The organism is Aestuariivirga sp., assembly GCF_046294715.1.
Lineage (GTDB): Bacteria > Pseudomonadota > Alphaproteobacteria > Rhizobiales > Aestuariivirgaceae > Aestuariivirga.
In genome coordinates this window covers 1-44,337 of the sequence record NZ_JBKBKI010000033.1, presented here as the reverse complement: position 1 = coordinate 44,337, position 44,337 = coordinate 1, and the positions used below count along the sequence as shown (strand labels likewise).

Genomic DNA, 44,337 nt, shown 5'->3' with positions numbered 1-44,337 from the left:
GGGTTATAGCGATCCCAAAAAGACCGCATTTTGCGTGCAGTGTCGTTCGGTCTCGGGGCGGCGCAGTGCCGCCCCGCGTTTGAGATGGGTGCACATGACGGGTCTTCTTCTGCGCGCGATTTTGAGCCTCCTGCTCCTCGGCCCCCTTTCCGCCGCGGGTGCCTCAGCCTACGAGAAGACCGAGCCCTCCTCATCGGGAAGCTACCTCGCCGGGCGTTCCGCCGCCAAGCTGCGCGACAATGATGCCGCCTCGGATTTCCTGGGCCATGCCCTGAAGGCCGACAGCGGCAACCCCCTGCTCGTCGAGAAGGTCTTCCTCCTCGAACTCTCCGAGGGCGATCTCGAGCAGGCCCAGGCCTATGCCCGCGAAGTGCTCAAGTTCAACAGCCAGCAGCGCATGGCCCGCATCGTGCTGGGCCTCGAGGATTTCCGTGCGCGCCGCTACGAGGACGCCCGCAAGAATTTCGCCCAGGCGGCCTATACGCCGGTGGGCGAATTGACCTCCGCGCTCCTCACCGCCTGGGCCCATGCGGGGGAGGGCGAGCTCAACCTCGCCCTCAAGGCGCTGGACCGGCTGGACCGGAACGAGAGCTTCGCCAATTTCAAGTCCTTCCACTCCGGGCTGGTGGCCGACTATCTCGGCAACGCCATCCGGGCGGAGGCCTCCTACCGCCGCGCCTATGAGGAGGCGGGAAGCTCGCTCCGGGTGACGCAGGCCTATGGCAATTTCCTCGAGCGCAGCGGGCGGGCCACCGAGGCCCAGAAGATCTACCGCAGCTATCTGGACAACGACGAGAACCCGCTGATCGTGGCGGCGCTCGACGCCAGCCTCAAGAACCAGAAGCCGCAGCCCTTCGTGCCGACTCCGGGCGCCGGCGCGGCCGAGGCGCTGTTCTCGCTCGCCACCTCGATGACCGACGAGCAGAGCATCGACGTGGCGCTGCTCTACACCCAGCTGGCACTTTCCCTCACTTCCGACAGGCCGGTGGTCTTCACCCTGCTGGGCGACACCTACGAGGACATGAAGCGCTACGACAAGGCGATCGAAGCCTATGAGCAGGTGCCGAAGGATTCGCCGCTCCGCCCCAATGCCGAGATGGAAATCGCGGTGAGCCTGCAGCGGCTCGAGCGCAAGGAAGAGGCGCTCGCCGTGCTCGAGGGCGTGATCGCAAGCGACCCGAAGAACTACGACGCGATCGTGACGCTCGGAAACCTCTACCGCAACAACGAGGACTATGCCAACGCGGCGCGCGTCTACGACGATGCGATCGCCCTCATCACCGCCCCGGTGCAGGGCCACTGGCGCGTCTATTACTACGACGGCATCGCGCATGAGCGGCTCAAGCAGTGGGACCTTGCCGAAAAGAGCTTCCGCCGGGCGCTGGAGCTCTCGCCCGAGGAGCCGAGCGTGCTCAACTACCTCGGCTATTCCATGATCGAGAAGAAGATCAACCTGACCGAGGCGCTCGACATGGTGAAGAAGGCCGTCGAGCTCCGGCCGAACGACGGCTACATCATCGACAGCCTCGGCTGGGCCTATTACCAGCTCGGCGACTACGAGCAGGCGGTGACGCATATCGAACGCGCCGTCGAACTGCTCCCGGCCGACCCGATCATCGCCGAGCATCTGGGCGATGCCTACTGGCGCGTCGGGCGGCGGCTCGAGGCCAAGTTCCAGTGGCAGCATGCGCGCGACAACAAGCCCGAGCCCGAAGATCTGAAGCGGATCGTGGAGAAGATCTCCAACGGCCTACCCGACGAGCAGCCGGTGACGCCCGCCCAGAACACGCCGGGCCAGTCCAACGGCTGACGCGGCCGGTGGTGGCCTTCTCGCTTTTTGCGCCGGCCAAGGTCAATCTGGCGCTGCACGTGCTGGGCCGCCGCGCCGACGGCTACCACGAACTCGATTCGATCGTGGGTTTCGCCGACATCGGCGACAGGCTCGACTTCTCCCCCTCGGATGCCTTCGCGATCACCGCCGAAGGCCGCTTCGCCGCGGCACTGCCGCCGCCCGGGGAGAACATCATCGCCGGCGCGTGGAAGGCCGCGGGCCGTATCGCCTCCGCCCGCGGGACGCTCCTGCCGCCGGTGAGCGTCCACCTGGTGAAGAACCTGCCGCTGGCCTCCGGCATCGGCGGCGGCTCGGCGAATGCCGCGGCCGCCCTCAGGGGCTTCCTCAGGCTTGCGGGGATCACCGGGCTCGATCCGGAGATCATGGCCGAGGGGCTGGCGCTCGGCGCCGACGTTCCCGTCTGCCTTGCCGGCCGCGCCTGCAGGATGCGGGGGGTAGGCGAGCGCATCACGCCGCTCGAGGGCTTCGGCCCCCTCAAGGCCATTCTGGTGAACCCCCTCGTCGAGGTTTCGACGGCCGCCGTGTTCCGGCAGCTGGCGCTCGCTCCCGGGCAGGGCCTGGGCGAGGCCATCAGAGACGAGCGCGATCCATCAGGCTGGCGGAACGATCTTGCAGCCGCCGCGGCGGCAATCGCTCCGGTGATCGGCGAGGTGCTGGAGCGGCTTGTCTCCGCGCCAGGCGTCAAACGGGCCTTCATGTCGGGCTCGGGCGCCACCTGTGTTGCGCTTTATGAGGGAGAGGCCCCGGCGCCCCGGCTCGAGCCCGGCTGGTGGTCGGCCCGGGCCGTCATCCGATAAGGATCAGTGGGCGCGGGCCACGCAGAAGTCCACGGCTTCGAGCAGGGCGTCCTTGAGCGGCGAGTCCGGGAAGATCGCGAGCGCGTCGCGCGCGATGTCGCCATAGTGGTTGGCGCGCTCGATGGTGTCGGCGAGGGCGCCGTGCCGGTCCATCAGCTTGCGGGCATAGTGGAAATCGTCCGCCGTCTGGTTTCCCTCTTCCAGCGTGCGCTTCCAGAAATTCCGCTCTTCCGGTGCGCCGCGGCGGTAGGAGAGCACCACGGGAAGCGTGATCTTGCGCTCCCGGAAATCATCGCCCACGCCCTTGCCGAGCTTTTCGGTGGAGCCGGAATAGTCGAGCGCGTCGTCGATGAGCTGGAAGGCGATGCCGAGATTGCGGCCATAGGATTCAAGCGCGGCCTGCTCGCTGTTCGGCCGGTTCGCCACCACAGCACCGACCTCGGCCGCAGCCGAGAACAGGGCGGCGGTCTTGGCCACGATCACCTGCATGTAGGCGTCTTCGGTGGTCGAGGTATCCTGCGAGACCGAGAGCTGCAGCACCTCGCCCTCGGCGATGACGCAGGCCGCGTCCGAGAGGATGCGCAGCGCCTCGAGCGAGCCCGTCTCCACCATCATGCGGAAGGCCTGGCCGAGAAGATAGTCGCCCACCAGCACGCTTGCCTGGTTGCCCCAGATGACCCGCGCCGCCTGCTTGCCGCGGCGGAGGTCGCTCTCGTCCACCACGTCGTCGTGGAGGAGCGTCGCCGTGTGCATGAACTCGACGGAGGTGGCGAGCTTCAGGTGGTTCTCGCCCGCGTAGCCGCACATGCGGGCGGCCGCGAGCGTCAGCATCGGGCGGATGCGCTTGCCGCCCGAGTTGATGAGATGGTTTGCAATCTCGGGGATCAACTCGACATGGCTGCGGGCATGGGCGAGGATCGACTCGTTGACGCGCTCCATGTCGGAGGCGGTGAGCTTCACCAGGGGCTCGATGCTGGCCCGCTTCTTGTTGCCCGCTCCATCGAGCGGAATGACGACTCCCATGAGGGCGACCTTCACTATTCCTTTGCGGGGGGTTAAAGCACAGCTGGATTGTGAGGCCAAGATCGGCTTTCGAGGGCCATGGAAGAGCTCCTGCGCAGCAACGACCCCGTCTATCTCTCCTTCGTCCGGCATGTGCTGGAGGAGGCGGGGATCGCGTTCCTGCAGCTCGACGAGCACATGAGCGCGGTCGAAGGCTCGATCGGAATCCTGCCGCGGCGCATCATGGTGGTGGGGGAGGATCTTTCCCGGGCGCGGCTTGCGCTTGGTAACGCAGCACTAACCAAAGATACCTAGTATGCGCGACTCATGCAGATGAACGCCCAGGCCGGCTCCGACCCGAGCGGCGCCCCGCAGTCGCCGGGCGGCGTGCCCTCCTCGTTGAGCGAGGATGCCTTCCTCAACGGCCGGCTGCGTATCCTGCAGCCGGAAAAGGGTTTTCGCGCCGGGATCGATTCGGTGTTCCTGGCCGCGGCCGTGCCCTGCGGGGCTGGCGAAGCGGTCTACGAGGCAGGAATCGGAACGGGCGTTGCGGCACTCTGCCTCCTCGCCCGCAATCCCACCGTTCACGTAACCGGCATCGAGGTCGCCTCGCGCTATGCGCTGCTCTGCGAGGAGAACGCCAAGCGCAACGGCTTTGCCGACAGCGTCCGCGTGATCCGCGCGGATGTGCGGGATGCGCTCCGCCGTGACCTCTCGAGCATGCCCGTGCCGGGCTCCTTCAGCCATGCCTTTGCCAATCCGCCCTTCTTCGAGGAGGGCAGGTCGACGCCTTCTCCGCACGCGCTGAAGGCGCAGGCCCACGCCTTCGGGGCGGATGACCTCGATCTCTGGATGAAGGTGTTGCACAGCATGGTGGTGCTGCGCGGCACCGTGACCCTCGTCCACCGCGCCGATGCGCTGGGCAAGGTCCTCTCGGTGATGGACGAGCGCTTCGGCGACATCCGGATCGCACCACTTCACGCCCGGGAGGGGACTGCCGCCTCGCGGGTGGTGGTGCAGGGCGTCAAGGGTTCGCGAGCGCCGATGCAGCTGCTTCCCGGCCTCGTGCTGCACGATGCCGATTCGCGCTTCACGCCCGAGGCGGACCAGATCCTGCGCGAAGGCATGGCCTGGCGCCTGCGCTGAGGCCGGCTTGCGGCCGGGGGCCGCCCGCCCTATCTGAGGGCCATGGGGAAGCAATCCTTTTTCAGCCGGTTCATCCCGCTGCGGTTCCGGAAGTCGGTGCCGGTCGTCCATCACGTGGTGCTGAACGGCGCCATCGGCATCGGCACGGCGCTACGGCCCGCGCTCACGCTCAAGGCGCTCGACCCTCTGCTCGAGCGCGCCTTCTCGCGCAAGGGCATTGCGGCGGTGGCGCTCAGCATCAATTCGCCCGGGGGCTCCGCGGTCCAGTCCGCCCTCATCCATTCCCGAATCCGCGACCTCGCGGCCGAGCACAAGATGCCGGTTCTCGTCTTCTGCGAGGACGTCGCGGCCTCCGGCGGCTACTGGCTGGCCTGCGCGGGCGACGAGATCTATGCCGATGAGAGCTCGGTGATCGGCTCGATCGGCGTCATCTCGGCGGGCTTCGGCTTCGTCGAGGCGATCGGCAAGCTCGGGATCGAGCGGCGCGTGCACACGGCGGGCGAGGCCAAGTCCATGCTCGACCCCTTCAGGCCGGAGCGGAAGGAAGACGTGGCCCATCTCGAAGGCCTCCAGTCCGACGTGCACCAGGCCTTCAAGGCGCTGGTGAAGGGCCGGCGTGCCGGAAGGCTTGCCGCACCCGAGGAGGAGCTGTTCTCCGGCGCCTTCTGGTCCGGACGGCAGGCGCTGGCGCGAGGCCTTGTGGACGGCATCGGCCACCTGCACCAGGTGCTGAAGCAGAAGTTCGGCGAGAAGGTCGTCGTTCGCACCCTTTCACCACCCCAGGGTTGGGGCCTGCGGCGCCTCGGTTTCGGAGCGCAAGTGCCTGATATCGCTGCATCTGCAATCGAGGCCATCGAAACGCGTGCATTGTGGTCGCGTTTCGGCCTATGATTTCCGGGTTTTGATTTCCTCGTTTTCGGGGTTGCGGGAGAATCCGAATGCTTGTCTTGAAGGCCGTTTCCGTTCTCGTCGCGGGGCTCCTGTCGGTGCTCGCGGTTTCGCTGCTGATGCGCGGGATGCAGGCAGCGAAAGTGAAGGCACCCCGGACGGACGACCGCCGGAACCGTATGCGCCGCCTCAGGCAGGACCCGCGCACCGGGGTCTACTACCCCGAGGACTGAAGCGCCCAGGGGAAACCTCCTTGACGCTCTGAATCCGCCCGCCTAGGGTCCGCCCCGCTTTCCGAGGCGGACAAATGGCTCTGCAACCGACCAAATCCTTCCAGGACCTGATCCTCACGCTTCACCAGTACTGGGGGGCCAAGGGCTGCGTCATCCTGCAGCCCTACGACATGGAAGTGGGGGCGGGCACCTTCCATCCGGCAACGACGCTCCGCTCGGTGGGGCCGAGGCCCTGGGCCGCGGCCTATGTGCAGCCCTCGCGGCGGCCGAAGGACGGCCGCTATGGCGAGAACCCCAACCGGCTGCAGCACTATTACCAGTACCAGGTCATCATCAAGCCCTCGCCGCCGGACCTGCAGGATCTCTATCTCGGCTCGCTCGAGGCGATCGGCATCGACCGCTCGCTGCACGACATCCGATTCGTCGAGGACGACTGGGAGAGCCCGACGCTCGGCGCCTGGGGCCTCGGCTGGGAAGTCTGGTGCGACGGCATGGAGGTCTCGCAGTTCACCTATTTCCAGCAGGTCGGCGGGCTCGACTGCCACCCGGTCTCAGGAGAACTCACCTACGGGCTGGAACGGCTGGCGATGTATGTGCAGGGCGTGGACAATGTCTATGACCTGAACTTCAACGGGCTGGAGGGGCCGAAGCGCATCTCCTATGGCGACGTCTTCCTGCAGGCGGAACAGGAATACTCCCGCTACAATTTCGAGCACGCCGACATCGGCCTGCTGTTCCGGCACTTCGAGGATGCGGAGGCCGAGTGCAAGGCGCTGCTCGAGGCGGGCGAAAGAGAGGGCCGGCACGAGCTGGCGCTTCCCGCCTACGACCAGTGCATCAAGGCCTCCCACACCTTCAACCTGCTCGATGCGCGCGGCGTCATCTCCGTCACCGAGCGGCAGGCCTACATCCTGAGGGTGCGCGAACTCGCCAAGGGCTGCTGCGAAGCCTGGAGCAAGACGGCAGGCGGCGGCGCAGCCTGAAAGCACAGCCGGGGGTTGACGGAGGCGCCGGACGGGCTATCCTGTAACCGATTCAATTACTTTTGTGCAGGAGACGCCGCATGTCCGAACCCATCGTCGCCCAGAAATCACCGCTTCCGATCGAGGTGGAGGCGGGGAAGGATTACTGGTGGTGTGCGTGCGGCCAGTCGAAGCGCCAGCCCTTCTGCGACGGCTCGCACAAGGGAACGGAATTCACGCCCCTCAAATGGACGGCGGAGGCCTCGTCACGGAAGTTCTTCTGCGGCTGCAAGCACACGAAAGCCTCGCCCTTCTGCGACGGCAGCCACAAGGGGCTGTGATTTCCCCCAGGGGTGACAAGCGGAATCAGGCCTGCTAAGTGCCGGGCCCGCCCGGAGTGCCCCGATGCCCGAACTGCTGATCGAACTGTTTTCCGAGGAAATTCCCGCACGCATGCAGCAGAAGGCGGCGGACGATCTGCGCCAGATGGTGACCAATGCGCTGGTCGAGGCCGGGCTCACTTACGAGGGGTCCCAGACCCATGGCGGCGCGCGCCGGATCGTTCTGTCGGTCGAAGGGCTCGACGCCAAGGCGGCGGACGTGAACGAGGAGCGCAAGGGCCCCCGCGTCGACGCGCCCCAGCCCGCCATCGAAGGCTTCCTGAAATCCACCGGGCTCAGCCTCGGGCAGCTGAAGGTGCAGGACGACAAGAAGGGCCAGTTCTATCTGGCCGTCATCCGCAAGCCCGGTCGCTCGGCGACAGAGATCATCGCCGAGGTGGTGCCGGAGACGATCCGCAGGTTCCCGTGGCCCAAGTCCATGCGCTGGGGCTCCGGCTCGCTCCGCTGGGTAAGGCCGCTCCATTCCGTCGTCTGCACCTTCGACGGCGAGGTGGTGCCCTTCGAGATCGACGGCATCCGCAGCGGCAACCTCACGCGCGGGCACCGCTTCATGGGGGCGCCGACGGTCGAGGTCCGCCGCTTCGAGGATTACGCGCTGAAGCTCTCGCGCGAATTCGTGATCGTCGATGCCCATCAGCGGGCGGAGACGATCCGGGCGGAAGCAAGGAACCTCGCCTTCGCGCAAGGCCTCGAGCTGATCGAGGACGAGGGGCTGCTCAAGGAGGTGGCGGGGCTCGTCGAGTGGCCGGTGGTGCTGATGGGGAGCTTCGATGAAAGCTTCCTCGCCGTGCCGCCGGAGGTGATCGCCACCTCGATCAAAACCCACCAGAAGTGCTTCGCGCTGAGGAACGCCGCCACGGGAAGGCTGGCGAACCGCTATCTCCTCGTCTCCAACATGATCGCGCGCGACGGCGGCAAGACCATCGTCGCCGGCAACAACAAGGTGATCGCCGCGCGGCTCTCGGACGCCAGGTTCTTCTGGGACCAGGACCGCAAGGTGAAGCTCGAGGACTGGGCGAAGAAGCTCGACGCTATCACTTTCCATGCCAAGCTCGGCAGCCAGGGCGAGCGCGTGAAGCGGATCGAGAAGCTCAGCGGCGAAATCGCCGCCATCATCGGAGCCGACGTCGACAACGCAAAGCAGGCTGCGCGGCTCTCGAAGGCCGATCTCGTCACCGGCATGGTGGGCGAGTTCCCGGAGCTCCAGGGCCTGATGGGCCGCTACTATGCGCTCGACCAGGGCGTCGACCCGCAGGTGGCGGATGCCATCCGCGACCACTACAAGCCGCTCGGCCCCGCCGACACGATCCCCGTCTCGCGGGTGGGGCAGGCCGTGGCCCTGGCCGACAAGCTCGACACGCTCGTCGGCTTCTGGTCGATCGACGAGAAGCCGACCGGTTCGAAGGACCCCTATGCGCTCCGCCGCGCGGCGCTGGGCGTGATCCGCATCATCCTCGACAAGGAGCTGCGCCTGCCGCTGTCCTTCGCCGGCGAGGACCTCCTCGCCTTCTTCGCCGACCGCCTCAAGGTCTATCTCAAGGAGCAGGGCCGCCGGCATGACCTGATCGACGCCGTCTTCGCCCTCGGCAACCAGGACGACCTCGTGAACGTGGTGAAGCGCGTCGAGGCGCTGTCCTCCTTCCTCGAGACGGACGACGGCAAGAACCTGCTCGCCGGCGTCAAGCGCGCTTCCAACATCCTCCGCATCGAGGAGAAGAAGGACGCCCGCTCCTATGACGGCGACGTGCACATCAACCAGCTCATCAAGGGCGAGGAGAAGGCGCTGCACTCCGCCATCACCCAGGCCGTGGGCCAGGCGCGGCGGGCGGTGGAGAACGAGGATTTCGAGGCGGCGATGGCGGCGATCGCCAAGCTCCGCGCGCCCGTCGATGCCTTCTTCGAGCACGTGACGGTGAACGACAAGGATGCCACCTTCCGCGAGAACCGCCTGAGGCTCCTGAACCGGATCCGGCAGGCGACAGCCGAAGTGGCGGACTTCGCGAAGATCGAGGGTTGACCTAGCCGCCGGCCCCGAGCGCCAAGCGGCGTCCGCAGCACGCATGGAACACGCAAGGCCCGGAGACCATGCAGGGCAGTTCCTCAGCCACGCTGTAGGCAAGCTGAATGCAGGACAGGGGGGAAGCCAATGTCCGCGGCAACGGTCGAGCGGGCGGAGGGAAGGCGTTTGCCAGCCGCAGGCTTCCCGCAGTGGCCGCCGTCACGGCGCCCGCCATTACCACGCACCGTCTGGTCAAGAGTGTCGGCACGACCACCTCCTTCAGGGCAGGCGCCAAGTTGTTCGTGAGCGATAAGAGTCCACGGCGTCCCGGAGGTTTCAGAACGCTCCGGCGAAGATCGGTCAGCAGGCTGAGGTGCAGGTCTCCTTGTGCAAAGCAAGGCGCCATCCTGAACGTTACTTATACATCACACTCAACGGGATGTCACGCGATCCCGGCGAACCGCCGCCCCTGACCGGAGGTTGCGGCCCGGAGGATGAAGCGTGCGGGAACCTTCGCGACTCCCCGGCGATTCTCCGGCCATGGACCGCAAGCCGAAGCGCACGCTGGAATCCGACATGCCGCTCCTCGAAGGGGCGGACGTGCCCGTGCCGGCCACGCTCGAGGCGGCGCGCGAGCAGGCGAAATCCTGCACGCGCTGCCATCTCTACCGGCTGGGGACGCAGACGGTGTTCGGGGAGGGGCCCTCGCGGGCACCGGTGATGTTCGTGGGCGAACAGCCAGGCGACAAGGAGGATCTCGCGGGGCGGCCCTTCGTGGGGCCGGCGGGGCGGCTCTTCGACACGCTGCTCGAGGAGGTGGGGATCGACCGGGCCAAGTGCTACGTCACCAATGCGGTGAAGCATTTCAAGCACGAGCCGCGGGGTTCCTTCCGTCTCCACAAGAAACCGGACGCGCCCGAAATCGAGGCCTGCAAGTGGTGGCTCCGGATCGAGACGGCAATCGTCAAGCCGAAGCTCTTCGTGGCGCTGGGGGCCACCGCCGCGCAGTCCCTCACGGGAGACGGCCGCGGGATCCTGAAGCGGCGCGGAGGCTTCGAGGAGACGCGTGACGGCCGCCCGATCCTCATCACCATCCATCCTTCCGCACTGCTGCGCATTCCCCAGGCCCGTGACGCTGCGGCCGCCCGGCAGCGCTTCCGAGAGGACCTGGCGCTGATCCTCGAGAAGCTTCCCGGCATCGCGCTCGCGGCGTGAGCCAGCGCCTCTCCCCCCGCGGCATTGTTTTGACCTCGGGTCCGCCAGCGGCTAGGGAGCGTGCATGAGTCCCGCCGCCGCATACACGCCCGACAGCCGTTACGCCTGGTTCAGGCTCTTCGTTTCGCTGGTGCTCGCCGTGGTGGGCGGCATCGGGCTGTGGCTCGCCGTCGTCGTGCTGCCGACCATCCAGGCCGAGTTCGGCGTGGACCGCGCGGGGGCTTCGCTGCCCTATACCGCCACCTTCGTCGGCTTCGCCTTCGGCGGCTTCACCATGGGGCGCGTGGCCGACCGCTTCGGCATCATGGTGCCCGTTTCCATCGCTGGTGCGGCATTGGGCGCCGGTTTCTTCCTCGCCGCCCTGTCGCAAAGCTATTGGCAGTTCCTGGCGGTGCAGGCGGTGCTGATCGGCTTCCTCGGCAGCGCGGCCACCTTCGGGCCGCTCGTCGCCGATGCCTCGCAGTGGTTCCTGAGGCAGCGCGGAATCGCCATCGCCATCGTGGCGAGCGGCAACTACATCGCGGGCACCATCTGGCCGCCCTTCATGCAAGCGGCGATCGAGAGCTATGGCTGGCGCAGCACCTACATGGCGATCGGGGTGCTCTGCGTCTTGGTCATGCTGCCCCTGGCCCAGTTCCTCAGGCGCCGGCCGCATTTCGACGACAGCGCCAGCCCGGCGAGCCGCGGGGCCGGCCCCAAGGGATTGCTGCCCCGCCACCCTCTGCTGTTTCCCGCCCTCGTGCTGGCGGGGCTTTCCTGCTGCGTGGCCATGTCGATGCCGCAGGTGCACATCGTGGCCTATTGCGCCGACCTCGGCTATGGCCCGGCACGCGGGGCGGAGATGCTGTCCATGATGCTCGGCTTCGGCGTGCTGAGCCGGCTCATTTCGGGCTATGTCGCCGACCGCGTCGGCGGCCTTCCCACGCTGATCGCCGGCTCCTTCCTGCAGATGCTGGCGTTGCTGTTCTACATCCCCTTCGACGGGCTGACGTCGCTCTACGTGGTCTCGGCGGTCTTCGGCCTGGCACAGGGCGGAATCGTGCCGAGCTATGCGCTCATCGTGCGCGACCATTTCCCCGCCCGCGAGGCGGGAAGCCGCATCAGCACGGTGCTCACGGCCACCGTCTTCGGCATGGCGCTGGGGGGCTGGATATCGGGCGAGATCTATGACTGGACGGGCTCCTACACGGCAGCCTTCGTGAACGGTGTCGCCTGGAACGTGCTCAATCTCGGCATCGCCCTGTGGATCCTCCATGTGAGGAAGCCGCAAATCCCCGCCGCCGCTCTTCCCGCCTGACCATCAAGGAACAACACAGAAGCCGCCGCCGTTGCCCGCACGGCGGAGTTTGATGCAAATGCGATATTGCATTGCACAAGGATGTTAACTGTGGTTTGGTTTTGGCGGGCCGCCGCCCGCTACACCCGACTAGAAAACCGAGAATGGGAAGAGTGAGACATGGCGGCTGAATCCCGCAAATTCGTCTATCGCTTCGGCGGCGGCGCTGCCGAAGGCCGTGCCGGCATGAAGACGCTCCTGGGCGGCAAGGGCGCCAACCTGGCCGAAATGGCCAATCTGGGCCTGCCGGTGCCGCCCGGCTTCACCATTTCAACCGAGGTCTGCACGGCCTATTACGCCGGGAAGCAATGCTACCCCGAGGGTCTCGAGGAGCAGGTGGCGGAGGCCCTTGCCGCCGTCGAGGCCACAGTCGGAGCACGCTTCGGCGAGAAGGCCAATCCTCTCCTGGTTTCGGTGCGCTCGGGTGCCAGGGCCTCGATGCCGGGGATGATGGACACGGTGCTCAATCTCGGCCTCAACGACGAAACGGTCGAGGGGCTCGCCGCGAGGTCCGGTGACCGCCGCTTCGCCTTCGACAGCTACCGCCGCTTCATCGGCATGTATTCGGACGTGGTTCTTGGCGTGGACCATGCCGAGTTCGAGGACATACTGGGCGGCTTCAAGGAGCAACGCCATTACGCGCTCGACACCGAGGTGACGGCGGAGGAATGGGAAGGACTGATCCGCCGCTACAAGGCGCGGGTGGAGGAGGAGACGGGAAAGCCCTTCCCGCAGGATGTGCGCGAGCAGCTCTGGGGGGCGATCGGCGCGGTGTTCAAATCGTGGAACGGGGCCCGGGCGCTGACCTACCGCCGGCTCAACAACATTCCGGAGGACTGGGGCACCGCCGTCAACATCCAGGCCATGGTGTTCGGAAACATGGGCGAGACCTCGGCCACCGGCGTCGCCTTCACCCGCAATCCCTCGACGGGTGCCAAGGAACTCTATGGCGAGTTCCTCGTCAACGCCCAGGGCGAAGACGTGGTCGCGGGAATCCGCACGCCGCAGAACATCACCGAGAGGGCGCGCCTGGAGGCGGGCTCAAACGCGCCCTCGCTCGAGGCGCTGATGCCGCAAACCTTCGCCGAGCTTCAGCGAACCTTCGACCTGCTCGAGCGCCATTACCGCGACATGCAGGACATGGAATTCACCATCCAGGGCGGAAAGCTCTGGATGCTCCAGACGCGCACCGGCAAGCGCACGGCGCGTGCGGCGCTCAAGATCGCGGTCGACATGGCCGGAGAGGGCCTGATCAGCGAGGCGGAGGCCGTCTCGCGCATCGATCCCGCCTCGCTCGACCAGCTGCTGCACCCGACGCTCGACCCCAAGGCCAACCGCGAGGTGATCGCCACCGGACTTCCCGCTTCCCCGGGCGCGGCGTCGGGCGAGATCGTGTTCGACGCGGACGAGGCAGAGCGGGTGAAGGCGCTCAACCACCGTGTCATCCTCGTGCGCATCGAGACGAGCCCCGAGGACATTCACGGCATGCATGCGGCCGAGGGCATCCTCACGACGCGCGGCGGCATGACGTCCCACGCCGCGGTCGTCGCGCGCGGCATGGGCAAGCCCTGCGTGTCCGGGGCGGGTGCGCTCCGCATCGACTACCAGGCGGGGACACTCACGGTCGCGGGGCTCACGCTCAGGAAGGGCGACACGATCACCATCGACGGCAGCACGGGCCAGGTGATGAAGGGCGAGGTGGCGACGATCAAGCCGGAGCTCTCGGGCGATTTCGCCACGCTGATGTCATGGGCCGACAAGCTCCGCCGCATGGGCGTGCGCGCCAATGCCGAGACTCCTCTCGACGCCCGCACCGCGCGCGACTTCGGCGCCGAGGGCATCGGCCTCTGCCGCACCGAGCACATGTTCTTCGATGCGGGGAGGATCCTGGCGGTGCGCGAGATGATCCTCGCCGACAAGCTGGAGAAGCGGAAGGCGGCACTCGCCAAGCTGCTGCCGATGCAGCGCAAGGATTTCATCGAACTGTTCGAGATCATGGCCGGCCTCCCCGTGACGATCCGCCTCCTCGATCCGCCGCTGCATGAATTTCTTCCCCATGCGGACCATGAGATCGAGGAGGTGGCCGAGCAGATGAACGCCAATGCCGATTCGCTCCGCGCCCGGGTTGCCGAGCTCAAGGAGTTCAACCCCATGCTCGGCCATCGCGGCGTGAGGCTGCTCATCTCCTATCCGGAGATCGCGGAGATGCAGGCGCGCGCCATCTTCGAGGCGGCGGTCGAGGTCGGTCGGCGCACCGGAAAGGCGCCGATCCCGGAGGTGATGGTGCCGCTCGTCGCCTCCAGGAACGAGCTCGAGCGTGTGAAGGAGCGGATCGTGGCGGTGGCCGAGGATGTGGCCAAGGAATCGGGTGTGCGGATCGACTATTCGGTGGGCACGATGATCGAACTGCCGCGTGCCGCCCTCTGCGCCGGCGAGATTGCCCAATCGGCGGACTTCTTCTCCTTCGGCACCAATGACCTGACACAGACCACCTTCGGCATCAGCCGGGACGATGCGGCCCGCTTCATCGGAGAATACACCGCGAAGGGCGTGTTCAGGTGCGATCCCTTCATCTCGCTCGATACCGAGGGCGTGGGCGAACTCGTACGAATCGGGACCGAGCGCGGCCGGAAGGCCCGGCCCGGCCTCAAGACCGGGATCTGCGGCGAACATGGCGGCGATCCCGCCTCGATCGCGTTCTGCGAAAAGATCAATCTCGACTATGTCTCATGCTCGCCGTTTCGCGTGCCGATCGCACGATTGGCCGCGGCGCAGGCAAGCCTTGCGAAAGATTGAGGAAAGATCGCGTTGTATCAGGTTGTTAACCATGTCTTCACCCTGCCGCCGATCGGGCGCAAAAGGGGCGGGATCGGGTTGCCGGCATGGTTAACCTATGTTAAACGTCTCGGGCATAGACTACCGCGTGTTAACAGCGTCGTAAGAATTTACGACCCACGGTGAGTCGAGGGGAAGTGAAGAAAACAGCGCGCAAGGCAGGGTCTGCAGGGGCCCGTGGATATGAGGACTATTCCGTTCGCGAGAAGCGCAATGCTCTCGCCGAATATGGTCCGATGGTATTCGGCGGCATGATGCTGGTGGCGGCTTTCGCCTTTGCCGGACATTACATGGGCCAGAATGCCGTGGCCCACAACGCCGAGCCCGGCGACATGCTGGAGACCGTGTCGGCGCCTTCCTCCAACATCCTGGCCAAGGGCTCCCTGATGCCGGACTCCACGGCGCTGGAGATCGTCAACAAGACCTCCTACGAGTCACCCGTCAGGTCGGCCGAGGGCAAGGGCGACTTCGTGGTGCGCCAGCCGGTGCCGAAGACGCCCGAGACGGTGAGAATCGTTCCGGCTTCCGTCAATCTCAAGGATGGCGGCGATGATGCCGGGGTGCGGATCGCGCTGGCGCCTTCGAAGGAGAAGGTCGAGCAGGTCATCAAGCTGAAGCGCAGCAAGAAGGCCGAGAAGCCGAAGGACAAGGAAACCCAGAAGGCGATCGCCCAGCGCCGGGTTCAGCTCGCCGAGGAAAACTGCCTGGCGCGCGCCGTCTATTTCGAGGCGCGCTCCGAATCGGAGCTCGGCCAGCTCGCCGTCGCCAAGGTGATCCTCAACCGGGTGAAGGATCCCGCCTATCCCAACACCATCTGCGGCGTGGTGTACCAAGGATCCGGCCGCCGCAACTCCTGCCAGTTCTCCTTCGCCTGTGACGGCCTGCCGGACGACGTGCGCAGCGCCTCGTCATGGTCGAACGCCAAGCGCATCGCCAAGAAGGCGATTGCGGGCGATGCGCAGGTCGCCGCCATCGGCACCGCCACCAACTATCACGCCGATTACGTGAAGCCGAAATGGGCGAAGAGCATGAAGCGCCTCATCAAGATCGGTCGCCACGTCTTCTACGAGGATTCGTGACGCAGCAGCACGACGGTTTCGAAAAGGGCGCCTTCGGGCGCCCTTTGTGTTTGGCACAGGGCTGGCTAGGATGCGGCCCAATCGAGGGAGATCGAGATGGCGTGGAAGGAAACCACCGGCACCGCCTGGACCTGGTACAAGGGTGAGTGGCACAAGGGCAATCCGCAGATCATGGGGCCGATGACGCATGCGCCGTGGCTCGGCTCCTGCGTGTTCGACGGGGCGCGCGCCTTCGCCGGTGTCGCTCCGGACCTCGATCTTCACTGCCAGCGCATCGTGCGGTCCGCCGAGAGCTTCGGCCTCAAACTGGTAAAGAACGCCGCCGAGATCGAGGACCTCATCCGCGAAGGCATTGCGAAGTTCCCGAAGGGTGCGGAACTCTATCTCCGGCCCATGTTCTGGGCGGAGGACGGTTTCGTCGACGTCGATCCGGACTCGACCCAGTTCTCGGTCTCCGTCTATGACGCGCCGCTGCCCAAGCCCACGGGCTTCTCGGTGACCTGCTCGCCTTTTCGGAGGCCCTCCCTGGAATATGCGCCGACCGACGCAAAGGCCGCATGCCATTATCCGAACTCCGCCCGCGCCATGCGCGAGGCGAAGGCGCGCGGTTTCGACAACGCCGTGATGCTGGATGCGCTCGGCAATGTGTCCGAGCTCGCCACCGCGAACATCTGGTTCGCCAGGGATGGCGAGGCCCATACGCCGGCGCCGAACGGCACGTTCCTCAACGGCATTACCCGCCAGCGCGTCGTGAAGCTGCTGCGGGAGGCCGGCATCACGGTCCATGAGCGCGCGATCAGGTGGAGCGAGTTCCTGGAAGCCGACGAGGTGTTCTCGACCGGCAACTGGGCCAAGGTTGCGCCCATCACACGCGTCGAGCACAAGAACCTGCAGCCCGGCCCCATCATGCAGAAGGCGCGCGAGTTGTATTGGGACTATGCGCTGAAGGGGCGGTGAGCCCATCGCGTTCCTTCCCCGTCGGCTGCGCCGATGGGGGAAGGAAAGGGTCTCACGGCCTCAGCACGAAGGGCGTGCCCTCGAAGGCATCCGCGCCCCGCCCGATCCTCTCTACCGCCTTCACCATGCGGCCCTGGCGGCCGAGCACGTCGTCGGCCAGCGAAACGATCAGGCGGTTCGGCGTTGCAGAGGGCGAGGCCCGCCTCAGTTCGAAGGCCAGCTCCTCCTCGTCCGCCGCGGGGCGGAACAGGCACAGGGCGGTGTAGGCCGCGGCCGTCGAGCGGCTGATGCCGGCCCAGCAATGGATGAGCATGGGGGCTTCGCGGTCCCAGGACTGGAGGAAGGCGACGAGGCGCTCCGCGTCGGCTGCGCAAGGCGGCGTGTGGCCTTCCATCTCCTGAACGATGTCATGAAAATAGAGCCTGAGGTGGCGTTCGGCCTCGATGCCGGCAGGTGAGGCATGGGGCGTATCCGGTGCGAGAAGCGTCACCACGTGGCGCACGCCGTGCTCGTCGATGAGCGGCTGAACCTTGCTGAGCGGGCCGACGATGATCATGGGGTCACGCGAGCTTCCGGAAGGTCTTGAGATAGAGTGCCGCCGCATCGTTCGGCGCAAGCGGCTTCAGCCGGAAGAAGTGCCGGGCCTTCTCGTCCTCCAGCCCCTTGGGCTTGCCGAAGAACCTCTCCGCCTCCTCGACGGCGAAGCCGGCAAGCTGGGTCGCTTCGAGATAGGCGGCGAGGTGATCGCATTTCTTGAGAAAGACCTCCAGCCGTGCCGGCGTTGCCGGTGCAAGGCCGAAGCGGATGTGGATCGCCGCGAGAAGACGCTTCTCGAATGCCTTGTAATCGAGGCCCAAGGCCGCCTTGAATGGGGAGATCATGTCGCCCACCACGTATTCGGGTGCGTCGTGCAGCAATGCGGCGAGCCGCTCCGCCCGCCCGAGGCCAGGGTCGAGGTGACGTGCGATCTCCTCCACCAGCACACAGTGCTGGGCGACGGAGAAAGCGTGGTCTCCCTTGGTCTGGCCGTTCCAGCGCGCGACCCGCGCCAGGCCATGGGCGATGTCCTCGATTTCGATGTCGAGCGGCGAGGGGTTGAGAAGGTCGAGCCGCCGGCCGGACAGCATGCGCTGCCAGGCGCGCGGTGCCTCAGGGCTTCGCGGCATGTTTCACAGCCTCGTGCCGGTGGCAGTCGACCAGGTGATCGTTGACGAGGCCGCAGGCCTGCATGAAGGCATAGACGATGGTGGGGCCCACGAAGCGGAAACCGCGCTTCTGCAGATCCTTCGACATCTTCTCGGCAAGCGGTGTCTTGGCGGGGATCTCGCTCATGGAGCGGATCTTGTTCTGCTGGGGCCTCCCATCGAGGAAGTCCCACAGATAGGCCGAGAAATCCGGGATGGCGAGATAGGCCTGGGCATTGGTGACACTCGCCTCGATCTTCAGGCGGTTTCTCACGATTCCCGCGTCCTGCATCAGCCTCTCGAGCTTCTTCGGCGTATAGCGGGCCATCTTCTCCGGGTCGAAACCATCGAAGGCGCGCCGGAAATTCTCGCGCTTGCGCAGGATGGTGATCCAGGAGAGGCCGGCCTGGAAGCCGTCGAGAAGCAGCTTTTCGAACAGCGCCTGCGAGCCGTATTCGGGGACACCCCATTCCGTGTCGTGATAGGCGACGTAGAGCGGGTCCGTGCCGCACCAGTTGCAGCGGCAGAGGCCATCCTCATGGCGGAGCGCGCTCATGCCGCCCCCTCCGCACCCGGCACATCGAAGCGGGCCCAGCGCGGCTTCAGCACATTGACCGGGGTGGCATCGGCGAGCAGCGGTTCGCCGGCTTCGCCAAGCCTGTCGAGCCGGATCAGCGCCAGGGCGTCCGGGCCGGCGGAGGAGAGCAGCGTTCCGACCTGCCTTTCCCCCGCCCTGATGGCGGTTCCCTTCGGGGGCGCCCCGGCGCCCAGCACGACGGGGAGGATGCGGCTCCTCGCCGTGCCACGGTGCTCCATGCGGGAAACGACCTCCTGGCCGATGTAGCAGCCCTTGGTGAAGCTCACGCCGCCCAGCTGGTCGAGATTGGCCTCGTGCGGGAAGAACTCGCCGGAGCCGAGGTCGGCCCCGGAATCGGCGAGGCCGAGCCTGATCCGCGCCGCGTCATAGCCCCGGGCCTCCGGTTCCGGCGCGCCGCCCGTGCGGCGCCAGCCGATTTCGGGCACGCGGGGATCGCGGTAGAACCCGGGCTTTTCGGCAGGGGACACGGACACCGGCTCGTCCAGGGCGGAGATTTCGATCCTGGCCCGCAGCCTGTAGAGCTGCAGCCGCTTCAGGAGCGAATCCCTCTGGCCAAGGGCGCAGTCGATGAGGAAATCTCCGCCCTGCCGCTGCACCAGCATGTCGGACAGGATCTTGCCCTGGGGCGAGAGCAGGGCGGCATAGGAGGCAACTCCCTCCGCCAGCCCCTCGATGTCGGCCGTGAGCAGGTTGTGCAGGAAATGCCCGGCTTCTGGGCCCCGCACGGCAAGAACGGCGCGGCCGGGGAGCCGGCCCGCCTCGAAGTGAATGTCGCGCATCTCTGTTGCTTCGTTTCCCATCCACATTTACGAAGGCCGGGAACAACGATCAAGGATTGCCATGCCCTTCCACGCCGAATTGATCCTGAAAGGCGGCACCCTCGTCAACCATGACGGGATGGCCCTGCGCGATGTCGCCGTCTCGGGCGGCCGGATCGTGGGGATCGGCTCCTTCGGACGCGGGCAGGGCGGCGACATCGTCGACTGCACGGGGCTTCACATCCTCCCTGGCGTGGTGGACAGCCAGGTGCATCTGCGTGAGCCCGGTGCCGAGCACAAGGAAGACCTCGACACGGGTGGCCGGGCTGCGGTGAAGGGCGGTGTGACCGCTGTCTTCGAGATGCCGAACACGAGCCCGCTGACCACCTCCGCCGAGACGCTTGCCGACAAGGTCAAGCGTGCAACGAACCGGATGTACTGCGACTTCGCCTTCTACATGGGAGGCACGCGCGAAAACGCGCACATGCTGGGCGAGCTCGAGCTGCTGCCCGGCTGCGCCGGCGTGAAGGTGTTCATGGGCTCCTCCACGGGCTCGCTCCTCGTCGACGACGACGAGGGGGTGGCGCGAATCCTCGCCAACATCCGCCGCCGCGCCGCCTTCCATTCGGAAGACGAGGACCGGCTCAACGCCCGCAAGCACCTGCGCGTGGAGGCCGATCCCTCGAGCCATTACGTCTGGCGCGACGCGGAGGCGGCACGGCTCTGCACCGAGCGGCTGATCCGGCTGGCGCGGGAGGCAAGAAAGCGCATCCACGTGCTGCATGTCTCGACCGCCGACGAGTTCCCGCTGCTCGCCGCGGCGCGGGACGTCGCCACGGTGGAGGTGACGCCCAACCACCTCGTCTTCTCCTCGGAGGACTACGCCCGCCTCGGCAACCTGCTGCAGATGAACCCGCCGATGCGCGAGCCGCGTCACAAGGAGGGCATCTGGAATGCCCTGCAATCCGGACTCGTCGATGTGCTCGGCTCGGATCATGCGCCGCACACGCTCGAGGAGAAGGCCAGGCCCTATCCCGGCTCGCCCTCCGGCATGCCCGGCGTGCAGACGCTGGTGCCCGTCATGCTCGACTGCGTGAACAGGGGGATGCTCTCGCTCGAACGCCTGGTGGACCTCACCTCGCACGGGCCGAACCGCATCTTCGGCATGGCAGGCAAGGGCCGGATCGCGGAGGGCTATGACGCCGACTTCACCATCGTCGATCTGAAGAAGCAGCGCACCATCACCAACGGCTGGATCGAGAGCCGCTGCAAGTGGACGCCCCATGACGGGCGAACCGTCACCGGCTGGCCGGTGGGCACGCTGGTGCGCGGCCGCACCGTCATGTGGAACGACGAGATCATCGGCGAGGCCCAGGGCCAGCCGATCCGCTTCATCGAAGCTCTCTAGAGAGGAACCTGCCATGTCCTTCCGTGCCATTCTCATCACCAAGACCGAAGGCGGCCAGAAGGCCGAACTCACGCGCCTCGAGGAGTCGGACCTCATGGAGGGCGACGTTACGGTGGACGTCAGCCACTCCTCGGTGAACTACAAGGACGGGCTCGCCATCACCGGCAAGGCGCCGATCGCGCGGCGCTTTCCGCTGATCCCGGGGATCGACTTCGCCGGCACCGTGCGCGCCTCCTCGCATCCGCGCTGGAAAGCGGGCGATGCCGTGGTGCTGAACGGCTATGGCGTGGGCGAGGGCCATCACGGCGGGTTCTCGGAGGTGGCGCGCATCAATGGAGACTGGCTGGTGCCCGTGCCGAAGGGCTGGACGGCGGCGGACTGCATGTCGGTGGGTGTTGCGGGCTACACGGCCATGCTCTGCGTGATGGCGCTGGAGGAACAGGGCGTGAAGCCCGCCGACGGCGACATATTGGTGACGGGCGCGGCTGGCGGCGTGGGCACCACGGCGATCGTGATCCTGGCGAAGCTCGGCTACCGCGTCGTCGCCTCGACGGGCCGCGTCTCGGAAGAGCCGTTCCTGAAGAGCCTCGGCGCGGCGGGTGTCGTCGATCGCAACGAATTCAACGGCCCGGTGAAGCCGCTCGCCAAGTCGCGCTGGGCGGGCTGCGTCGATTCGGTCGGTTCCGTGACGCTCGCCAACGTCCTCTCGCAGATGAACCCGGAGAGCACGGTCGCGGCCTGCGGCAACGCCCAGGGCATGGACCTTCCCACCAACGTGGCTCCCTTCATCCTGCGCGGCGTGAAGCTCGTCGGCATCAACTCGGTATCGACTCCCATGCCGCGGCGTCTCAAGGTGTGGGAGCGACTCGTCCAGGACCTCGACCTCGCCAGGCTCCATGCCCTCACCAGCCATGTGAAGCTCGACGATGTGCCGCAGGTGGCGGCCGACATCGTGGCAGGCAAGGTGAAAGGCCGGGTGGTGGTGGACGTCCGCTAGCCCGCGATGGATTTCGCCCTGCTCGCCACCGGCATCGCCATCGGTCTCTCGGTCACGGCACCGCTGGGGCCCGTCAACATCCTTGTGATCCGCAGCGCCATCCGCCGCGGCTTCGCCGTGGCGCTGCTGACGGGGCTCGGGGCGGTGGGGGCCGACTGCTTCTATGCGGTGGTGGCCGCCTATGGCGTGAGTTCGGTCGCCCATGCGATCACCGATTACGCCCGCCCGCTGATGGTCGCCGGCGGCATCCTGCTGGTGGCGATCGGGGTGAGGCTCGCGCGTTCGCATATCGGCCTCGCGGAACTCGACCTCCAGGCACCGCCGCGCCGCCTGCAGATTGCCGGGCGCATGCTCACGGCCTTCATGCTGACGCTCACCAATCCCGGAGTGTTGTTCGGCTTCATCGCCATTTTCGGCACCATGAACGCGGTGCTGCGGCTGGACGAGGGGGCGGGGCGGCCTGTCACCGTGGTTGCGGGCGTGGCGATTGGCGGCGCCCTGTGGTGGCTGTTCCTCAGCTATGTGGTGGCGCGATTCAAGACGCGGATCGACGAGAAGATGTTCGACCGGATCAACCGCTGGACCGGCATACTGATCGCGGCATTCGGCTTCGCGCTGCTGATGGAAGCGGTGGCCTGAGACCTATTGGCGGCTCTTCGCCAGGGTGAATTCGCCGGAGCGCACCCGCTCCGGCAGGCGCTCGCACATGACGGCCACCGGTTCCTCCCCATAGGTGGTGATGAGCTCGGACAGGGCGGCGAAGATCGCCGCCGTCGCCAGGCAGTCCCGGTCGACGCCCTCATAGGCCGCCTCTTCCCAGGCATCGAGCAGGTAGCGCAGCGCCAGCTGCTTTTCCTCGGCCGGGCTGGCGTCGAGCTTCCTGTCGGAAATCTTGAGCATTCTGTCCATCGGTGGTCGGCGTCCCGGGTTCCCGGGCCGTTCCACCAGCCCTCGTCCCGGAAGCCACATTAGCGGGATGGCCGCGCGGGGCCACCCGATCCTTAAACGAAGGTTAATTTCGCCCGATGCATTTTCAGTTTCCGGCGATGAGCGCCCGGGCGGCCGCCACCGCCTCGGCGATGTTGGGGGCCAGCGTATAGGCCTGGAGCCGGTCCGGATCGGCCCATTGCGCATCCGCGGCATCGCTCGCGGCGCAGGGTTCTCCGGGTCCCGCGAGCCCAAGATAGCAGGCGATCACGTAATGGAGGGTGACGAGGCCCGCCTCGTCGCGGCGGATCACGTCATAGAGGCCCACGAGGCCGCGGAAGCTCGCCGTCAGGCCGGTTTCCTCGAAAAGCTCGCGCGCCGCGGCCTCCTCCAGGCGCTCCCCCGGCTCGACGTGGCCGCCCGGGAAAGCCCAGAAGCCCAGGGGCGGCTTCGCCCGCTTGACCAGCAGCACCTTGCCGTCGCGCCAGACGGAGGCCGAAACGCCGAGCTTCGGCCAGTGTTGCGCCTGTGTCATCAGAGGTTAATCTCCGCCCCATGTGCGGACTTTATAGCCTGACCCGAAGCCCCGGGGAAATCCGGGCGCTGTTCCAGCATGTGGACGAACCCGACTTTCCGCCGCGCGCCCATGTGGCGCCTGGCCAGCCCATCGCCATCATCCGCATGGAAAACGGTGCGCGCCGCTTCGCTCTCGTGCGCTGGGGCTTCATCCCCGCCTGGGTGAAGGAGGTGAAGCCGGGAAAGCCGCTCATCAACGCGCGCGGCGAGACGGTGCTGGAGAAGCCCTCCTTCCGCAACGCGATGCGGCGCCGGCGCTGCCTCGTGCCGGCGGACGGTTATTACGAATGGTCGGGCGAGGAGGGGCGGAAGACGCCGTATTTCATCCAGCGGAAGGAGAGGGGCCTCTTCGCCCTGGCGGGGCTGTGGGAGCACTGGATGGGGGCGGACGGCTCCGAGATCGAAACCGCCGCGCTGATGACCATCGCCCCCAACCGAGAGCTCTCCGCGATCCATGACCGCATGCCGGTCATCATCGCGCCGGAGGATCACGAGACCTGGCTCACCGGCGAAGCGGAGGATGCTGCCCGCCTCATCCGTCCCGCTCCCGACGAGAGCTTCACGCTCGAAAGAACGGCGATCCCCCGCGCGCCGCAGCCGCGCCCTGCGCCTGCGAAGCCAGACCAGCTCAGCCTGTTCTGATCATTCGGCCACGATCTTGCGGGCCATGCACAGCACCGGGTTCACCTCGTAACCCAGCGCTTCGTAGAAGCCCTTCACCGCGGCGTTCTCCGCCCTCACGAGCAGGTTCACCTTCCATACGCCCCGCTGCCGGAGCCAGGCTTCCGCGGCGCGCACGGCCTCCTTGCCGAGCCCCTGTCCCTGCAGTCGAGGTTCCACGGCCACGTAATAGAGCATGCCGCGGTGGCCGTCGTGACCGACCATGACGCTCGCCGCGACACGCCCCTCGCGGTGATGGACGAGAACGGCGGAGGTCGCGCTGTCGCGAGCGAAGGCGATGTCCCTCAGGGGATCGTTCCACGGCCGCGTCAGGCCGCAGGCCTCCCACAGCGCGACCGCCGAACCGACGTCGGCGTCCTCGATCTCGCGAAAGTCGTTCATTCGGGCAGCACGCGGCCTGGATTGAGGATGCCCCGGGGGTCGAACATCGTCTTCAGCTGGCGCATCAGGCTCAATTCCACCGGGGACTTGATCTCCGGCATGCGGTGAGCCTTCAGCCGCCCGATCCCATGCTCTGCGCTGATCGAACCGCCGAGCTTGGCCACGACGGCAAAGACCACGTCGTTCATCTGGTGCCAGCTGTCGAGGAACTTCGCCTTGTCCATGCCGGGAGGCTGGGCGACGTTGTAGTGGATGTTGCCGTCGCCCAAGTGGCCGAAGGAAATGAAGCGTACCCCCGGCATGAAGCGTGAAACGGCGTCATCCGCTTCCTTCAGGAACTGCGGCACCCTCGAGACGGGCACCGATATGTCGTGCTTGATCGAGCCGCCTTCGGGCTTCTGCGCTTCCGAGATCATTTCGCGGGCGGCCCAGAGTTCGGCGCGCTGCGCGGCGGACTGTGCGATCACCGCATCGCTCACCAGGCCCTTTTCCATTGCGGCCTCGAGCAGCGCTGCCATGGCGCCGGGCACCGCGTCGACGAGTTCCGCCAGCACGTACCATGGGGCGGAAGAGGCGAGCGGGCGGCGCACACCCTTGTGGCGGATGGTGATCTCGAGCGCCAGTGCCGCGATGAGCTCGAAAGCCGATACGCGATTGCCGCTCATCGCCTGCGCCAGGCCCAGGAGGTCGATGGCGGCCTGCGGCGACGGCAGTGCAATGACAGCCGTTTCCCAGCTCTTCGGCTTCGGAAACAGCTTCAGAACCGCGGCGGTGATGACGCCGAGCGTTCCCTCCGCGCCGATGAAGAGGTTCTTCAGATCGTAACCCGTATTGTCCTTCCGCAGGCCCTTGAGGCCATCCCAGACGCGGCCGTCGGCAAGCACCACTTCGAGGCCGAGGCAGAGATCGCGGGCGTTGCCATAGGCGATGACGTTGAGGCCCCCCGCATTGGTGGAAAGATTGCCGCCGATCCGGCAGGAGCCTTGCGAAGCGAGGCTCAGCGGGAACAGCCTGTCCGCCGCCTCTGCCGCCTCCTGCACGGATTGCAGGACGCATCCGGCTTCCGCCGTGATCGTGCTGTTGGCGGGGTCGATGGCGCGGATGCGCGTCATGCGCTCGAGAGAGAGCACCACCTCGCGGCCATCCTCCGTCGGAATCTGGCCGCCGCAGAGCCCGGTATTGCCCGCCTGCGGCACGATCGCCGTTCCCGTCTCATTGGCAATGGCGAGAATGCGCGAGACTTCCTCCGTGGAGGCGGGCCTCAGGATGAGCGGCGAGCGGCCATGCCAGATCTGCCGCATTTCTCGCATGTAGCCATCCATCGCGGCAGGCTCGCGGATCGCGTATTTCGAGCCCACCACGGCGGCAAGCCGGTCGAGCGTTGCGGAAGAGGGCCTGTGCGTCATGCGGGGTCCCGGGGCGCTGCGGCGCGCATCAGCCGGTCGTTGATCGCCTCGCCGAGGCCGTGATGCGGCACCGGGGCCACGGCGATTCGCGTCACCTCGGTGGCGTCGATCTCGTGCAGCAGGCGAAAGAGATTGGCGGCTGCCTCCACCAGGTCCCCCCTGGCGGAAAGGGTCCAGGGCCCATGCGCATGAAGAGGACCGAAACCCAGATAGGCTTCACCTTCGCGCGGGGCTTCCGCATTGAGGCGCAGCTCCGCGTGGGGTGCATAATGGCTGAGGAGCTGGCCCGGCGCGTGCGGCCTCGCCGCATGAGGGAGGACCGCGACCGGGTGGCCCAGCAGCCTCTCGATCTCCTGCCTGGGGATGCCGCCGTGGCGGAGGAGCTTCGGACCATCGCCGAGGAAGCTCATCACGCTCGATTCCACGCCCACCTTGCAGCGTCCGCCATCGAGCACCATCGCGACCTTGTCCTTCAGGTGCCGCCGCACGTGCTCCGCCGTGGTGGGGCTGATCTTGCCGGACGGATTGGCGCTCGGCGCCACGATGGGCCGCGCCGCGGCCTTGAGCAGTTCGAGCGCCACCGAATGGGCGGGCACCCGGAGCGCGATGCTCTCGAGCCCCGAACTGGCGAGCAGCGAGACGGGGCATCCGGGCCTGCGCGGCACCACGATGCTGAGCGGGCCCGGCCAGAAGGCCTTGGCCAGCGCCTTGGCTTCCGGGCTGAACTCTCCCAGCGCGAAGGCGGCCTCGGGGCTCGCCACATGCACGATCAGCGGGTTGAAGGAGGGCCTGCCCTTGGCGGCATAGACGCGGGCCACCGCCTCGTCGTTGGTGGCATCGGCCCCGAGGCCGTAGACGGTCTCGGTGGGAAAGGCCACCAGCTTGCCCTCCCGCAGGGCTTGTGCCGCGGCCGCGATGTCGTTGTGGGCTGTCATGTGCGGCTCTATAGCAGTTGCGGCGCGAAGCGGCTAGAACGGGGCCATGACGACATTGCTCTTCACGCACCCGGCTTCGCTCCGCCACGTGACACCGAACGGTCATCCCGAGCGGATCGACCGCATCAGGGCCGTGAACCAGATTCTCTCAAGCGAGCATTTCCGCGACCTCGAGCGGCGCGAGGCGCCCCTCGGCCGCGACGAGGACATTCTCCGCGCCCATGCCTATGAGCATCTCGAGCGGGTGCGCGCCATGTCGCCGACCGAGGGCTTCGAATATCTCGATCCCGACACCGCCATGTCACCCGGCACGCTCGAGGCGGCGCTCCGCGCGGTGGGTGCCGCCACGGCGGCGGTCGATGCCGTATTCCGCGCGGAGGCCGAGAATGCCTTTTGTGCGCTGAGACCGCCCGGGCACCACGCCGAGACACGCCGCGCCATGGGCTTCTGCTTCTTCAACCAGGCCGCGGTGGCGGCGCATTACGCGCGGCATGCCTATGACGCCGAGCGCGTGGCGGTCGTCGACTTCGACGTCCACCACGGCAACGGCACGCAGGACATCTTCTGGTCGGACGCCAACATGTTCTATGGCTCGACGCACCAGATGCCGCTCTATCCCGGCACCGGCTCGGTGCAGGAGACGGGGGTGGGCAACATCTTCAACGCGCCGCTGAGAGCGGGAGACGGCAGCGAGCAGTTCCGCGAGGCGATGAGCTCTGTGATCCTGCCCGCACTCGATGCCTTCGGGCCGGACCTGGTGATCATCTCGGCCGGCTTCGACGCCCACCACCGCGACCCGTTGGGCAGCCTGCAGCTCACCGAGGAGGACTTCGCCTGGGTCACGCTGCGGCTGATGGAGGCGGCGGAGATCCATTGCGGCGGCCGTGTCGTCTCCGTGCTGGAAGGCGGCTATGACCTGCAGGGGCTCGCAGCCTCGGCGGGCATCCACGTGCAGGCGCTGATGCGCGGAAACGCAGAATTCGAAGCTCCCGACATGGAAGAAGACGAGGACGAACTCTGATGGCGGATCACGCGGACATTGCCGGGCTTCCCTTCGAGAAGGCCTTGGCCGAGCTCGAGCAGATCGTGACGCGGCTCGAATCGGGCAAGGTCGACCTCGAACAGTCGATCGCCATCTACGAGCGGGGCGAGGCGCTGAAGAAGCACTGCGAGCAGCTCTTGAAGGATGCCGAGGCGCGGATCGAGAAGATCACGCTGAAGCCCGACGGCACGGCATCGGGCACCGAACCCCTGGATGTCGGCTAGGCAGCGGCTGGACGAGGCGCTGGTCGCCCGGGGGCTTTATCCCTCCCGCTCACGGGCGCGGGACGCGGTGCTGCGGGGAACCGTTCTCGTCGATGGCGAGAAGGCAACGAAGCCGTCGCAGAGCGTGGGCGAAGGCAGCAACATCTCATTGCAGGACGAGGCCCGGCACTACGTCTCCCGCGCGGCGCTCAAGCTGAAGCACGGTCTTTCGCATTTCGGCATCGAGGCGCGCGGCAGGATGTGCCTCGACATCGGCGCCTCGACGGGCGGCTTCACGCAGGTGCTGCTCGAGCAAGGCGCCGCGCATGTGACGGCGGTCGACGTCGGCCACGGGCAGATGAAGGTCGAGGACCCCCGCCTCACCCTGATCGAGGGCCTCAATGCGCGCGATCTCTCATCGGCGCACGTGACGGGGCCGGTCGATCTCATCGTGTGCGACGTGAGCTTCATCTCGCTGAGGCTGGCGCTGCCGAAGGCGCTTGCTCTCGCGCAGCCAGGCGCGGCGCTGGTGGCGCTGATCAAGCCGCAGTTCGAGGCGGGCCGCGAGGCCGTGGGAAAGGGCGGGATGGTAAGCGACCCCCATGAGCACGCGCGCGTGTGCCGGGAGATCGCGGAATTCCTGCGCGGCGAAGGCTGGCGGGTGCTGGGAATCACCGATTCACCCGTCGAGGGCGGAGACGGGAACCGGGAGTTCCTGATCGGTGCGGTGAAGGATACCGGGCGGCAATAGGCAAATAGTCCTTGACTTTTATTCCTATTACAGGCTAAAGGAGGGACACGTGCCTGCTGCTGATTGACATCGTGAATCTGTTATCCCACCTGGCCCCGGTGCCGGAGGAAATGATCGGCGAGAACGATCGCCATCATCGCCTCGCCAACGGGAACCGCCCGGATGCCGACGCAGGGGTCGTGGCGGCCCTTCGTCATCACGTCCGTCTCCTCGCCCGACGAGGTGATGCTCTTGCGTGTACTGAGGATCGAGGATGTGGGCTTGACCGCGAAGCGCACCACCACGTCCTGGCCCGTGGAGATGCCGCCCAGGATCCCGCCCGCGTGGTTCGACAGGAATTCCGGCCTGCCGTGGCGCATGCGGATCTCGTCGGCGTTCTGTTCGCCCGAGAACGTTGCGGATTCGAAGCCTGCCCCGATCTCCACGCCCTTCACCGCATTGATGCTCATCATGGCGGCGGCGAGGTCCTGGTCGAGCTTGCCGTAGACGGGCGCTCCCCAGCCGGCGGGGACGCCGCTCGCCGTGACCTCGATGATGGCGCCAATGGAAGAGCCGGACTTCCGCACGCTGTCCAGATACTCGGCATAGAATTTCGCGGCCGCGGCATCCGGCGTGAAGAAGGGATTGCGGTCCACCTCCGTCCAGTCCCAGTTGGTGCGGTCGATCCGGTGCGGGCCCATCTGGATCAGGGCGCCGCGGATCGTCACATGCGGGATGATCTTGCGGGCGAGGGCGCCGGCAGCCACGCGGGCCGCCGTCTCGCGCGCCGAAGAGCGCCCGCCGCCGCGGTAGTCGCGAACGCCGTATTTCGCCTGATAGGTGTAGTCGGCGTGGCCCGGCCGGTACTTGTCGCGGATCTCGGCATAATCCTTGGAGCGCTGGTCGAGATTCTCGATCATCAGCATGATGGGGGTGCCGGTCGTCACCGGGCCGCCGGTGCGCTCGTCCGCGAAAACGCCGGAGAGGATCTTCACCTGGTCGGGTTCCTGGCGTTGCGTGGTGAAGCGCGATTGGCCGGGACGGCGCTTGTCGAGGAAGGACTGGATGTCTTCGGCGGTGAGCGGAATGCCGGGCGGGCAGCCGTCCACGATGCAGCCGATGGCGGGGCCGTGGCTTTCACCGAAGGTCGTGACGCGGAACAGGTGGCCGAAGGTGTTGTGCGACATGTGGCTTAACTAAGCCGCATCGGCCTTCGCGTCAAACCACTCCGCCCTGCCGGGCTCGAGCCTGCAATAGTAGCCCTGGTGCATGGTGAGTTCCACCAGCTCGCGGTGCGGCAGGCCCGCGATCCCGGCAACGAGGCAGCGGCCGATGGCGCCATGGGCCACCACCACCGTCGGGCGGTCGAGGGTGCCGAGCCAGTCTTCGATGCGGGCCTGGCCGTCCTCGTAGCTCTCCCCGCGCTCGGGCCGCCAGAAATAGCGGTCCTCCGGGTGGGCGGGATACACGGGAGAAGACTTCAGTTCCCAGAAGGGCTTGCCCTCCCACACGCCGAAGCCCAGTTCCTTGACGGCGGGATCGACGGCAATGTGCCGCGGGGCGACGTCGAGCGCCTCGGCGATATGCGCCATGGTCTGTCGGGCGCGCAGCAGCGGGCTCACCACGAAAGCGCAATCGCCGGAGAATTCCGGGCTCGCCCGCAGCGCCTGTGCCACGGCGCGCGCCTGGATGTGGCCCCGGGCGTTGAGCGGCGTATCCGTCCAGCCCTGGATCAGGCCCTGGACATTCCAGTCCGTCTCGCCGTGGCGGACGAAGCAGATGGGCGGCCGCGACTTACTCACCGTTGCCGTTCACCGTGATGTCCGGCGCGTCCGGATTCTTCATGCCGACGATATGGTAGCCCGCATCGACATGGAGGATTTCGCCGGTGACGCCGCGGCCCAGGTCCGACAGGAGATAGAGGCCCGAATCGCCCACCTCGTCGATGGTCACGGTGCGGCGCAGCGGCGAATTGTATTCGTTCCAGCGCAGGATGTAGCGGAAGTCGCCGATGCCGGAGGCGGCGAGCGTCTTGATGGGCCCCGCCGAGATGGCGTTGACGCGGATCGCCTTGGGGCCTAGGTCGGCAGCCATGTAGCGCACGGACGCTTCGAGGCCCGCCTTGGCGACACCCATCACGTTGTAATGCGGCATCCACTTCTCGGCGCCGTAATAGGTGAGTGTCAGGAGCGAGCCGCCGTTGCTCATCAGCTTCTCGGCGCGCTGGGCAACCGCCGTGAAGGAGTAGACGCTGATGAACATGGTCTTGGTGAAGTTGTCCGGCGTCGTGTCGACGTAGCGGCCGGTGAGCTCGTCCTTGTCGGAGAAGGCAATGGCGTGAACGAGGAAGTCGAGCGAACCCCACTGCTTCGCAATGGTTTCGAAGGTCGCGTCCACCGAGGCCATGTCGGTGACGTCGCAGGGCACCACGATGTTCGAACCGGCCTCGGTGGCAAGCGGCTCCACCCGCTTTCGCAGCGCATCGCCCTGATAGGTGAAGGCGAGTTCGGCGCCATGCGCCGCGCAGGACCTGGCGATGCCCCAGGCAATGGACCGGTTGTTGGCGACCCCCATGATGAGGCCGCGCTTGCCCGCCATTAAACCTTTGAAATCGCTCATCATTGCCCGCCCGAGAAAGAAGCAGCCGGGTGGTTCCCGGCGGCGGGTTAATTGACACAAGTCGGTTGAGAGGTCCACAGGAAAGAAAACGGCCAAGGCGGTGATGGGCGAACCTCAAGCACGGCATGGCCGCTGGTCTGCCCCGGAGGTTGATCCGTAGTCGGGACGGGTGGCATAAGCATCTCCGGCTTCACCGAGGACCGGGGTTTCAACACCCGGGAGAACTGCACATGACACTGAGCGACATCTCGAAACTCACCGCTTCGGTGGGCTTCACCGAACGCAACGACCCGTTCAACCTGTTCGGGGAGTGGCTGAGGGAGGCGGAATCTTCCGAGCCGAACGATCCCAATGCCATGGCGCTGGCGACGGTGGACGAAGAGGGCCTGCCCAATGTGCGCATGGTGCTGCTCAAGGGCTATGACGAGCGCGGCTTCGTGTTCTACACCAATTTCGAGAGCCAGAAGGGACAGGAGATCCTTGGCACGATGAAGGCGGCGATCTGCTTCCACTGGAAGTCGCTGCGCCGGCAGGTTCGGGTGCGGGGCATCGTCGAGGAGGTTTCGAAGGAGGAGGCGGATCAGTATTTCGCCTCGCGCCCGCGCGACAGCCGCATCGGCGCGTGGGCCTCGCAACAGTCGCGCCCCCTCGAGAGCCGCTTCGCGCTCGAAACCGCGGTGGCGCTCACCACCGCGAAATACGCGATCGGCGAGGTGCCGCGGCCCAGCTACTGGTCGGGCTTCCGCATCAGGCCGCTCGCGATGGAATTCTGGCATGACCGGCCCTTCCGGCTCCACGACCGCGTCGTCTTCCGGCGGCCGGATGTGGCGGGCGGCTGGACCAAGGCGAGGCTCTACCCATGACCGCGACCCCCGAGGCCGACAGAAAGACCCTCATCCTCACCGGCGCCTCGCGCGGCATCGGCCATGCAACGGTGAAGCGCTTCTCCACCGCCGGGTGGCGCGTCATCACCTGCTCGCGCCAGCCCTTTCCGGAGGACTGCCCGTGGGATGCGGGGCCGGAGGATCACATCGTGCTCGATCTCGCCTCCTCGACCGACACCCACGCCGCCATCGCCCAGATGAAAGAGAGGCTGAAGGCGCAGGGCTCGAAGCTCCACGCGCTGGTCAACAACGCCGCGATCAGCCCGAAGAAGCCGGGTGGCGGAAGGCTCAACAGCATCGAGACCTCGGAGGAGGACTGGAAGACGGTGTTCCAGATCAATTTCTTCGCACCCATCATGCTGGCGCGCGGGTTGATGGACGAGCTGGTGGCGGCGAAAGGGGCTGTGGTGAACGTCACCTCGATCGCGGGCTCGCGCGTTCACCCCTTCGCGGGCGCCGCCTATTCCACCTCCAAGGCGGCGCTGGCGGCGCTGACGCGGGAGATGGCGGCGGATTTCGGCCCATACGAGGTGCGCGTCAACGCCATCTCGCCCGGCGAGATCGAAACCTCGATCCTCTCTCCGGGCACCGAGAAGCTCGTGGCGCAGATCCCGCAGAGGAGGCTCGGCCAGCCTGAGGAGGTGGCCAGGGCCATCTATTTCCTGTGCACGGATTCCTCGAGCTACGTGAACGGCGCCGAGCTCCACATCAATGGCGGGCAGCATGTCTGAGCAGGGCCTGCGGCCCGAGACGATCGCGGCCCATGCCCTGCGCGCCGTCGACGAGACGACGGGCGCGGTGGTGCCGCCGATCCACACCTCCTCCACCTATGCGCGGGACGGGAACTACATTCCGAAGCTTCGCGAGAATTACGTCCGGAACGGCAATCCCACCCTGTGGCAGGCGGAGGAGGCGATCGCCGCCCTCGAGTGCGGAAGCTCCGCACTTCTCTTCGCCTCCGGCATGGCGGCGATCACAACGCTTCTCGAAACCGTGCCGGCAGGGGCGCATGTGGTGGCGCCGGACGTCATGTATTACGGCACGCGGGACTGGCTGAAGCGGCTCGAGGCGCTCGGGCGCATCCGTCTCAGCCTGTTCGAACCCTCGCGGCCCGGAGCGCTGGAGGCGGCGGTGCGGGCAGGAGGGACCGACCTCGTCTGGATCGAGACGCCGCTCAACCCTACTTGGGACGTGATCGACATCGCGGCGGCGGCCCGCACGGCGCATGAGGCGGGCGCGATCCTCGCCGTCGACGCCACGGCAACCGGAGCCGTTACGACGCAGCCGCTGAAGCTCGGCGCCGACATCGTCTTCCATTCGGCGACGAAGTATCTGAACGGCCATTCGGACGTGCTCGCCGGTGTGCTGGTGACGCGCGAGCAGACCGGGCGCTGGAGGGACATCGCGATGCTGCGCACCAAGATCGGCGCACCGCTCGCACCGCTCGAATGCTTCCTGCTGATGCGTGGCATGCGCACGCTGTTCCTGCGCTACCGGCAGGCCTCCGCCAATGCGCTCACGATCGCGCGGCATTTCGAACATCACCCGAAGCTCGAGCGCGTGCTCTATCCGGGGCTCGCCTCGCATCCCGGGCATGCAATCGCTGTTCGTCAGATGACGGACGGTTTCGGCGGCATGATGTCGTTCCTCGTGAAGGGCGGCTTCGAGGATGCGAAGCGGGTCTGCACCAGGCTCAAGGTAATCGTGCCAGCCACGTCGCTGGGCGGCGTGGAGAGTCTTGCCGAGCACCGCAAGACGGTGGAAGGGCCGGCGAGCCCGGTGCCCGACAACCTCGTCCGGATTTCCGTGGGAATCGAGCACGTGGACGACCTGATCGCCGATCTCGCACAGGCGCTCGCGGGGCTCTGAATATCGGCCGGAGGGGTGCCGGTCTCCGGCATCCTTGAATTCATGCATGTTTCTGCTAGTGTGACGAAGTCCCTTTCCTTCGTTTTCAGCTTTGCGCCTTTCCGGTTCGTGCCCGCGTCTCAGCGGACATGACGGAAGTCATGAGTCTCAACAAGGAGGAGGTGCTTACCATGGACGGCATCCGCAGGATCCTTCTCGTGCTTTCATTCATCCTCGCCTGGCCATTGGCGTCTCTTGCCAACGGGGACGAGGATGTCCGCGCCGCCATCGAAGCGGTCAATGCGGAGTTCTCGGCAGCCTTCAACCGGGGCGACACGGCAGCGGTTGCAGCACTCTACACGGAGGACGGCATGCTTCTTCCGCCGGGCGAAGCAGTCGTGAGCGGGCGGAGCGGCATCGCCGCCTATTGGAAGGCCGGTGCCGACATGGGCCTTTCGAACCTCCAGCTCCGCGCGACGGAAGTGGAGTCGCACGGCCCGATGGCCTTCGAGAGCGGCGAGGCCAGCTTCGACGTGAAAGCCTCCGACGGCAACAAGACGACGGCCAAGGTGAAGTATCTCGTCGTCTGGAAAAACGTCGATGGTGCATGGAAGCTGCATCGCGACATGTGGAATGACCCGGCCAAGCAGTAACACGCGAAACTCGTGATAGCTGCTCGCGTGGTCGTCGGTTGCGCGGGCCTCCCGGCGGTGGTGCTCGACGCATGACACCGGCCAGGGCGCCAGACTGGAACGACCTGCAAATCCTCCTGGCGGTGCTCCGCGCCGGAAGCCTGACGCGTGCTGCCGCGGAGTCCGGCATCAGCCAGCCGACCATCGGCCGTCGCATCAGGGCACTTGAGGCCCGGATAAAGGCTCCCCTGTTCTTCCGGCTGTCGTCAGGAGTGGAGGCGACTCCGCTTGCGCTTCGCATCGGCAAGCTTCTCGATCCCGTCAGCGCTTCAATAGCGGAGGTCACTCAACTGACGGAGCGGGAGGCGGAGGGCTCAAGAGTGATCAGGCTGACCACCACGACGACCCTCTCCATGCTTCTCGCTGAAAACCTGCGCAGGCTCACACCGTCTTGCCCCGGCTTTGCCCTCGACATCCAGGCCTCTCGCGACAGGGCTGACTTCCTGCGGAAGGAAAGCGACATGGCTCTCCGCCTTCGCCGCCCGCCCGAGAATGGCCCCGTCAAGGGCAGAAAGCTCGGTGTGCTTGGCTTCGCCGTTTACGGTTCGAAGCGGAGCAGTTCCCGCAAGTCGGTTCAAGAGCCGCTTCAATGCATCGGCCTCAGCGACAATCGCCCGCCGCCTCAAAGGCAGTGGTTCGACAACTTCGCTGCCGAGCGAGGCGCTGTCATCACGGCGCGGCTCGGCGAGGTCTATCTGCGCCTTGCAGCCGTCAGGGAGGGTTTGGGCCTGTCGCTTCTGCCTTGCATCCTCGGTGATCGCGAACCAGCCCTCGTCCGGGTGACGCCGCCCATCGCCGAACTGGCGGAGGACATCTATCTCCTCGTCCATGACGATATCGGGCGGCTGCCGGTGGCGCGAGACATTGCGGCAAACCTGGCAAAGTTCATCGCGGAAAACCGCAAGCCTCTATCCGGTGAAGACTGAGCCCAACCGGCAGTTCACTTTCGAACAAGCCCCATTCAGCCTTGCATGTCCCGCTCCCGCATCGGCACAATCGGTTATACTTGGCCACGATCCAGCATGGACGCCGGATCGGAGGGGGATGCAATGTTGGGCATAAACCTGCTTCTCTGGACTGCGGAACCGCAGCAGGCACATCGGCCGCTCCTGGAATCGCTGAAGAACATGGGATACGAGCTGGTCGAAATCCCGGCATTCCACGGCGAGCCCGAAAAATGCGCTGCCCTTGCTCCAATTCTCGACGAGCTCGGATTGGCCCGGACATTGCTCTCCGCACGCGGTGCCGACGACAATCCCGTTTCCCCCGATCCAACGATAAGGCGGGCGGCAATCGAAAACGGCAAGCGATCCGTCGATTGCGCTCTTGCGCTCGGCGCGAGGAAGGTGGTCGGCCCGATCCATTCGGGTTTCGGCGTCCATAGTGGTGCTGGTCCTACGCAGGCCGAATGGGAGCGTTCGGTTGAGGTCACGGGAGAGGTTGCCGCTTATGCGAAGCGGCATGGCGTATCCCTCTCGCTCGAATTCCTGAACCGTTTCGAGTGTTACCTGCTGAACACGACTGCCGATACCGCTCGCTTCGTCAAGGACGTGGGGGCCGGCAATGTCGGCATACTCTTCGACACTCACCATGCCAACATCGAGGACGAGGGCTTCGAGGCGACGCTGGCGAGATACGGCGGGCTGGTGAATCACGTCCATATCTCGGAGAGCCACCGAGGCTCCCTGGGGACCGGAATGGTCAACTGGCCGGCGGCGTTCGGCGCCCTGAAGAAGCTTGGATATGAAGGCGACCTCGTTGTCGAGGCCTTCGGCACGGCGGTCCAGGAACTCATCCCGCTGGTCAAGGTGTGGCGCAAGGCCTACGACACCGAGGATGCCCTCGCACGAAAGGCATTCGAGTTCGTCAGCCGGAATCTGCATTGAGGCGGGCCGTGACAGCTCCGGCGGTTGCCGGCCCCAGCCTGAAGGGCAAGCGCGCCATCGTCACCCAGGCCAACGACTTCATGGGACCTGCCCTTGTCGAGCGCCTCTCGGCGCACGGCGCAGTCGTATTCAGTGACGACCGCGACCTGCGTGATCCATCGGCCGCAGATGCCCTGATCGACGAGGCCGGGCACGTGGACGTCCTCGTCGCCAACCTCATGCTCCGGAATCCCCGCTCTTCCGTGACCGACACGACGGACGAACAGTGGAAGGCTCTGTTCGAGGCCATGGTTCACCCGCTCCATAGCCTGGTGCGTGCCGTGCTTCCCCAGATGATTGCCCGGCGCTCCGGCAAGATCGTCGTGATGGGAAGCGCCAATGCGCTCCGCGGCTCCGCCCCACGTGCGGCATACTCGGCGGCACGCGGTGCGCAGATCGCCTACGTGAAATCGGCCGGCGTCGAAGCCGCCCCGCACAACGTGCAGATCAATGCGATTGCCCAGAACTTCGTCTCCAATCCCACCTCCTATCCACGGGAGGAAACAACGAGACCGGAGTTCACGAAACGCCTCGAGGAGGTGCCGGTGGGGCGGCTCGCGGAAGGATGGGAGAGTGCTGCGCTCGCTGTCTTCCTGGCCGGACCCCGCAGCGATTTCTTCGTTGGCCAAGTATTTCCCCTGGCGGGCGGCTGGGTGGCCTAGGAGAGCGCGATGGGAGGATACCTCAGCGGACGGCGCGCAGTGGTGACAGAGGCCGACGACTTCATGGGCCCCGCCATCGCGCAGCTGTTCCGAGAAGAGGGAGCAGTCGTTGTCGAAGACCGGCGGGACCTGTCCGAGCCCGCTGAGGCCGAGAAGGCGATCCGTGCTGCCGGCCACGTCGATGTCCTCATCATCAATCTGTCCATTCCCAATCCGCGCGCCCTGGCGCACGAGACCAGCGACGAGCAATGGGATGCGGTCTACAGGAAGATCGTGCATCCCACGCATCGGCTCGTCCGCGCCGTCCTTCCTCAGATGATCGAGAGGCAATCGGGAAAGATCGTGGTCATCGGCAGTGCTTCGGCGCTGCGCGGAACTCCCAACCGCAGTTGCTACGGATCGGCTCGCGGAGCCCAACATGCCTATGTCCGCAATGTCGGGATCGAGGTTGCCCCCTGCAATGTTCAGGTGAATGCGACGGGTCAGATCTATGTGGAGAATCCCACCTATTTTCCTCCCGAGCGGCTGAGCAGCGAGAGACTGGCCGAGGAACTTAAGGCTGTGCCGGCCGGCCGGGTAGCGACCGGCCGCGAAGCCGCCGAATTCGTTCTGTTTCTCTCGGGCCCGGAAAGCGACTTCATCTCCGGGCAGGTCTTCGCATACTCAGGTGGCTGGGTTCACGCCTAGCGTGATCGAGCCAGCCTTGCAGTGCATTCTCTCGAGCCCAGACGGGAGCACAAGAGGAGACGCATAATGCCCGGCCGCATCCAGGGTAAGCAGGTCTTCATCAGCAGGGCACATGAATTCATGGGGCCTGCCATCCGGGAACTCTTTGCCGAAGAGGGCGGCGTGATCAAGGCGGACGAGCGCGACCTCACGCCAGAACACGCTGCCGCGGAAGCTATCCGCGAAGCCGGAGAGGTCGACATTCTCATCGTCAATCTGATTGCACCTGATCCACGCATCATCCTTGAACCGGATACCACCGAAGACCTCTGGCAAGTGATGTTCGATACGATGGTTCATCCGATGTACCGTCTCTGCCATGCGGTTCTGCCGCAAATGCGCTCTCGCGGCTCAGGCAAGATCGTGGTCATGGGCAGCGCGAATGCCATCCGCGGTACCAACAACCGTTCGGCCTACAGCGCTGCCCGCGGTGCGCAAGTGTCCTATGTCAGAAGTCTCGGTATCGAACTGGCGCCGCTCAATGTGCACGTGAACCTCATGGCTCAGTTCCTCGTGGAGAACCCCACATCGGTTCCCCAGGGCAAGCTCGCGGACCTTACGCAGCGTCTCCCGGAGATTCCGCTTGGCCGCATGGCGAAGGGAAGGGAGAGCGCCTTGCTGGCGCTGTACCTCGCCAGCAACGAGAGCGACTTTCTCGTGGGCCAGATCCTACCCTTCGCAGGGGGCTGGACAGCATGAAGACGTGAACTTCAATGCACACCCATCGCGTTTCACCGCATCGAACGGGAGCAATGCAATGACGGTCTATCTGATTGCCCATGTCCGGGTCACGGACGACAGCTGGATTCCGGCCTACGCCGAGCGCGTTCACGAGATCGTTCACCGGCATGGCGGAAGATATCTCGCCCGCAGCGCCAACATCACCGCAATCGAAGGTGAGCGCCCCGATTCGACGGTCATCGGAATCCTCGCGTTCCCTTCGGCCGCGGAGGTAAGGACCTTCATCGAAGACCCGGACTATGCTGCCTTCGCTTCCGCGCGGCGCGCCGGCTCAGTCAGCCAGTTCTACGTCGTTGATGATACCGACGTTGCCGGAACGGTGCCCTATCTGCTGAGCTGAATGCCCGAGCGGGCTTGCCCCTTGGGTCTCACACGGCCTTGGCGTGGCGGTTGGGGGCGGAGACGAAATGCGCGTCGAAGGCGGAGGCGACGGTGCGCAGGAAGAGCCGGTGCTTCGCGGGCACGCTGATGCGGGTTCCGGAGACCTCGGCGATGCCCGCCGCCACCGCGGGCGCGAGCTTCTGCGCGGCGTCCTCGAAGACCGAGGCCGGGAAGCCGTGGCGGTGGGCGATCGCCGCCGGGTCGACCGCCAGATCGCACATCAGGCGCTCGATGACATCGGCGCGCATGCGGTCTTCCGGCGTCGTGGCGAGGCCGCGCGTCACCGGGCTCTCGTTGCGGTCGATCTTCTGCGACCATTCGAGCGTGTCGCGCGCCGACTGCACGAAGCCTTGCGGGAATTCCCCGATCGCAGAGGCGCCGAAGGCGAGCAGCGCGTCGGAGACGTCCGTGGTGTAGCCCTGGAAATTGCGGCGCAGCGTGCCGTTCGCCGCGGCCTTCGACAACTCGTCATGTCCGAGCGCGAAGTGGTCGAGGCCGATCGCAGCATAGCCGTGTGCGGCGAGTTCCCGCTCGATGGTGGTGGCCTGGGCATAGCGCGCGGTGATGCCGGGTAGCTCGGCATCGCTGATCATCTTCTGGTGCTTCTTGAACCACGGCACGTGGGCATAGCCGAAGACCGAGATGCGGTCTGGCTTCAGCCCGGCGGCCTGCTGCGCGGTCCTCGCCACGCTCTCCACCGTCTGGGCGGGGAGGCCGTACATCAGGTCGAAGTTCACCGAGGAGAAACCCGCCTCGCGCAGGAAGTCGTTCGCGGCCGCCACCAGCCCATAGGTCTGCAGGCGGTTGATCTTCATCTGCACCGGCGTCGCGAAATCCTGCACGCCGAAGCTGATGCGGTTGAATCCCATGCCCGCGAGCACGCGCGCGCGCTCCCGTGTCAGCGTGCGCGGGTCCGATTCGAGCGCCATCTCGCCGCCGGAGGCGAGACCGAAGCCCTTGTCCACAGCCTCGACGATCTCGGCGATGTGGAGATCGTCCAGATAAGTGGGCGTGCCGCCGCCGAAGTGAAGATGCGCGACCTTGCCCTTCCTTCCATTGAATCGCCCGGCACTGCGCCTGATGTCGCGGACGAGGTATTCGACGTAGCGCGCCGCGCGGTCATAGGAGTTGGGAACCGAGGTGTGGCAGCCGCAGTACCAGCAGAGCTGGCGGCAGAAGGGAATGTGAACATAGACCGAGAGCGTGGCCTCCGGATCGAGTGCGGCGAGCCACTGATCGGCCGTCGGGCCCTTGAAATCGGGCTGGAACTGGACGGCCGTGGGGTAGCTCGTGTACCGCGGCACGTCCTGCATGGCGAAGGGGAGAAGCTTGGTGTCCATGGGCGGACACTAGGGGTTGCGATTCCCCCACTCATTGACCTCGATCAAGCTCTCCGGCGTTTCCTCAGTAGAGGCCGGTGCGGTAGTCGACCTCCACCTCGGCATCGGCCCGGGCAGCCTCGCGCTCGTCCACGCCGGTGTCGCAAGCCTGCTCCATGATGATGCGCGCGATCGAGGGCATCTGCCGCCTGTCCTGGCGGTAATCCGGCTCCCACAGCTTCGAGCGCTTCAGGGCCTTGGCGCAATGGAGGAAGACCTCCTCCACGCCGACGAGGATGCCCAGCCTTGGCGGTTTCCCGTTCACCGTGCAGGGCCTGAGGAGTTCCGCGTCATCCGTGATGCTGGCCTTGCCGTTGAGCCGCAGCGTATCCTCGAAGCCGGGGACGAAGAACAGGCAGCCCACGTTGGGATTGGCCATGATGTTCGCCATCGTGTCGAGCCGGTTGTTGCCGGGCCTGTCCGGGATCAGGATGGTGCGGTCGTCCACGATACGAACGAAGCCCGGCGGATCGCCGCGCGGGCTCAAGTCAGCCCTGCCTTGGGCATCCGCCGTCGAGATCACCAGGAAGGGCGAGAGGCCGATGAACTGCCGCGAATAACGGTCGAGCGCCGGCCTCGCCTTGGCGATGGCGAGGGGGTGAACCTCGCCGAACCTCGAGCGAAGCTCCTCCTCGCTGCCGATCATGCCGCCCTCGCGTTTTCCTTGCGCGCCCAAGCCTCCATGGCGTCGAGGCCCTTCTCGAAGAGGTCGAACATCTCGTGGATCTCGTCTGTCGTGATGACGAGCGGCGGACAGAGCGCGATCGAATCCTGGATGTTGCGCACGATGAGGCCAAGTTCCTGCATGGCGTTCACGGTGTTGGCGCCCACCATCTTCTTCGGGTCGAAGGGCCGCTTCGTGGCCTTGTCGGCGACGAGCTCGACGGCACCGATCAGGCCCATGCCACGGGCCTCGCCCACCAGCGGGTGGTCGGCGAGCTTCTTCAGGCGCGACTGGAAGAGCGGGCTCATCTTCGCAGCGTGCTCCATCACCTTTTCGCGCTCGTAGATCTCGATCGTCTTCAGCGAGATGGCGCAGCCAACCGGGTGGGCGGTATAGGTGTAGCCATGGCCGAAGGTGCCGAGCTTGCGGCTCTCGTCGAGCATGGCCTGGTACAGGTCTTCCTCGATGGTCAGGGCAGAAAGCGGGAAATAGGCGGAGGTGATGGCCTTGGCCATGGAGATCGAGTGCGGCGTCATGCCGAGGGTGGTGGTGCCGAACCAGTTGCCGGTGCGCCCGAAACCGCAGATCACCTCGTCGGCGATAAAGCGGATGTCGTACTTGGCAAGAATTGCGTTCACCTTTTCCCAATAGCCGGTGGGCGGAACAAGCACGCCGCCCGCCCCCATGATGGGCTCGCCGATGAAGGCGGCGATGGTGTCCGGCCCCTCGCGGATGATGAGTTCCTCGAGATCCTGCGCCATCCTCTGTGCGAACTGCTCCTCCGTCTCGCCCTCCGCGCCGAAGCGGTAGTAGTGCGGGCAGGAGGTGTGCAGGATGTTGGCGATCGGCAGGTCGAAGTCGTTGTGCACCCAGGGGAGGCCGGTCAGCGAGGCGGAGGCGATGGTGACGCCGTGATAGGCGCGCACGCGGCTGATGATCTTCTTCTTCTGCCGCTTGCCGCGGGCGTTGTTGTAGTACCAGGACAGCTTGATCTGCATGTCGTTGGCCTCGGAGCCCGAGGAACCGAACAGAACCTTCGAGGCGGGACAGGGGGCGATTTCCTTGAGCTTCTCCGAGAGCTCGATGACGCCGTCATGCGACTTGCCGCTGAAGGCATGGGTGAAGGACACCTTGCGCAGTGCCTCCGCACCCGCTTCGGCGATCTCCTGGTTGCCGTAGCCCAGTGCGGTGCACCACAGACCCGCCATGCCCTCGATGTAGCGCTTGCCCTGGTCGTCATAGAGGTAGATGCCGCGGCCCTCGTTGAGGATGAGAGGCCCCGTCTCGCGGTGGCGGGCGAGATTGGTATAGGGGTGGATCACCGTCTCGATGTCGCGGACGGCCATGTTGGACAAGGGCATTCTGATTTCCTCCTGCAGGCGGGGAACTATATCAGCGGATCGGCTGATGGGAACAGCCAGGTTGGCTTGCGGAGAGAGGCCCTCATCCGCCCTTCGGGCACCTTCTCCCATTGCCATGCAACGGGAGAAGGAATTAGCCGGCGTATCAATTGCCGAGGATGGCGCTCTCGAGGATGTCGAGGCCTTCCTTCAGCACCATCTCGGAGGCGGTGAGCGGGGTCAGCATGCGCACCGTGTCGGCATAGACGCCGCAGGTGAGGATGAGGAGGCCCCGCTCGAGGCACTTTGCGGCCAGCGCCTTCGCACCCGCCGCATCCGGCTCGTTGCCGCCATGCTGGGTGACGAGCTCGAAGGCGCACATGGCGCCGAGGCCGCGGATATCGCCGATGGGCATGCCCTTGCCCTTGGCCTTGATGGACTTCATGCGCTCCATGATCATCGTGCCCTGCTTCTCGGCCTTCTCCAGCAGGTTCTCCTGCTCGAAGGCGTCGAAGACGCCCAAGGCGGCGGCACAGGCGATGGGGTTACCGGCATAGGTGCCGCCGATGCCGCCCGGGTCGGGTGCGTCCATGATCTTGGCGCGACCGACCACGCCGGCGAGCGGGAAGCCGCCGGCGAGCGACTTCGCCACCGTGACGAGGTCCGGCTCGACGCCATAATGCTCCATGGCGAAGAACTTGCCGGTGCGGCCGAAACCCGACTGGATCTCGTCGGCGATCAGGAGAATTCCGTGCTCGTCGCAGAGCTTGCGGAGCTTCACCATCAGCTCCTTCGGCGCCACGTAGAAGCCGCCCTCGCCCTGCACGGGCTCGATGATGATGGCGGCAACACGCGCCGGCTCGACATCGGCCTTGAACAGCCACTCGATGGCATGGATCGAATCCTCGACCGTCACACCCTTGTGCGCGACGGGGAAGGGCACGTGCCACATGCCGGGCGCCATCGGCCCGAACTTGGCCTTGTAGGGGACGACCTTGCCGGTGAGCGACATGCCGAGCAACGTGCGGCCATGGAAGCCACCCTGGAAGGCGATGACGTCGGAGCGGCCGGTGTAGGCGCGGGCGAACTTGACGGCGTTCTCGACCGCCTCGGCGCCGGTCGTCACGAGGGCGGTCTTCTTCTCGCCCGAGATCGGAGCCACGGCGTTGAGCTTCTCGCACACCTCGATGAAGGGAGCATAGGGCATCACCATGGCGCAGGTGTGGGTGAAGGCCTCGAGCTGCTCATAGACGCGCTTCATCACCAGCGGGTGGCGGTGGCCGGTGTTGACCACCGCGATGCCGCCGCCGAAGTCGATGTAGCGGTTGCCCTCGACGTCCCAGATCTCGGAGTTCTCGGCGCGTGCCGCGATGACCGGTGCGCCCGCGCTGATGCCGCGGGACACGGCCTTGGCACGGCGTTCCACCCACTGCTTGTTCATGCCAGGGGCTGCGACCGGTGCGTTCATGATGTTCTCCTTGCGAATGTCTGGCCGGCTTTTACGCCCGTTGACGGGGCGGCGGCAAACGGATTTCAATCATGGCTTTCGAGGGGAGATTGCATGACCGACCTGATCCGCATGGCCGCAACGGAGATCGTCGAGAAGCTGAAGGCCGGCGCGATCACGCCGCTCGACTGCCTCGACGCGCTTGAAAGGAGGGTCGGGGAGGTGGACGGGGCGGTCAACGCGCTGCCGACGCTCTGCTTCGAGCGGGCGCGCCAGCATGCGCGAAGGCTCATGGCGCGGCCCGCGGCGGAGCGTGGGACGCTGGCGGGGCTGCCGGTGCCGATCAAGGACCTCGTCAATGTCGCAGGCGTGCGCTCGACGCAGGGCTCGCCCATCTACCGCGACCACGTTGCCGAAACCTCGGACCTTCTCGTCACCCATCTCGAGGGCCGCGGCGGCATCGTCTATGCCATGTCCAACACCCCGGAATTCAAAACAAAC

General features: G+C 66.1%; 49 protein-coding genes. 32 read left to right on the top strand and 17 right to left on the bottom strand.

All coding sequences use genetic code 11. The annotated features are described in order from the left end of the window. Positions 1 to 94 precede the first annotated feature (94 nt). Both ACK4HL_RS17340 and ACK4HL_RS17335 read left to right on the top strand, forming a co-directional pair. Positions 95 to 1,810 carry a tetratricopeptide repeat protein gene (locus ACK4HL_RS17340; protein WP_409762942.1) on the top strand — a complete coding sequence of 572 codons (1,716 nt, stop codon included), beginning with the start codon at positions 95 to 97 and terminating at the stop codon, positions 1,808 to 1,810. An 11-nt stretch (positions 1,811 to 1,821) separates the two neighbouring features. Then, positions 1,822 to 2,649 (top strand): 4-(cytidine 5'-diphospho)-2-C-methyl-D-erythritol kinase, encoded by an 828-nt coding sequence (locus ACK4HL_RS17335; protein ID WP_409762939.1) that lies wholly within the window; start codon positions 1,822 to 1,824, stop codon positions 2,647 to 2,649. A gap of 3 nt (positions 2,650 to 2,652) precedes the next feature. On the opposite strand, the gene ACK4HL_RS17330 is transcribed toward ACK4HL_RS17335, so the two are convergent. Then, positions 2,653 to 3,672, bottom strand: a complete 1,020-nt coding sequence (locus tag ACK4HL_RS17330; protein ID WP_409762936.1) for a polyprenyl synthetase family protein — start codon at positions 3,670 to 3,672, stop codon at positions 2,653 to 2,655. A gap of 78 nt (positions 3,673 to 3,750) precedes the next feature. On the opposite strand from ACK4HL_RS17330, the gene ACK4HL_RS17325 reads away from it, so the two are divergent. The 12 genes from ACK4HL_RS17325 (at position 3,751) to ACK4HL_RS17270 (ending at position 16,702) form a co-directional block, all read left to right on the top strand. Then, positions 3,751 to 3,966 (top strand): DUF2007 domain-containing protein, encoded by a 216-nt coding sequence (locus ACK4HL_RS17325; protein WP_409762933.1) that lies wholly within the window; start codon positions 3,751 to 3,753, stop codon positions 3,964 to 3,966. Positions 3,967 to 3,984: 18 nt separating this feature from the next. Next, positions 3,985 to 4,797: a tRNA1(Val) (adenine(37)-N6)-methyltransferase gene (locus ACK4HL_RS17320; RefSeq protein ID WP_409762930.1), complete on the top strand. Its 813-nt coding sequence runs from the start codon at positions 3,985 to 3,987 to the stop codon at positions 4,795 to 4,797. 42 nt (positions 4,798 to 4,839) lie between these two features. Continuing rightward, a complete protein-coding gene (locus ACK4HL_RS17315) occupies positions 4,840 to 5,688 on the top strand; it encodes a S49 family peptidase (RefSeq protein WP_409762927.1) in 849 nt (282 codons plus the stop codon). A gap of 47 nt (positions 5,689 to 5,735) precedes the next feature. Continuing rightward, positions 5,736 to 5,918: a hypothetical protein gene (locus tag ACK4HL_RS17310; protein WP_409762924.1), complete on the top strand. Its 183-nt coding sequence runs from the start codon at positions 5,736 to 5,738 to the stop codon at positions 5,916 to 5,918. A 74-nt stretch (positions 5,919 to 5,992) separates the two neighbouring features. Further along, positions 5,993 to 6,901 carry a glycine--tRNA ligase subunit alpha gene (locus ACK4HL_RS17305; RefSeq protein ID WP_409762921.1) on the top strand — a complete coding sequence of 303 codons (909 nt, stop codon included), beginning with the start codon at positions 5,993 to 5,995 and terminating at the stop codon, positions 6,899 to 6,901. 80 nt (positions 6,902 to 6,981) lie between these two features. After that, positions 6,982 to 7,221 carry a CDGSH iron-sulfur domain-containing protein gene (locus ACK4HL_RS17300; protein WP_409762918.1) on the top strand — a complete coding sequence of 80 codons (240 nt, stop codon included), beginning with the start codon at positions 6,982 to 6,984 and terminating at the stop codon, positions 7,219 to 7,221. Between the two features lie 64 nt (positions 7,222 to 7,285). After that, entirely contained in the window at positions 7,286 to 9,298 is a 2,013-nt protein-coding gene (gene glyS, locus ACK4HL_RS17295) for a glycine--tRNA ligase subunit beta (RefSeq protein WP_409762916.1), read from the top strand. A 522-nt stretch (positions 9,299 to 9,820) separates the two neighbouring features. Then, entirely contained in the window at positions 9,821 to 10,495 is a 675-nt protein-coding gene (locus ACK4HL_RS17290; RefSeq protein WP_409762913.1) for a UdgX family uracil-DNA binding protein, read from the top strand. Between the two features lie 64 nt (positions 10,496 to 10,559). Next, entirely contained in the window at positions 10,560 to 11,792 is a 1,233-nt protein-coding gene (locus ACK4HL_RS17285) for an MFS transporter (RefSeq protein ID WP_409762911.1), read from the top strand. Between the two features lie 159 nt (positions 11,793 to 11,951). Next, a complete protein-coding gene (gene ppdK, locus ACK4HL_RS17280; RefSeq protein WP_409762908.1) occupies positions 11,952 to 14,627 on the top strand; it encodes a pyruvate, phosphate dikinase in 2,676 nt (891 codons plus the stop codon). A gap of 176 nt (positions 14,628 to 14,803) precedes the next feature. Continuing rightward, positions 14,804 to 15,745 (top strand): cell wall hydrolase, encoded by a 942-nt coding sequence (locus ACK4HL_RS17275; RefSeq protein WP_409762905.1) that lies wholly within the window; start codon positions 14,804 to 14,806, stop codon positions 15,743 to 15,745. 96 nt (positions 15,746 to 15,841) lie between these two features. After that, positions 15,842 to 16,702, top strand: a complete 861-nt coding sequence (locus ACK4HL_RS17270) for a branched-chain amino acid aminotransferase (protein ID WP_409762902.1) — start codon at positions 15,842 to 15,844, stop codon at positions 16,700 to 16,702. 52 nt (positions 16,703 to 16,754) lie between these two features. Here the strand turns inward: ACK4HL_RS17270 and ACK4HL_RS17265 are convergent, their stop codons facing one another. Genes ACK4HL_RS17265 through ACK4HL_RS17250 form a run of 4 tightly spaced genes read right to left on the bottom strand, consistent with a single transcriptional unit; the run spans position 16,755 to position 19,263 of the window. Then, on the bottom strand, positions 16,755 to 17,258 hold the full coding sequence (locus ACK4HL_RS17265) for a tyrosine phosphatase family protein (RefSeq protein WP_409762899.1): 504 nt from the start codon (positions 17,256 to 17,258) through the stop codon (positions 16,755 to 16,757). 4 nt (positions 17,259 to 17,262) lie between these two features. After that, entirely contained in the window at positions 17,263 to 17,868 is a 606-nt protein-coding gene (locus ACK4HL_RS17260; protein WP_409762897.1) for an HD domain-containing protein, read from the bottom strand. Beyond that, positions 17,852 to 18,442 (bottom strand): DNA-3-methyladenine glycosylase I, encoded by a 591-nt coding sequence (locus tag ACK4HL_RS17255; RefSeq protein ID WP_409762894.1) that lies wholly within the window; start codon positions 18,440 to 18,442, stop codon positions 17,852 to 17,854. Before ACK4HL_RS17255 ends, ACK4HL_RS17260 begins: the two co-directional genes overlap by 17 nt. Continuing rightward, positions 18,439 to 19,263 (bottom strand): YgfZ/GcvT domain-containing protein, encoded by an 825-nt coding sequence (locus ACK4HL_RS17250; RefSeq protein WP_409762891.1) that lies wholly within the window; start codon positions 19,261 to 19,263, stop codon positions 18,439 to 18,441. Before ACK4HL_RS17250 ends, ACK4HL_RS17255 begins: the two co-directional genes overlap by 4 nt. Positions 19,264 to 19,324: 61 nt before the next feature. Between ACK4HL_RS17250 and ACK4HL_RS17245 the strand changes: the two genes are divergently transcribed. Genes ACK4HL_RS17245 through ACK4HL_RS17235 form a run of 3 tightly spaced genes read left to right on the top strand, consistent with a single transcriptional unit; the run spans position 19,325 to position 22,286 of the window. Beyond that, complete coding sequence (locus ACK4HL_RS17245; RefSeq protein ID WP_409762888.1) at positions 19,325 to 20,650, top strand: dihydroorotase; 1,326 nt, start codon at positions 19,325 to 19,327, stop codon at positions 20,648 to 20,650. A 13-nt stretch (positions 20,651 to 20,663) separates the two neighbouring features. Then, positions 20,664 to 21,647, top strand: coding sequence for an MDR family oxidoreductase (locus ACK4HL_RS17240; protein WP_409762885.1), 984 nt, complete (start codon positions 20,664 to 20,666; stop codon positions 21,645 to 21,647). A gap of 6 nt (positions 21,648 to 21,653) precedes the next feature. After that, a complete protein-coding gene (locus ACK4HL_RS17235; protein ID WP_409762882.1) occupies positions 21,654 to 22,286 on the top strand; it encodes a LysE family translocator in 633 nt (210 codons plus the stop codon). Between the two features lie 3 nt (positions 22,287 to 22,289). Here the strand turns inward: ACK4HL_RS17235 and ACK4HL_RS17230 are convergent, their stop codons facing one another. After that, entirely contained in the window at positions 22,290 to 22,556 is a 267-nt protein-coding gene (locus tag ACK4HL_RS17230) for a hypothetical protein (RefSeq protein WP_409762879.1), read from the bottom strand. Positions 22,557 to 22,680: 124 nt separating this feature from the next. Continuing rightward, positions 22,681 to 23,109, bottom strand: a complete 429-nt coding sequence (locus ACK4HL_RS17225; protein ID WP_409762876.1) for an NUDIX hydrolase — start codon at positions 23,107 to 23,109, stop codon at positions 22,681 to 22,683. A 20-nt stretch (positions 23,110 to 23,129) separates the two neighbouring features. Between ACK4HL_RS17225 and ACK4HL_RS17220 the strand changes: the two genes are divergently transcribed. Continuing rightward, positions 23,130 to 23,792, top strand: coding sequence for an SOS response-associated peptidase (locus ACK4HL_RS17220; protein WP_409762873.1), 663 nt, complete (start codon positions 23,130 to 23,132; stop codon positions 23,790 to 23,792). Here ACK4HL_RS17220 and ACK4HL_RS17215 read toward each other — a convergent pair whose 3' ends face one another. The 3 genes from ACK4HL_RS17215 to ACK4HL_RS17205 are packed head-to-tail and all read right to left on the bottom strand — an operon-like array spanning position 23,793 to position 26,553. Next, on the bottom strand, positions 23,793 to 24,212 hold the full coding sequence (locus ACK4HL_RS17215; protein ID WP_409762870.1) for a GNAT family acetyltransferase: 420 nt from the start codon (positions 24,210 to 24,212) through the stop codon (positions 23,793 to 23,795). It lies immediately after the preceding gene. Then, complete coding sequence (locus ACK4HL_RS17210) at positions 24,209 to 25,618, bottom strand: FAD-binding oxidoreductase (RefSeq protein ID WP_409762867.1); 1,410 nt, start codon at positions 25,616 to 25,618, stop codon at positions 24,209 to 24,211. The genes ACK4HL_RS17215 and ACK4HL_RS17210 overlap by 4 nt, the downstream gene beginning before the upstream one ends. After that, positions 25,615 to 26,553, bottom strand: a complete 939-nt coding sequence (locus tag ACK4HL_RS17205; protein ID WP_409762864.1) for an L-threonylcarbamoyladenylate synthase — start codon at positions 26,551 to 26,553, stop codon at positions 25,615 to 25,617. Before ACK4HL_RS17205 ends, ACK4HL_RS17210 begins: the two co-directional genes overlap by 4 nt. 46 nt (positions 26,554 to 26,599) lie before the next feature. On the opposite strand from ACK4HL_RS17205, the gene ACK4HL_RS17200 reads away from it, so the two are divergent. Genes ACK4HL_RS17200 through ACK4HL_RS17190 form a run of 3 tightly spaced genes read left to right on the top strand, consistent with a single transcriptional unit; the run spans position 26,600 to position 28,549 of the window. After that, on the top strand, positions 26,600 to 27,574 hold the full coding sequence (locus ACK4HL_RS17200; RefSeq protein WP_409762862.1) for a histone deacetylase family protein: 975 nt from the start codon (positions 26,600 to 26,602) through the stop codon (positions 27,572 to 27,574). Further along, entirely contained in the window at positions 27,574 to 27,819 is a 246-nt protein-coding gene (locus ACK4HL_RS17195) for an exodeoxyribonuclease VII small subunit (protein WP_409762859.1), read from the top strand. Before ACK4HL_RS17200 ends, ACK4HL_RS17195 begins: the two co-directional genes overlap by 1 nt. Further along, positions 27,809 to 28,549 (top strand): TlyA family RNA methyltransferase, encoded by a 741-nt coding sequence (locus ACK4HL_RS17190; RefSeq protein WP_409762856.1) that lies wholly within the window; start codon positions 27,809 to 27,811, stop codon positions 28,547 to 28,549. The genes ACK4HL_RS17195 and ACK4HL_RS17190 overlap by 11 nt, the downstream gene beginning before the upstream one ends. Positions 28,550 to 28,629: 80 nt before the next feature. On the opposite strand, the gene aroC is transcribed toward ACK4HL_RS17190, so the two are convergent. From aroC to fabI, 3 genes are read right to left on the bottom strand one after another with little or no spacing between them, the layout of a single operon-like run. Next, positions 28,630 to 29,715 carry a chorismate synthase gene (aroC, locus tag ACK4HL_RS17185; RefSeq protein WP_409762853.1) on the bottom strand — a complete coding sequence of 362 codons (1,086 nt, stop codon included), beginning with the start codon at positions 29,713 to 29,715 and terminating at the stop codon, positions 28,630 to 28,632. A gap of 9 nt (positions 29,716 to 29,724) precedes the next feature. Then, positions 29,725 to 30,330: a histidine phosphatase family protein gene (locus tag ACK4HL_RS17180; RefSeq protein WP_409762850.1), complete on the bottom strand. Its 606-nt coding sequence runs from the start codon at positions 30,328 to 30,330 to the stop codon at positions 29,725 to 29,727. Further along, a complete protein-coding gene (fabI, locus tag ACK4HL_RS17175; protein ID WP_409762847.1) occupies positions 30,323 to 31,147 on the bottom strand; it encodes an enoyl-ACP reductase FabI in 825 nt (274 codons plus the stop codon). The genes ACK4HL_RS17180 and fabI overlap by 8 nt, the downstream gene beginning before the upstream one ends. 230 nt (positions 31,148 to 31,377) lie before the next feature. Here fabI and pdxH point away from each other — a divergent pair, with 230 nt between their 5' ends. The 10 genes from pdxH (at position 31,378) to ACK4HL_RS17125 (ending at position 38,965) form a co-directional block, all read left to right on the top strand. After that, positions 31,378 to 32,010 (top strand): pyridoxamine 5'-phosphate oxidase, encoded by a 633-nt coding sequence (pdxH, locus tag ACK4HL_RS17170; RefSeq protein WP_409762844.1) that lies wholly within the window; start codon positions 31,378 to 31,380, stop codon positions 32,008 to 32,010. After that, positions 32,007 to 32,762: an SDR family oxidoreductase gene (locus ACK4HL_RS17165; RefSeq protein ID WP_409762841.1), complete on the top strand. Its 756-nt coding sequence runs from the start codon at positions 32,007 to 32,009 to the stop codon at positions 32,760 to 32,762. Before pdxH ends, ACK4HL_RS17165 begins: the two co-directional genes overlap by 4 nt. After that, positions 32,755 to 33,900 (top strand): trans-sulfuration enzyme family protein, encoded by a 1,146-nt coding sequence (locus ACK4HL_RS17160; RefSeq protein ID WP_409762838.1) that lies wholly within the window; start codon positions 32,755 to 32,757, stop codon positions 33,898 to 33,900. Before ACK4HL_RS17165 ends, ACK4HL_RS17160 begins: the two co-directional genes overlap by 8 nt. 140 nt (positions 33,901 to 34,040) lie before the next feature. Continuing rightward, positions 34,041 to 34,532 (top strand): YybH family protein, encoded by a 492-nt coding sequence (locus ACK4HL_RS17155; protein ID WP_409762835.1) that lies wholly within the window; start codon positions 34,041 to 34,043, stop codon positions 34,530 to 34,532. Between the two features lie 71 nt (positions 34,533 to 34,603). After that, a complete protein-coding gene (locus ACK4HL_RS17150; protein WP_409762832.1) occupies positions 34,604 to 35,497 on the top strand; it encodes a LysR family transcriptional regulator in 894 nt (297 codons plus the stop codon). A gap of 123 nt (positions 35,498 to 35,620) precedes the next feature. Further along, positions 35,621 to 36,457: a sugar phosphate isomerase/epimerase family protein gene (locus ACK4HL_RS17145; RefSeq protein ID WP_409762830.1), complete on the top strand. Its 837-nt coding sequence runs from the start codon at positions 35,621 to 35,623 to the stop codon at positions 36,455 to 36,457. Positions 36,458 to 36,465: 8 nt separating this feature from the next. Next, complete coding sequence (locus ACK4HL_RS17140) at positions 36,466 to 37,158, top strand: SDR family oxidoreductase (protein ID WP_409762827.1); 693 nt, start codon at positions 36,466 to 36,468, stop codon at positions 37,156 to 37,158. A 9-nt stretch (positions 37,159 to 37,167) separates the two neighbouring features. Next, entirely contained in the window at positions 37,168 to 37,845 is a 678-nt protein-coding gene (locus ACK4HL_RS17135) for an SDR family NAD(P)-dependent oxidoreductase (RefSeq protein ID WP_409762824.1), read from the top strand. Between the two features lie 66 nt (positions 37,846 to 37,911). Further along, positions 37,912 to 38,583, top strand: coding sequence for an SDR family NAD(P)-dependent oxidoreductase (locus ACK4HL_RS17130; protein ID WP_409762821.1), 672 nt, complete (start codon positions 37,912 to 37,914; stop codon positions 38,581 to 38,583). A gap of 58 nt (positions 38,584 to 38,641) precedes the next feature. Continuing rightward, entirely contained in the window at positions 38,642 to 38,965 is a 324-nt protein-coding gene (locus ACK4HL_RS17125) for a DUF1330 domain-containing protein (RefSeq protein ID WP_409762818.1), read from the top strand. Positions 38,966 to 38,993: 28 nt separating this feature from the next. On the opposite strand, the gene hemN is transcribed toward ACK4HL_RS17125, so the two are convergent. The 4 genes from hemN to gabT all read right to left on the bottom strand — a co-directional run bounded on the left by hemN (position 38,994) and on the right by gabT (position 43,857). Next, positions 38,994 to 40,346 carry an oxygen-independent coproporphyrinogen III oxidase gene (gene hemN / locus ACK4HL_RS17120; RefSeq protein ID WP_409762814.1) on the bottom strand — a complete coding sequence of 451 codons (1,353 nt, stop codon included), beginning with the start codon at positions 40,344 to 40,346 and terminating at the stop codon, positions 38,994 to 38,996. 64 nt (positions 40,347 to 40,410) lie between these two features. Continuing rightward, positions 40,411 to 41,031 carry a pyridoxamine 5'-phosphate oxidase family protein gene (locus tag ACK4HL_RS17115; protein ID WP_409762812.1) on the bottom strand — a complete coding sequence of 207 codons (621 nt, stop codon included), beginning with the start codon at positions 41,029 to 41,031 and terminating at the stop codon, positions 40,411 to 40,413. Continuing rightward, on the bottom strand, positions 41,028 to 42,410 hold the full coding sequence (locus ACK4HL_RS17110; RefSeq protein ID WP_409762809.1) for an aminotransferase: 1,383 nt from the start codon (positions 42,408 to 42,410) through the stop codon (positions 41,028 to 41,030). The genes ACK4HL_RS17115 and ACK4HL_RS17110 overlap by 4 nt, the downstream gene beginning before the upstream one ends. 145 nt (positions 42,411 to 42,555) lie before the next feature. Further along, positions 42,556 to 43,857, bottom strand: coding sequence for a 4-aminobutyrate--2-oxoglutarate transaminase (gene gabT / locus ACK4HL_RS17105; RefSeq protein ID WP_409762806.1), 1,302 nt, complete (start codon positions 43,855 to 43,857; stop codon positions 42,556 to 42,558). A gap of 93 nt (positions 43,858 to 43,950) precedes the next feature. Here gabT and ACK4HL_RS17100 point away from each other — a divergent pair. After that, positions 43,951 to 44,337: amidase family protein (locus ACK4HL_RS17100; RefSeq protein ID WP_409762803.1), on the top strand; the 387-nt coding region annotated here is incomplete at its 3' end.

Coding starts and splice junctions, on each gene's coding strand:
- ACK4HL_RS17325 (WP_409762933.1), top strand. CDS start 3,751: ATGGAAGAGCTCCTGCGCAGCAACGACCCCGTCTATCTCTCCTTCGTC.
- ACK4HL_RS17270 (WP_409762902.1), top strand. CDS start 15,842: ATGGCGTGGAAGGAAACCACCGGCACCGCCTGGACCTGGTACAAGGGT.
- fabI (WP_409762847.1), bottom strand. CDS start 31,147: ATGAGCGATTTCAAAGGTTTAATGGCGGGCAAGCGCGGCCTCATCATG.
- ACK4HL_RS17125 (WP_409762818.1), top strand. CDS start 38,642: ATGACGGTCTATCTGATTGCCCATGTCCGGGTCACGGACGACAGCTGG.
- ACK4HL_RS17330 (WP_409762936.1), bottom strand. CDS start 3,672: ATGGGAGTCGTCATTCCGCTCGATGGAGCGGGCAACAAGAAGCGGGCC.
- ACK4HL_RS17135 (WP_409762824.1), top strand. CDS start 37,168: ATGGGAGGATACCTCAGCGGACGGCGCGCAGTGGTGACAGAGGCCGAC.
- ACK4HL_RS17305 (WP_409762921.1), top strand. CDS start 5,993: ATGGCTCTGCAACCGACCAAATCCTTCCAGGACCTGATCCTCACGCTT.
- ACK4HL_RS17110 (WP_409762809.1), bottom strand. CDS start 42,410: ATGCCCTTGTCCAACATGGCCGTCCGCGACATCGAGACGGTGATCCAC.
- ACK4HL_RS17300 (WP_409762918.1), top strand. CDS start 6,982: ATGTCCGAACCCATCGTCGCCCAGAAATCACCGCTTCCGATCGAGGTG.
- ACK4HL_RS17260 (WP_409762897.1), bottom strand. CDS start 17,868: ATGCCGCGAAGCCCTGAGGCACCGCGCGCCTGGCAGCGCATGCTGTCC.
- ACK4HL_RS17210 (WP_409762867.1), bottom strand. CDS start 25,618: ATGACGCACAGGCCCTCTTCCGCAACGCTCGACCGGCTTGCCGCCGTG.
- ACK4HL_RS17150 (WP_409762832.1), top strand. CDS start 34,604: ATGACACCGGCCAGGGCGCCAGACTGGAACGACCTGCAAATCCTCCTG.
- ACK4HL_RS17160 (WP_409762838.1), top strand. CDS start 32,755: ATGTCTGAGCAGGGCCTGCGGCCCGAGACGATCGCGGCCCATGCCCTG.
- gabT (WP_409762806.1), bottom strand. CDS start 43,857: ATGAACGCACCGGTCGCAGCCCCTGGCATGAACAAGCAGTGGGTGGAA.
- ACK4HL_RS17130 (WP_409762821.1), top strand. CDS start 37,912: ATGCCCGGCCGCATCCAGGGTAAGCAGGTCTTCATCAGCAGGGCACAT.
- ACK4HL_RS17340 (WP_409762942.1), top strand. CDS start 95: ATGACGGGTCTTCTTCTGCGCGCGATTTTGAGCCTCCTGCTCCTCGGC.
- ACK4HL_RS17315 (WP_409762927.1), top strand. CDS start 4,840: ATGGGGAAGCAATCCTTTTTCAGCCGGTTCATCCCGCTGCGGTTCCGG.
- ACK4HL_RS17320 (WP_409762930.1), top strand. CDS start 3,985: ATGAACGCCCAGGCCGGCTCCGACCCGAGCGGCGCCCCGCAGTCGCCG.
- ACK4HL_RS17205 (WP_409762864.1), bottom strand. CDS start 26,553: ATGACAGCCCACAACGACATCGCGGCCGCGGCACAAGCCCTGCGGGAG.
- ACK4HL_RS17145 (WP_409762830.1), top strand. CDS start 35,621: ATGTTGGGCATAAACCTGCTTCTCTGGACTGCGGAACCGCAGCAGGCA.
- hemN (WP_409762814.1), bottom strand. CDS start 40,346: ATGGACACCAAGCTTCTCCCCTTCGCCATGCAGGACGTGCCGCGGTAC.
- ACK4HL_RS17240 (WP_409762885.1), top strand. CDS start 20,664: ATGTCCTTCCGTGCCATTCTCATCACCAAGACCGAAGGCGGCCAGAAG.
- ACK4HL_RS17265 (WP_409762899.1), bottom strand. CDS start 17,258: ATGATCATCGTCGGCCCGCTCAGCAAGGTTCAGCCGCTCATCGACGAG.
- ACK4HL_RS17190 (WP_409762856.1), top strand. CDS start 27,809: ATGTCGGCTAGGCAGCGGCTGGACGAGGCGCTGGTCGCCCGGGGGCTT.
- ACK4HL_RS17230 (WP_409762879.1), bottom strand. CDS start 22,556: ATGGACAGAATGCTCAAGATTTCCGACAGGAAGCTCGACGCCAGCCCG.
- pdxH (WP_409762844.1), top strand. CDS start 31,378: ATGACACTGAGCGACATCTCGAAACTCACCGCTTCGGTGGGCTTCACC.
- ACK4HL_RS17165 (WP_409762841.1), top strand. CDS start 32,007: ATGACCGCGACCCCCGAGGCCGACAGAAAGACCCTCATCCTCACCGGC.
- ACK4HL_RS17290 (WP_409762913.1), top strand. CDS start 9,821: ATGGACCGCAAGCCGAAGCGCACGCTGGAATCCGACATGCCGCTCCTC.
- aroC (WP_409762853.1), bottom strand. CDS start 29,715: ATGTCGCACAACACCTTCGGCCACCTGTTCCGCGTCACGACCTTCGGT.
- ACK4HL_RS17255 (WP_409762894.1), bottom strand. CDS start 18,442: ATGAGCGCGCTCCGCCATGAGGATGGCCTCTGCCGCTGCAACTGGTGC.
- ACK4HL_RS17115 (WP_409762812.1), bottom strand. CDS start 41,031: ATGATCGGCAGCGAGGAGGAGCTTCGCTCGAGGTTCGGCGAGGTTCAC.
- ACK4HL_RS17250 (WP_409762891.1), bottom strand. CDS start 19,263: ATGCGCGACATTCACTTCGAGGCGGGCCGGCTCCCCGGCCGCGCCGTT.
- ACK4HL_RS17155 (WP_409762835.1), top strand. CDS start 34,041: ATGAGTCTCAACAAGGAGGAGGTGCTTACCATGGACGGCATCCGCAGG.
- ppdK (WP_409762908.1), top strand. CDS start 11,952: ATGGCGGCTGAATCCCGCAAATTCGTCTATCGCTTCGGCGGCGGCGCT.
- ACK4HL_RS17215 (WP_409762870.1), bottom strand. CDS start 24,212: ATGAACGACTTTCGCGAGATCGAGGACGCCGACGTCGGTTCGGCGGTC.
- ACK4HL_RS17225 (WP_409762876.1), bottom strand. CDS start 23,109: ATGACACAGGCGCAACACTGGCCGAAGCTCGGCGTTTCGGCCTCCGTC.
- ACK4HL_RS17310 (WP_409762924.1), top strand. CDS start 5,736: ATGCTTGTCTTGAAGGCCGTTTCCGTTCTCGTCGCGGGGCTCCTGTCG.
- ACK4HL_RS17235 (WP_409762882.1), top strand. CDS start 21,654: ATGGATTTCGCCCTGCTCGCCACCGGCATCGCCATCGGTCTCTCGGTC.
- ACK4HL_RS17245 (WP_409762888.1), top strand. CDS start 19,325: ATGCCCTTCCACGCCGAATTGATCCTGAAAGGCGGCACCCTCGTCAAC.
- ACK4HL_RS17200 (WP_409762862.1), top strand. CDS start 26,600: ATGACGACATTGCTCTTCACGCACCCGGCTTCGCTCCGCCACGTGACA.
- glyS (WP_409762916.1), top strand. CDS start 7,286: ATGCCCGAACTGCTGATCGAACTGTTTTCCGAGGAAATTCCCGCACGC.
- ACK4HL_RS17285 (WP_409762911.1), top strand. CDS start 10,560: ATGAGTCCCGCCGCCGCATACACGCCCGACAGCCGTTACGCCTGGTTC.
- ACK4HL_RS17195 (WP_409762859.1), top strand. CDS start 27,574: ATGGCGGATCACGCGGACATTGCCGGGCTTCCCTTCGAGAAGGCCTTG.
- ACK4HL_RS17220 (WP_409762873.1), top strand. CDS start 23,130: ATGTGCGGACTTTATAGCCTGACCCGAAGCCCCGGGGAAATCCGGGCG.